This window comes from Methylomonas sp. MS20, from assembly GCF_050275925.1.
GTDB classification, from domain to species: domain Bacteria; phylum Pseudomonadota; class Gammaproteobacteria; order Methylococcales; family Methylomonadaceae; genus Methylomonas; species Methylomonas koyamae_A.
On the sequence record NZ_CP189962.1, the window covers coordinates 630,044 to 686,613 of the forward strand.

The 56,570-nt window shown below is 58.3% G+C and carries 52 protein-coding genes and 1 riboswitch (2 of these 53 running past the window's edge); of the genes, 27 read left to right on the forward strand and 25 right to left on the reverse strand.

Annotated features, from left to right (window positions below):
* The 6 genes from ACQE3D_RS02775 to rsmA form a co-directional block, all read right to left on the reverse strand.
* Positions 1-676, reverse strand: the 5' portion of a protein-coding gene (locus ACQE3D_RS02775; RefSeq protein ID WP_313729176.1) for an aspartate-semialdehyde dehydrogenase. It extends 347 nt beyond the left edge of the window; only the first 676 of its 1,023 coding nucleotides appear in the window; the start codon lies at positions 674-676; its stop codon lies off the left edge, out of view.
* Positions 677-680: 4 nt separating this feature from the next.
* A complete protein-coding gene (gene leuB, locus ACQE3D_RS02780) occupies positions 681-1,763 on the reverse strand; it encodes a 3-isopropylmalate dehydrogenase (protein WP_313729175.1) in 1,083 nt (360 codons plus the stop codon).
* 12 nt (positions 1,764-1,775) lie between these two features.
* Positions 1,776-2,420, reverse strand: coding sequence for a 3-isopropylmalate dehydratase small subunit (gene leuD, locus ACQE3D_RS02785; protein ID WP_064031300.1), 645 nt, complete (start codon positions 2,418-2,420; stop codon positions 1,776-1,778).
* A 2-nt stretch (positions 2,421-2,422) separates the two neighbouring features.
* Positions 2,423-3,829, reverse strand: coding sequence for a 3-isopropylmalate dehydratase large subunit (leuC, locus tag ACQE3D_RS02790; RefSeq protein ID WP_313729174.1), 1,407 nt, complete (start codon positions 3,827-3,829; stop codon positions 2,423-2,425).
* Positions 3,830-3,901: 72 nt separating this feature from the next.
* Positions 3,902-4,540 (reverse strand): adenylate kinase, encoded by a 639-nt coding sequence (gene adk / locus ACQE3D_RS02795; RefSeq protein ID WP_064031298.1) that lies wholly within the window; start codon positions 4,538-4,540, stop codon positions 3,902-3,904.
* 141 nt (positions 4,541-4,681) lie between these two features.
* Entirely contained in the window at positions 4,682-5,476 is a 795-nt protein-coding gene (gene rsmA, locus ACQE3D_RS02800) for a 16S rRNA (adenine(1518)-N(6)/adenine(1519)-N(6))-dimethyltransferase RsmA (protein ID WP_168029900.1), read from the reverse strand.
* Between the two features lie 309 nt (positions 5,477-5,785).
* Between rsmA and nifV the strand changes: the two genes are divergently transcribed.
* The 13 genes from nifV to ACQE3D_RS02865 all read left to right on the forward strand — a co-directional run bounded on the left by nifV (position 5,786) and on the right by ACQE3D_RS02865 (position 14,089).
* Positions 5,786-6,910: a homocitrate synthase gene (gene nifV, locus ACQE3D_RS02805; protein WP_313729173.1), complete on the forward strand. Its 1,125-nt coding sequence runs from the start codon at positions 5,786-5,788 to the stop codon at positions 6,908-6,910.
* A 12-nt stretch (positions 6,911-6,922) separates the two neighbouring features.
* Positions 6,923-7,090 (forward strand): hypothetical protein, encoded by a 168-nt coding sequence (locus tag ACQE3D_RS02810; RefSeq protein ID WP_168029904.1) that lies wholly within the window; start codon positions 6,923-6,925, stop codon positions 7,088-7,090.
* Complete coding sequence (gene cysE, locus ACQE3D_RS02815) at positions 7,087-7,866, forward strand: serine O-acetyltransferase (protein ID WP_064031295.1); 780 nt, start codon at positions 7,087-7,089, stop codon at positions 7,864-7,866. The genes ACQE3D_RS02810 and cysE overlap by 4 nt, the downstream gene beginning before the upstream one ends.
* Positions 7,866-8,399, forward strand: a complete 534-nt coding sequence (locus tag ACQE3D_RS02820) for a hypothetical protein (RefSeq protein WP_064031294.1) — start codon at positions 7,866-7,868, stop codon at positions 8,397-8,399. The genes cysE and ACQE3D_RS02820 overlap by 1 nt, the downstream gene beginning before the upstream one ends.
* Before the next feature lie 73 nt (positions 8,400-8,472).
* Entirely contained in the window at positions 8,473-8,601 is a 129-nt protein-coding gene (locus ACQE3D_RS02825; RefSeq protein WP_269454770.1) for a hypothetical protein, read from the forward strand.
* Positions 8,602-8,606: 5 nt separating this feature from the next.
* Positions 8,607-8,921: a nitrogenase-stabilizing/protective protein NifW gene (gene nifW, locus ACQE3D_RS02830; RefSeq protein WP_064031293.1), complete on the forward strand. Its 315-nt coding sequence runs from the start codon at positions 8,607-8,609 to the stop codon at positions 8,919-8,921.
* Positions 8,918-9,397, forward strand: a complete 480-nt coding sequence (locus ACQE3D_RS02835; protein WP_064031292.1) for a nitrogen fixation protein NifZ — start codon at positions 8,918-8,920, stop codon at positions 9,395-9,397. Before nifW ends, ACQE3D_RS02835 begins: the two co-directional genes overlap by 4 nt.
* Positions 9,398-9,399: 2 nt before the next feature.
* A complete protein-coding gene (gene nifM, locus ACQE3D_RS02840; RefSeq protein WP_313729172.1) occupies positions 9,400-10,260 on the forward strand; it encodes a nitrogen fixation protein NifM in 861 nt (286 codons plus the stop codon).
* A gap of 1 nt (position 10,261) precedes the next feature.
* Entirely contained in the window at positions 10,262-11,557 is a 1,296-nt protein-coding gene (gene clpX, locus ACQE3D_RS02845) for an ATP-dependent Clp protease ATP-binding subunit ClpX (protein ID WP_064031290.1), read from the forward strand.
* A 61-nt stretch (positions 11,558-11,618) separates the two neighbouring features.
* Entirely contained in the window at positions 11,619-12,245 is a 627-nt protein-coding gene (gene grxD / locus ACQE3D_RS02850) for a Grx4 family monothiol glutaredoxin (protein ID WP_313729171.1), read from the forward strand.
* A gap of 24 nt (positions 12,246-12,269) precedes the next feature.
* Positions 12,270-12,800, forward strand: coding sequence for a flavodoxin (locus tag ACQE3D_RS02855; protein WP_064031288.1), 531 nt, complete (start codon positions 12,270-12,272; stop codon positions 12,798-12,800).
* Positions 12,801-12,806: 6 nt separating this feature from the next.
* Positions 12,807-13,253: a SoxR reducing system RseC family protein gene (locus tag ACQE3D_RS02860; protein ID WP_168029906.1), complete on the forward strand. Its 447-nt coding sequence runs from the start codon at positions 12,807-12,809 to the stop codon at positions 13,251-13,253.
* Positions 13,254-13,777: 524 nt separating this feature from the next.
* On the forward strand, positions 13,778-14,089 hold the full coding sequence (locus tag ACQE3D_RS02865) for a hypothetical protein (protein WP_064031286.1): 312 nt from the start codon (positions 13,778-13,780) through the stop codon (positions 14,087-14,089).
* Positions 14,090-14,362: 273 nt separating this feature from the next.
* Here ACQE3D_RS02865 and ACQE3D_RS02870 read toward each other — a convergent pair whose 3' ends face one another.
* From ACQE3D_RS02870 to ACQE3D_RS02885, 4 genes are read right to left on the reverse strand one after another with little or no spacing between them, the layout of a single operon-like run.
* Positions 14,363-15,043 (reverse strand): response regulator transcription factor, encoded by a 681-nt coding sequence (locus ACQE3D_RS02870; RefSeq protein ID WP_168029910.1) that lies wholly within the window; start codon positions 15,041-15,043, stop codon positions 14,363-14,365.
* Between the two features lie 47 nt (positions 15,044-15,090).
* On the reverse strand, positions 15,091-16,680 hold the full coding sequence (locus tag ACQE3D_RS02875; protein ID WP_313729168.1) for a sensor histidine kinase: 1,590 nt from the start codon (positions 16,678-16,680) through the stop codon (positions 15,091-15,093).
* Positions 16,681-16,686: 6 nt separating this feature from the next.
* On the reverse strand, positions 16,687-17,259 hold the full coding sequence (locus ACQE3D_RS02880; protein WP_313729167.1) for a hypothetical protein: 573 nt from the start codon (positions 17,257-17,259) through the stop codon (positions 16,687-16,689).
* 38 nt (positions 17,260-17,297) lie between these two features.
* Positions 17,298-18,713, reverse strand: a complete 1,416-nt coding sequence (locus tag ACQE3D_RS02885) for a sensor histidine kinase (protein ID WP_313729166.1) — start codon at positions 18,711-18,713, stop codon at positions 17,298-17,300.
* 379 nt (positions 18,714-19,092) lie between these two features.
* Between ACQE3D_RS02885 and ACQE3D_RS02890 the strand changes: the two genes are divergently transcribed.
* Positions 19,093-19,845 (forward strand): PEP-CTERM/exosortase system-associated acyltransferase, encoded by a 753-nt coding sequence (locus ACQE3D_RS02890; protein ID WP_064031284.1) that lies wholly within the window; start codon positions 19,093-19,095, stop codon positions 19,843-19,845.
* Here ACQE3D_RS02890 and ACQE3D_RS02895 read toward each other — a convergent pair.
* On the reverse strand, positions 19,799-20,689 hold the full coding sequence (locus tag ACQE3D_RS02895; RefSeq protein WP_313729165.1) for a LysR substrate-binding domain-containing protein: 891 nt from the start codon (positions 20,687-20,689) through the stop codon (positions 19,799-19,801). The two genes, ACQE3D_RS02890 and ACQE3D_RS02895, sit on opposite strands and share 47 nt — an antisense overlap.
* A gap of 169 nt (positions 20,690-20,858) precedes the next feature.
* On the opposite strand from ACQE3D_RS02895, the gene ACQE3D_RS02900 reads away from it, so the two are divergent.
* A complete protein-coding gene (locus ACQE3D_RS02900) occupies positions 20,859-21,401 on the forward strand; it encodes an ankyrin repeat domain-containing protein (RefSeq protein ID WP_313729164.1) in 543 nt (180 codons plus the stop codon).
* A 4-nt stretch (positions 21,402-21,405) separates the two neighbouring features.
* Here the strand turns inward: ACQE3D_RS02900 and ACQE3D_RS02905 are convergent, their stop codons facing one another.
* Together ACQE3D_RS02905 and ACQE3D_RS02910 are read right to left on the reverse strand one after the other, a co-directional pair.
* A complete protein-coding gene (locus ACQE3D_RS02905) occupies positions 21,406-22,551 on the reverse strand; it encodes a ribonucleotide-diphosphate reductase subunit beta (protein ID WP_313729163.1) in 1,146 nt (381 codons plus the stop codon).
* Entirely contained in the window at positions 22,548-25,439 is a 2,892-nt protein-coding gene (locus ACQE3D_RS02910) for a ribonucleoside-diphosphate reductase subunit alpha (RefSeq protein WP_313729162.1), read from the reverse strand. The genes ACQE3D_RS02905 and ACQE3D_RS02910 overlap by 4 nt, the downstream gene beginning before the upstream one ends.
* A gap of 113 nt (positions 25,440-25,552) precedes the next feature.
* Positions 25,553-25,766: riboswitch (cobalamin riboswitch) on the reverse strand.
* A 239-nt stretch (positions 25,767-26,005) separates the two neighbouring features.
* Between ACQE3D_RS02910 and vapB the strand changes: the two genes are divergently transcribed.
* The 4 genes from vapB (at position 26,006) to ACQE3D_RS02930 (ending at position 28,664) form a co-directional block, all read left to right on the forward strand.
* The gene (vapB, locus tag ACQE3D_RS02915; protein WP_064031281.1) at positions 26,006-26,239 is read left to right on the forward strand and encodes a type II toxin-antitoxin system VapB family antitoxin; all 234 of its coding nucleotides are present in this window, start codon (positions 26,006-26,008) and stop codon (positions 26,237-26,239) included.
* A 4-nt stretch (positions 26,240-26,243) separates the two neighbouring features.
* Positions 26,244-26,645 carry a type II toxin-antitoxin system tRNA(fMet)-specific endonuclease VapC gene (vapC, locus tag ACQE3D_RS02920; protein WP_313729161.1) on the forward strand — a complete coding sequence of 134 codons (402 nt, stop codon included), beginning with the start codon at positions 26,244-26,246 and terminating at the stop codon, positions 26,643-26,645.
* A gap of 173 nt (positions 26,646-26,818) precedes the next feature.
* The gene (locus tag ACQE3D_RS02925) at positions 26,819-27,586 is read left to right on the forward strand and encodes a DJ-1/PfpI family protein (protein WP_313729160.1); all 768 of its coding nucleotides are present in this window, start codon (positions 26,819-26,821) and stop codon (positions 27,584-27,586) included.
* 112 nt (positions 27,587-27,698) lie between these two features.
* Entirely contained in the window at positions 27,699-28,664 is a 966-nt protein-coding gene (locus tag ACQE3D_RS02930) for a GlxA family transcriptional regulator (protein ID WP_313729159.1), read from the forward strand.
* Between the two features lie 97 nt (positions 28,665-28,761).
* Here ACQE3D_RS02930 and ACQE3D_RS02935 read toward each other — a convergent pair whose 3' ends face one another.
* Positions 28,762-29,646 (reverse strand): LysR family transcriptional regulator, encoded by an 885-nt coding sequence (locus tag ACQE3D_RS02935; protein WP_313729158.1) that lies wholly within the window; start codon positions 29,644-29,646, stop codon positions 28,762-28,764.
* A gap of 107 nt (positions 29,647-29,753) precedes the next feature.
* On the opposite strand from ACQE3D_RS02935, the gene metE reads away from it, so the two are divergent.
* The 3 genes from metE (at position 29,754) to yfbR (ending at position 33,676) form a co-directional block, all read left to right on the forward strand.
* Positions 29,754-32,051 (forward strand): 5-methyltetrahydropteroyltriglutamate--homocysteine S-methyltransferase, encoded by a 2,298-nt coding sequence (gene metE, locus ACQE3D_RS02940; protein WP_313729157.1) that lies wholly within the window; start codon positions 29,754-29,756, stop codon positions 32,049-32,051.
* A gap of 237 nt (positions 32,052-32,288) precedes the next feature.
* Positions 32,289-33,059, forward strand: coding sequence for an ATP-binding protein (locus tag ACQE3D_RS02945; protein WP_313729156.1), 771 nt, complete (start codon positions 32,289-32,291; stop codon positions 33,057-33,059).
* 11 nt (positions 33,060-33,070) lie between these two features.
* Positions 33,071-33,676, forward strand: coding sequence for a 5'-deoxynucleotidase (gene yfbR, locus ACQE3D_RS02950; RefSeq protein WP_281023359.1), 606 nt, complete (start codon positions 33,071-33,073; stop codon positions 33,674-33,676).
* Positions 33,677-33,685: 9 nt separating this feature from the next.
* Here yfbR and ACQE3D_RS02955 read toward each other — a convergent pair whose 3' ends face one another.
* The gene (locus ACQE3D_RS02955) at positions 33,686-34,891 is read right to left on the reverse strand and encodes an MFS transporter (RefSeq protein ID WP_281022165.1); all 1,206 of its coding nucleotides are present in this window, start codon (positions 34,889-34,891) and stop codon (positions 33,686-33,688) included.
* A 16-nt stretch (positions 34,892-34,907) separates the two neighbouring features.
* Positions 34,908-36,032 (reverse strand): aminotransferase class V-fold PLP-dependent enzyme, encoded by a 1,125-nt coding sequence (locus tag ACQE3D_RS02960; RefSeq protein WP_313729155.1) that lies wholly within the window; start codon positions 36,030-36,032, stop codon positions 34,908-34,910.
* A 201-nt stretch (positions 36,033-36,233) separates the two neighbouring features.
* On the opposite strand from ACQE3D_RS02960, the gene cysC reads away from it, so the two are divergent.
* From cysC to ACQE3D_RS02980, 4 genes are all read left to right on the forward strand, one after another.
* Positions 36,234-36,878: an adenylyl-sulfate kinase gene (cysC, locus tag ACQE3D_RS02965; RefSeq protein WP_064031627.1), complete on the forward strand. Its 645-nt coding sequence runs from the start codon at positions 36,234-36,236 to the stop codon at positions 36,876-36,878.
* Complete coding sequence (locus ACQE3D_RS02970) at positions 36,859-37,821, forward strand: DHHA1 domain-containing protein (protein ID WP_281022167.1); 963 nt, start codon at positions 36,859-36,861, stop codon at positions 37,819-37,821. Before cysC ends, ACQE3D_RS02970 begins: the two co-directional genes overlap by 20 nt.
* 19 nt (positions 37,822-37,840) lie before the next feature.
* On the forward strand, positions 37,841-40,183 hold the full coding sequence (locus ACQE3D_RS02975; protein WP_313729154.1) for a VanZ family protein: 2,343 nt from the start codon (positions 37,841-37,843) through the stop codon (positions 40,181-40,183).
* A gap of 192 nt (positions 40,184-40,375) precedes the next feature.
* On the forward strand, positions 40,376-41,125 hold the full coding sequence (locus ACQE3D_RS02980) for a hypothetical protein (protein ID WP_157198004.1): 750 nt from the start codon (positions 40,376-40,378) through the stop codon (positions 41,123-41,125).
* A gap of 150 nt (positions 41,126-41,275) precedes the next feature.
* Here ACQE3D_RS02980 and ACQE3D_RS02985 read toward each other — a convergent pair whose 3' ends face one another.
* From ACQE3D_RS02985 to ACQE3D_RS03000, 4 genes are all read right to left on the reverse strand, one after another.
* Positions 41,276-42,415, reverse strand: coding sequence for a PepSY-associated TM helix domain-containing protein (locus ACQE3D_RS02985; RefSeq protein ID WP_313729153.1), 1,140 nt, complete (start codon positions 42,413-42,415; stop codon positions 41,276-41,278).
* A complete protein-coding gene (locus ACQE3D_RS02990) occupies positions 42,415-44,751 on the reverse strand; it encodes a TonB-dependent receptor (RefSeq protein ID WP_313729152.1) in 2,337 nt (778 codons plus the stop codon). Before ACQE3D_RS02990 ends, ACQE3D_RS02985 begins: the two co-directional genes overlap by 1 nt.
* Positions 44,752-44,909: 158 nt before the next feature.
* Complete coding sequence (locus ACQE3D_RS02995; protein WP_313729151.1) at positions 44,910-45,863, reverse strand: FecR family protein; 954 nt, start codon at positions 45,861-45,863, stop codon at positions 44,910-44,912.
* 8 nt (positions 45,864-45,871) lie between these two features.
* Positions 45,872-46,384 carry an RNA polymerase sigma factor gene (locus tag ACQE3D_RS03000; protein WP_313729149.1) on the reverse strand — a complete coding sequence of 171 codons (513 nt, stop codon included), beginning with the start codon at positions 46,382-46,384 and terminating at the stop codon, positions 45,872-45,874.
* Positions 46,385-46,672: 288 nt separating this feature from the next.
* On the opposite strand from ACQE3D_RS03000, the gene ACQE3D_RS03005 reads away from it, so the two are divergent.
* A complete protein-coding gene (locus ACQE3D_RS03005; RefSeq protein WP_313729148.1) occupies positions 46,673-50,146 on the forward strand; it encodes a hypothetical protein in 3,474 nt (1,157 codons plus the stop codon).
* A 2-nt stretch (positions 50,147-50,148) separates the two neighbouring features.
* Here the strand turns inward: ACQE3D_RS03005 and ACQE3D_RS03010 are convergent, their stop codons facing one another.
* The 5 genes from ACQE3D_RS03010 to sucC all read right to left on the reverse strand — a co-directional run.
* A complete protein-coding gene (locus ACQE3D_RS03010; protein ID WP_313729147.1) occupies positions 50,149-52,248 on the reverse strand; it encodes a putative bifunctional diguanylate cyclase/phosphodiesterase in 2,100 nt (699 codons plus the stop codon).
* A 222-nt stretch (positions 52,249-52,470) separates the two neighbouring features.
* Entirely contained in the window at positions 52,471-53,598 is a 1,128-nt protein-coding gene (locus ACQE3D_RS03015) for a hypothetical protein (protein WP_064031618.1), read from the reverse strand.
* Between the two features lie 3 nt (positions 53,599-53,601).
* A complete protein-coding gene (locus ACQE3D_RS03020; RefSeq protein WP_313729146.1) occupies positions 53,602-55,248 on the reverse strand; it encodes an NAD+ synthase in 1,647 nt (548 codons plus the stop codon).
* Positions 55,249-55,251: 3 nt separating this feature from the next.
* Positions 55,252-56,124, reverse strand: a complete 873-nt coding sequence (gene sucD / locus ACQE3D_RS03025; RefSeq protein WP_313729145.1) for a succinate--CoA ligase subunit alpha — start codon at positions 56,122-56,124, stop codon at positions 55,252-55,254.
* Positions 56,124-56,570 carry the final stretch of an ADP-forming succinate--CoA ligase subunit beta gene (sucC, locus tag ACQE3D_RS03030; RefSeq protein ID WP_064031615.1) on the reverse strand. It continues 723 nt past the right edge of the window, so only the last 447 of its 1,170 coding nucleotides appear in the window; the start codon falls outside the window, past its right edge; it ends in the stop codon at positions 56,124-56,126. The genes sucD and sucC overlap by 1 nt, the downstream gene beginning before the upstream one ends.

Below are 56,570 nucleotides of genomic sequence, written 5' to 3' on the forward strand. Positions count from 1 at the left end.
CCATGATTTTGCGGGTTTCCCAGACCATTTTCATTTCTTCCTTGGTGTAGCCGTTGTCCATGAACACGTCGATTTGCGGCAACACGTTGAAGGCAATTTGCTTGGGGTAAACCTTGGGTTCGATCGGCTTGGCGTTGAGCAGGTTAGCGGTTTGCGTTGCCAGCTCCTCGATCGCTTCCTTGCCGGTACCGGACACGGCCTGGTAGGTCGCGACGTTGATGCGGCTGATACCGACCGCGTCGTGGATCGGTTTCAAGGCCACCAGCATTTGTATCGTCGAACAGTTCGGATTGGCAATGATGCCGCGATTTTTGTAATCGGCGACTTTCTCCGGATTGACCTCGGGCACGACCAACGGAATGTCGTCGTCGTAGCGAAATTGCGAAGTGTTGTCGATGACCACGCAGCCCGCGGCGGCCGCCTTCGGCGCGTATTCCGCCGATATCGAGGCGCCCGGCGAGAACAGGCCGATTTGGACTTTGGAAAAATCGAAAGTCGCCAGATCTTCGACGACCAGCGAGCCGCCCTTGAACGGAATGCGCTTGCCGGCGGAGCGTTCGCTGGCCAGCGCATAGACTTTTCCGACCGGAAAATTGCGCTGTTCCAGGATTTCTATCATCGTCTCGCCGACCGCGCCGGTGGCGCCGACGACGGCAACATCATAGGTTTTTGCCATGGTCTTAAGCTCCTTTCAACGCGCCGAGGACGGCGTCGCCCATGCCGGAGGTACTGACCTTGGTCATGCCTTCCGAGTAGATGTCGGCGGTGCGGACGCCGCTGTCCAACGCACTATTGACCGCTCGCTCGATGCGCTCCGCGGCATCGTTGCGATTGAAGGTGTAGCGCAGCATCATCGCCACCGACAATATCGTCGCCAGCGGATTGGCGATGCCCTGGCCCGCGATGTCGGGCGCCGAGCCGTGGATCGGTTCGTACATGCCCTTGGCATTGGCGTCCAACGAGGCCGACGGCAGCATGCCGATCGAGCCGGTCAGCATCGCGGCGATATCGGACAGAATGTCGCCGAACATATTGGTGGTGACCAACACGTCGAACTGCTTGGGCGCGCGCACCAATTGCATGGCCGCGTTATCGACGTACATGTGGCTCAGCGCCACGTCCGGATAGTCCTTACCGACTTCGGTCATCACTCCGCGCCACAGTTCGGTGACTTCCAACACGTTGGCCTTATCCACCGAACACAACTTCTTGTTACGTTTTTGGGCGATCTTGAAGGCCGAATGGGCAATACGGCGGATTTCCGATTCGCTGTAGATTTTGGTATTGATGCCGACTTTCTCGCCGTTTTCGGCGACATGCACCCCGCGCGGCTGGCCGAAATAGATGCCGCCGGTCAGCTCGCGGACGATCATGATGTCCAGGCCGGACACCACTTCCGGCTTCAGCGTCGAGGCATCGACCAGTTGCGGATAGAGAATCGCCGGCCGCAAATTCGAGAACAGATTCAGTTCCGAACGAATGCCGAGCAGGCCGCGCTCCGGGCGCACCGCGTGAGCCAACGGCTCCCATTTCGGCCCGCCGACCGCTCCGAGCAGCACCGCATCGGCATTTTTGCACAGGTTCAGGGTTTGCTGGGGCAGCGGCGTGCCGAAGGCGTCGTAGGCGGCGCCACCGACTAGCGCATTTTCAAAACTCAAGCCCAAACCCATGTCGGCGTTCAGAAAGCTCAGCACTTTCACCGCTTCGGCAACAATTTCCGGGCCTATGCCGTCGCCGGGCAATACTGCGATTTTTTTAGTCATCTATCTACCTATCTAAACTGAAGCGTTCTGAAACAGCCACGGAGCGCGTTTGGCGCGTTCGACCTCGTAGGCTTTGATTTTGTCGGCATGCTGCAAGGTCAAACCAATATCGTCCAAGCCGTTCAACAAGCGGAAACGGCGGTTTTCATCCACGCTGAACGCGATCGTCGCGCCGCCGGGCGTGGTGATGGTTTGCTCGTGCAAATCAATGGTCAATCGGTAGCCGTCCGCAATTTCCTTGAACAAACGGTCAACCGTTTCCGCCGGCAATACGATGGGCAGGACGCCGTTCTTGAAGCAATTATTGAAGAAAATATCGGCAAAGCTGGGTGCGATGATGGCCCGGAAACCGTAATCTTCCAAGGCCCATGGCGCGTGTTCGCGCGATGAGCCGCAGCCGAAATTCTCGCGGGTCAGCAGGATTTGCGCGCCTTGATATTGCGGCTGGTTCAGTACGAAATCCGGATTCAGCGGACGCTGGCTGCAATCCATCTCCGGTTCGCCGCGATCCAGATAACGCCATTCGTCGAACAAGTAGGGGCCGAAGCCGGCGCGGCGGATCGATTTCAAAAATTGCTTGGGAATGATTGCGTCGGTATCGACGTTGGCCCTGTCCAGCGGCGCGACCAATGCTGTTAAGGTGGTAAAGGCCTGCATGATTAGCGTTCCTCCGCGATATTGACGAAATGGCCGGCGATCGCGGCAGCGGCAGCCATCGCCGGGCTGACCAAGTGGGTGCGGCCGCCGTAGCCTTGGCGGCCTTCGAAGTTGCGGTTCGAAGTCGAGGCGCAATGTTCGCCGGCTTCCAGGCGGTCGGCATTCATCGCCAGGCACATCGAGCAGCCGGGCTCGCGCCATTCGAAGCCGGCGGCGGTAAAGAGCTTGTCCAAGCCTTCGGCTTCGGCTTGCTGTTTGACCAGGCCGGAGCCGGGCACGATCAGCACTTGCTTGACCGAATCGGCCTTGCGGCGGCCGTTAATGACCGCGGCGGCGGCGCGCAGGTCTTCGATGCGCGAGTTGGTGCAGGAACCGATGAAGACCCGATCGACCGGGATGTCGGTAATTTTTTGATTGGCCCGCAAGCCCATGTATTGCAAGGCGCGCAACATGCCTTCGCGTTTGACCGGATCGCTCTCGGCGGCTGGGTCGGGTACGGCGGCATCGACCGCCACCACCATTTCCGGCGAGGTGCCCCAGGTGACTTGGGGTTTGATGTCGGCGACGTTCAATTCGACGATTTTGTCGAATTTGGCGTCGGCGTCGGAATGCAGGTTTTGCCAGTAGCGCACCGCCATGTGCCAGTCATCGCCTTGGGGCGAGTAGGGGCGACCGTGGTAATAGTCGATAGTCACATCGTCGACCGCCACCAGTCCGGCGCGGGCGCCGGCCTCGATCGCCATATTGCAGACTGTCATGCGGCCTTCCATACTCAGCGCGCGGATCGCATCGCCGCCGAATTCTATCGTGTAACCGGTGCCGCCGGCGGTGCCGATCCGACCGATAATGGCCAGCACGATGTCCTTGGCGGTGACGCCCGGACCGGCTTGGCCGTTCACTTTAATCAGCATGTTCTTGGCTTTCTTTTGCACCAGGCATTGGGTCGCCAGCGCGTGTTCGACTTCGGAGGTGCCGATGCCAAAGGCCAGCGCCGCCGAGGCGCCGTGGGTCGAGGTGTGCGAGTCGCCGCAAACCACGGTCATGCCGGGCAGCGTCGCGCCTTGCTCGGGGCCGATGACGTGGACGATGCCTTGACGCAAGTCGTTCATGTCGAATTCGGTGATGCCGAATTCGGCGCAGTTTCGGTCCAGGGTTTCGACCTGCAAGCGCGATACCGGATCGGCGATGCCATGGTGGCGGTCGCTGGTCGGCACGTTGTGGTCGGCGACCGCCAGGTTGCGGGCGATGCGCCAAGGCTTACGGCCGGACAGGCGCAAACCGTCGAAGGCTTGCGGCGAAGTCACTTCGTGCAGCAATTGCCGGTCTATATAGATCAGGCACGAGCCATCGTCTTCGGTGTGAACGACGTGATCGTCCCAGAGTTTGTCGTATAAGGTTTTACCTGCCATCGCGGGTTCTCTTTTATCTGTAGGGTACGCAATGCGTACCGAATTCAAGCTGGAAGGTACGCGGTGCGTACCCTACGCCAATGCAGCGAACAATTTGTCGGTGATGTCTTGCACCGAACCGACGCCGGCAATCGACGCGAATTTGGCGGATTGTCCCGGCGCAGAATAAAAGCCGACCAGCGGCTTGGTTTGTTCGTGGTAGACGCATAGGCGCTTGCGCACCGTGTCTTCCCGGTCGTCGTCGCGTTGGATCAGCGCTTCGCCGGTAAGGTCGTCGATGCCTTCGGCTTTCGGCGGATTGAACACGACGTGGTAACTGCGGCCCGAGGCCGGGTGCACGCGGCGGCCGCTCATGCGTTTGATGATTTCCTCGTCGTCGACGGCGATTTCGACCACGTAATCCAGCTCAACACCCATGTTCGCCAGCCCTTCGGCTTGAGCGATAGTGCGTGGGAAGCCGTCCAGCAGAAAGCCGTTGGCGCAGTCAGCTTGGGCGATGCGCTCCTTGATTAGTCCCAAAATGATGTCGTCGGAGACCAGACCGCCGGCGTCCATCACTTTTTTAGCTTCCAGACCTAGCGGCGTACCTTCGCGGACCGCGGCGCGCAACATGTCACCGGTCGAGATTTGCGGAATCGCATATTTCTCGGTGATGAACTGGGCCTGGGTGCCTTTACCTGAACCTGGACTACCTAACAGGATGATACGCATAGCTATGACTCCGGAGCATGAATCAGGCGGGTCTTGCCTGGGAAAAGATGGAAAGGATTGACGGTTTCGGCGTGGCGCGAGTCCGCCGTTAAAAAACCCGGCATTTTATCGCAATTGACTGGGCTTGCCGTTAAAAACTTGTCAAGGATTTTCTGCTTGGAAATCGGCATGGTTGGCCAGTCGCGCGAACTCGGCCAGCGAGATCGACTCGGCGCGTAAATTGGCGTCGATGCCCAGTCGCTCGAACAGTTCGGGGCCGACTAAGCCCTTCAACGAGTTGCGAATGGTTTTGCGACGTTGGGTAAAGGCCTGGCCGACCAGTTGCGAGAAATTGCGGAAGTTCGCGACGTCGACCGGAGCTTGTGCGTGCGGCGCCAGTCGGACGATGGCCGACATCACTTTGGGTGCCGGATCGAAACTTTCCGGCGGGACGTCGAATAACGCTTCGGTTTCGCAGAAATACTGCATCATCACGCTGAGGCGGCCGTATTGTTTTCCGCCCGGCTCGGCGCAGATCCGCTCGACGACTTCCTTCTGCAGCATGAAATGCATGTCTTCGATACAACGGGTGTTTTCCACTAAATGGAACATCAGCGGCGTCGAGATGTTGTAGGGCAGATTGCCGATGACGCGCAACTTCTCGCCGGGTTGGGCGAGCGCGGCGAAGTCGAAAGTCAGGGCGTCGGCGCTGTGTATCGTCAGTTCGGCGCGGCCGGCGTATTGTTTTTGCAGGCGGGCGACCAGATCGCGGTCCAGTTCGACGACGTCGAGCCGGATGCCGCTGTCCAGCAAGGGTTTGGTCAGCGCGCCCAAGCCGGGACCGATCTCGACCCAGTGCTCGCCGGCTGCCGGGTGGGCGTGCGCCAAGATATTGTTGATGATCGCGGAATCGTGCAAGAAGTTTTGGCCAAAGCGTTTACGGGGCTGGTGAGTCATGGGCGATGCGGAGTCGAGGGTGGCGGAGTGTGTCGGCCTCGCGGCCGCAAAGCCGGAGATTGTAGGGCATTTGCTTGGTCCGCGGGCAATGTAGAGAGTGGGCGGAAAGCCGTTGCGGGGCATTTGTAAGGTTTGCGACAAATTTCTCGCCGCCGGCCGGCTTGTCATGTCGGTGTTGCGCCAAGCGGCCGGGGAAGTCCGCAAAATCCCTGGATTTACGCACTTGGCAAGTGTTTTGCTTTAAGCCTAGCAAGGGTGAGGTTAAGCCCAAATCACCGAATTGTTGCTGATTTGTATCGAGGTTCCAGCATGACATTTCCCGCTCGTTCCATCGTAATCGACGATACCACGCTCCGCGACGGCGAACAGTCGGCCGGTGTCGTGTTCTCGCTGGACGAAAAGCTGAATATCGCCAAACAACTGGCCGAACTAGGCGTGCCCGAGTTGGAAATCGGCATTCCGGCGATGGGCGAGCAAGAGCGGGAAGAGATCAAAGCCATTGGCGCGTTGGGCTTGTCCAGTCATTTGCTGGTGTGGTCGAGGATGCGTCAGGAAGATTTACAACACTGTTTGGGCTTGGGTGTCGATACCGTCGATTTGTCGATTTCGGCTTCAGACCAGCACATTCAGCACAAACTGAAACAAAGCCGCGCCTGGGTGTTGGCAACGATAGATCGTTGCGTCAAGGCGGCGCTGGATGCCGGCATGCGAGTTTGCGTCGGTGCCGAGGATGCTTCCCGCGCCGATAGCGATTTCCTGGCGCAAATGGCCGAAACGGCGCAAGCCGCCGGTGCTTGCCGAATCCGGTTCGCCGATACCGTCGGCGTGATGGAGCCGTTCGGCGTTCACGACGCGATTCGCAAGCTGCGGGCCGTTACCGACATGGACATCGAAATGCATGCCCACGACGATCTGGGTTTGGCGACCGCCAACACCTTGGCCGCCGCGCTAGCCGGAGCGACTCACGTAAATACCACCGTCAACGGTTTGGGCGAACGCGCCGGCAATGCCGCGCTGGAGGAAGTCGTGGTCGGCTTGAAGCAACTGTATGGTATCGAGTCCGGCGTCGATTTACGCAATTTTCCGGCCTTGTCTCATCGAGTGGCGACCGCGTCGGGCGACACGATAGGCAGTCGCAAAAGCCTGATCGGTCGCGACGTGTTCAGTCACGAAGCCGGCATCCATGTCGATGGTTTGTTGAAAGATCCCGCGAACTATCAAGGTGTTGATCCGGCGCTGGTCGGCCGCAGTCATCAATTGGTGCTGGGCAAGCATTCCGGCAGCCAAGGCGTCGTCCACGCCTACCGGCAACTCGGTATCCAGATTAACCGCTGGCAGGCCGGCCGTCTGCTACCGATGATCCGGCAATTCGTCAGCGTCAACAAACGCGCGCCGCAATCGGCCGATCTGAATCAGTTTTTACATAGCCTATAAGCGAGGTGTCCGATGAGTAGCAAGCGTCAAAAATCAGCCGTGCCGGTCAACGGTAAAGTGGAAGCGCCGATTAGCAATTTGCCGCGGGACGAAGCGCCGGACGATCGTTATCCGGGGACCTTTTTCCGGGTGCCGGGCGTGCCAATGCCGGGTAAAACGACTTGGAGCTTAGCAAAATGATGTTCTTCTCGCCCTCCCGCATCGCTGCCACACCCGGCTTATGGCGGGATTGGCGGGAAGACGTGGCCTGCGTATTCGCTCGCGATCCCGCCGCCCGCGGTTGGTTGGAAGTCTTGTTGGCCTATCCCGGCGTGCACGCGGTATTGCTATACCGGGTCACTCACCGTTTATGGTTGGCCGACTGGAAGTTGACGGCCCGATTGTTGGCTGCGTTCGCCCGCTGGCTGACCAACGTCGATATCCATCCGGGCGCCACGATAGGTAAGCGCTTTTTCATCGATCATGGCGCTTGCGTCGTGATTGGCGAGACCGCCGAAATTGGTAACGACGTGACGATGTACCACGGCGTGACCTTGGGCGGTACCACTTGGAACAAGGAAAAACGCCACCCGACGCTCGGCGACAACGTACTAATTGGAGCCGGCGCCAAAATACTCGGCGCGATCACGCTCGGTAACAATGTCCGGGTGGGCGCCAACTCGGTGGTCATCAAGGACGTACCGGCCTGCTGTACCGTGATTGGGATTCCCGGCCGGATCATTCAGCAGAAAGGCGTCAAGATTCAAGATCCGCGCGGTATCGATCTGGATCACCACCTGGTCCCCGATCCGGTCGGTAAAGCGATCAATTGTCTGGTTGAGCGTTTGGACGAGCTGGAAAACAATCAGAAACGTTTCGTGGTGGCCGAGGAAACCTGCGGTAGTTGCGAGGCGGAAGGGGTTTGCCACGGCGAAGAATCGCCGGTCAAACTGCGAACCGCAGCGGGTGGCAAATAATGGATTTGTTACAGTTCGACGCTCAGGATTTGTATTACGAGCAGGATGACTCTCAGGAAGTGCAGGATTTGATCAAATATGCGTCCGAGCGCTATGCCAACGGCGATGCGGAGTTGCCGCTATTGCAAGCCTTCCTGAGGGCGCCCGAGTCATTGAACGTTTTGGTCTCGTTGAATCGTTTCTACTATTACCAGCACCGCTTGGCGGAAGCCTTGATCATTTCGGAGCGGGCGCTGGCCTTGATTCGGCCCGGCATCGATTTCCCGGAAGATTGGCGAGCACTGGAACGTAGCCATGTTACCGAAGCGCCTAAGGAATTATTGACCCGCGTTCGCTTCTACCTGTTTACGTTGAAGTCGATCGGATTTTTGAACATGCGCCTGGAAAATCTCGAGTTGAGCCGGGCCATATTCGAAAAACTGGTGGCCTTGGACGATAAGGACCGGATCGGCGCGCAAGGCTTGTTGGAATTGGTGGTGCGGCGCCAGGAAGCGGCCGAAGGTATTTTTCGGTTGCCGGACGTGTTCGGGTAAGCATAGCCCCCGCGACGGAAGTAAATAACCCTGGGCGATATTGTTTCGCTCACTCAACCTGAAGGTGAATGCCGTGATTAAACGAAAATCCGATCCGTTTTTAGCGCAGACCTCGACGATGTTATTGATTTTATTGGTCGTATACCTGACTGGCGCCAATGCGGCGCTGCCGGGTGTCGATTTCCCGTTATCGATGAGGTAATTCTGATGAGTTTTGAAGAAGAAATGGAAGAGATGGAAGCCGCCGAGGACTTCCTGGTGTATTTCGGGCTGGAATACGACGCGACCGTGGTTCACGTTAATCGGCTGCACATTTTGCAACGTTTCCACGATTATCTGAGCCAAGCCAAGAGCAGCATGCCGGAAGACGAAGACGCGATGCGGGAAGTGTATAAAAAACTATTGCAACGCGCTTATGGCGATTTCGTCGGCTCCGACGCGCAAACCGAGAAGGTTTTCAAAGTCTTCAAGATGATGGAACCGCAAACCGTATTCGTATCACTGGGCGATATAAAAACATGATAGAAGAACGCTTCGACGAAGAACGCTTCGAATTCGGCGAAGCCGTTCGGGTCACCCGTAACGTGCGCAACGATGGCACCTATCCCGGCATGGAAATCGGCGACTTGCTGATACGGCGGGGTAGTGTCGGCAACGTCATCGAAGTCGGCACTTTTTTGCAGGACCAGGTGATTTACACAGTGCACTTCCTGAACCACGGCCGCATGGTCGGTTGTCGGGCCGAAGAGTTGATCTCGGCCGACGCGGTTTGGAAGCCCAGTCGCTTCGAGTTTCGCGACAAGGTCAAATGCACGATAGACCTGGGCGTGCAAGGCAACGTCATCGCCGCCAAGGGTAGCGACGGCGAGATATTGAAGGTGCTGCGCGAAACCGAACCCTTGCAATACCACGTGCGCTTTCCCGGCCGAACCCTGCAAGTGCCGGAGAGCGTGTTGGAACCGGCCGATCCGAGCAAGTTCCGAGAACCGGAGGAGTAACGATGAACCAGACGGCGGACGTCAAAATAGAGCCCTATACTTTGCTGCGAGCGGCGTTGAACCTGTTCAAGAAAGCGCCGGCCGAACTTGAGCAACCACAGTTGAAGCAAGTCGAGATACAGGCCCGCAACGAATTCGAAATCGAGAACCGGGTGTTGAGCTCCGACGAGGCCACCGGGGTGGTGATTTCCGATATCGAACTGGAAAGGGCTTATCAGGACGTGCGTGGTCGTTTCGAGGACGAAGACGGTTTTATCGCGGCCTTGGAGGCCAATCATCTGGACGAACAGGCGTTGCGGAGCGCCTTACATCGGCAATGTCGGGTCAATACGGTACTTGAGCGCGTCGCGGCGCGGGCGCCGAAGGTTAACGAGGTCGAGATCGGTATTTTCTACCACTCGCATCCCGAGAAATTTCACAAACCCGAGCAACGCAAGGCTCGGCATATCGTGATCAGCATCAATCCGGATTTTCCGGAAAACACTCGGGAGAAAGCCCTGGAGCGGATGACCGAGGTACTCGAAACGCTGCATCGCAAGCCGCATAAATTCGCCGATCTGGCCTTGAAGCATTCGGAATGTCCGACCGCGATGCAAGGCGGAGAGCTGGGTACCGTGGCGGCCGGTGTGTTATATCCGGAACTCGACGCGGCCTTGTTCGCGCTTAAGGAAGGCGGCTTTAGCGATGTTGTCGAGACCGAAATGGGCTTTCACGTGATTCAATGCCTAAAAATCATCCCGGCGGAAACGCTGTCGTTGAAGAAAGCAACCCCAAAGATTCAGCAAATCATGCAGGATCGTTATCGCAGAAACTGCCAGCGCACTTGGTTGGCCAGTCTGCCCGCAATCAAGAGGAGTGTTTAACATGGTAAAAGAACCCAAGCATTGTTCGTTTTGCGGCATAGAAGCGTCAGCCTCGGTGCCTATGATCGCGGGCACCGAAGGTTACATCTGCGAAGCCTGTGTTACGTTGGCTAGCCAGGTGGTTTCCAGCTGGGGCAAGAAGAAGGAACTGGCCGACATGCAAGGCCCGTTGCCCAAGCCCAAAGAAATGAAAAAAATGCTCGATCAATACGTGATCGGGCAAGACTTGGCCAAGGAAATTCTGTCGGTCGCCGTTTACAACCACTACAAGCGCCTCAAGCACGAGACCAGCAAAACCGGCGGTTTGGGCGACGCTGATCCGAAAGTCGAAATCGGCAAGTCCAACATCTTGATGATAGGTCCGTCAGGCACCGGTAAAACCCTGTTGGCCAGTACCTTGGCGAAAATCGTCGGCGTGCCTTTCGCGGTGGCCGACGCGACGACGCTGACTCAGGCCGGTTATGTCGGCGACGACGTCGAAAACATCCTGGTACGTTTGCTGGACGTGGCCGACGGCCAGATCAGTAAGGCCGAGTGGGGTATCGTCTACATCGACGAAGTAGACAAGATCGCGCGCAGTCCCGAGCAAGCCTTCGGTACCCGCGACGTGTCCGGCGAAGGCGTGCAGCAAGCGCTGCTGCGTTTGGTGGAAGGCTCGCAAGTCAAGGTGCCGACCAAGGGCCGCCGTAAGGACCACAGCGGCAGCGATTCGGTGATGGTCGATACCAGCAATATTCTGTTCATCGCTGGCGGTGCGTTTCCCGGCTTGGAAAAGCACGTCGAAAAACGCTTGCAACCGCCGAAAACCGCGATCGGCTTCCACGCCGAAGTCAGCAATCCCGACGACAAGCCGACCCTGGAAGCGATGTTGAACGCCACCCAGCCGGACGATTTGAAACGTTTCGGTTTGATTCCGGAATTCATCGGCCGCTTCCCGGTTTTGGCGCCGCTGGAACCGCTGGACGTCGACGCGTTGATTCAGGTGTTGACCGAACCGAAAAACGCGCTGGTCAAGCAATATCAGCAATTGTTCGCCTTCGACGACGTCGAGTTGGAGCTGACCCAAGACGCCTTGGTGGAAATCGCCGAGAAAGCCATCGCCCGCAATACCGGGGCGCGCGGTTTACGCGGCATCATGGAACACGTCTTGCGTAAAACCATGTTCGAGTTGCCATCCAAGGATAACGTGACTCGCTGTATCGTCAATGCCGAAGTCATCCGCGGCGAAGCGGAAATTCAGGTGGTCGAGCGCGACAATCCGGACGAACCCGATTTGCAACGCTCGTCGGCGGGCTAACCGCCAAGGACGCCGGCCACTTGGCCGGCGTCCTTATTCCCAATTCAATCAGGCTTAATTTATGAGCACTCAAACCACCAAAGAAAAGATCTTGCAACAATTGGCCGAAAACCCGGTGATTATTTATATGAAAGGCGTGCCCAGCGCGCCCGAATGCGGTTTTTCGGCGAAAGCGGTCGGTATCTTGAATGAAACCAAGGTGCCGTTTACCTACGTTAACGTGATGAAAGCGCCGTTCATTCGCGAGCGTTTGCCTTCGGTCTCGAAATGGCCGACCTTTCCGCAGTTATTCATCAACGGCGAACTGATCGGTGGGGCCGACATCGTGGAATCGATGTACAACGACGGCAGCTTGCTACCGTTGCTGCAAGCGGCGGTGACACCGGCCGATCCGGTTGCCGCCAGCCAAACCATTACCCATTCCGAAGTCGAAGCCTTGCTTCTGAGCGCCTATCCCGGCGCCAAAATCGAAATCGAGGGCCAGGGCTGCGACTTGGGTATCGTCGTCGTCAGCGAACTGTTTGCCGGGCAGACTATGATTAAGCAACATCAAGGCGTCATGGAAACCCTGAGCGAACCGTTGGCTTCCGGCCGTCTGCACGCGGTGACGCTGAAGACGTTTACGCCGGAACAACAAGCCGCGCAGCAACCGGCCGCCAATCCGGGCTTGCTGCAAATTCAACTCTAATTTCGTCAACAAGGAGTAAACCATATGGCAAAAGTAGGCATTTTCTTTGGAACCGATACCGGCAACACCCGCAAGTTTGCCAAGCAAATCTCCAGCAAGCTGGGCGACGTCGCGGACAAGCCGGTCAACATTAACAAAGCTTCGGTCGATGACCTGCTGGCTTACGATGTATTGATCCTGGGCTCGCCAACCTATGGCGAAGGCGAATTGCCGGGCATGAGCGCGGGTCACGACAACGAAAGCTGGGAAGAATTTCTACCGACCGTCACCGGCGCGGATTTCAGCGGCAAAACCGTTGCGCTGTACGGCTTGGGCGACCAGGAAGGCTATCCCGGCCACTTCGTCGATGCTCTGGGCTTTTTGTACGATGCGTTCGCCGACGCCGGCGCCAACATCGTAGGCTTTACCAGTACCGAAGGTTACGAGTTTAAAAAATCCAAAGCGTTGATGGGCGACCAGTTCGTCGGTTTGGCGCTGGACGAAGACAATCAAAAAGAGTTGAGCGAAGGTCGTCTGACCGCTTGGCTGGATTCGATTTCTTCCGCCTGGGCATAACGGCCCATGATCGAAGAACAGGCTGTGGTGACCCGAGTCGGCCTTGATGGACGGCCTTGGATCAAAAGCCTGCAAACCAGTGCCTGCGGCGCCTGTCTGCAAAAGCAGTCGTGCGGTACCGCAACGCTGGCAAAAGTATTACCCAAGCGTGAATTCGCCGTCGATTCCGAACTGGCCCTGCAAGCCGGAGATCGGGTCGTCGTCGCGATCGATGACAGTCATTTGGTGTTGACTTCGCTGTTACTGTATTTACTACCGCTATTGCTGATGTTCGGGGGGCTAGGGCTGGCGCAATGGCTAATACCGGCCGCGCTGATCGATGTTTGGTTACCGGAAATTGCCCTGTCCACGCTCTTGCTTGGTTTCTGGCTGATACACCGCGCGCAAAATCTGTTGTTGCTGCAACTCTGTTTTCGACCTCAAATTATCCGCAAATTGGCGGCCGAAGCCTGATCGTTGGCTTACCTCTCGATTTCCTACCCTCGCTCCGAAAATCTTGGCATTTTGCCTTTTCGGGTAAACGGCATGCCAACGGCCGGGCGCTCGAATATTAATCTGCGCGTCATCCTACTCCTTGAACTCGTTGGATTTAGATCAATTCAAGTTGGAATGATCGATAGTCGCCGGATTTATAAGGCGTTCTATCGTGCAAAGCCAAGTTGGCGAAGGCGTACCGCTCAAGATCGGTGAAAAGCGCTTTGCAAGCGCCTCGCGTTCATGTGCCGACTGTTGAAAATTGTCGCGGGCGCGACAAATCCATGGGCAAATTGTTGTGTTGTTGGACACCGCACTCGAATTCGACGCCGGATTTCTGGACGAAATCGGTTAAAACCCTGTATATAAGCGGGTTTTATCGTCTTGATTTTGATGGCACCTAAATTGCTTAACAGAGGCTTGAAAGTCCCGGATTTTCAGCGTTGCGGCGGACGAGGGACGCGGTTCGTCGTCGGTGTAAGCTCAGTTGTAGAGGTGATGAAATGATCGAAGTGTTGATGGTATCCCTGGTAATGCTGGTGGTGGCGGTTTGCGCGTTTGCGCCGCTGGGCTGCACGATATTCGCGCAATCCAAAACGGCGGTAGCGGCGAAAGCCAAGGTCAGCGAGTCCGTGACGGAGTTTTCCGGTATTTTGGTACCGGAAGATTCGGTTTTAAAACGCCATTTTCTGGCACAGTTGCAAGCCGAAATTGAAGCGACGCTGTTTCCGCGTCCAACCGATTCGATGCTGCAACGCCACTATGACGCTTTGGTCGCGTCGGAGTTGGAAAGCCGTTTGGCCGGTGGCCGTTAAACGCCACGGTTAGGCGGAGAAAAGGGTCGCCGGCTTTGCCGCGCGGCCCTTTTTTTGTGTGGATGGCTCGCTTTACCGGGGTGTTACCTAATGCTTTCTAAAGGTCTTTTAAGCATACGGTATGACGGAAAGCGGTTTTTAGTAGAGCTAACATAGTTTCGGTGAATTGTCGTTGCTCGGGGTCATGACCGTGAGTTACGGAAAACACTCTTCAATGGATCAACCCGTGTCGCATATCCAATCGCGCCGGGCGGGCTGGCGCGAGTCTCGCGGCTAGGATGCGTCCATCTTGTAACCGAAGCCGCGCACGGTCTTCAACAGTTTGGGTTCGTAGTCGTCGTCGATTTTTCGGCGCAATTGCCGGATATAGACGTCCACGACATTGGTTAGCGGGTCGGCGCTGTATCCCCAAACTTGTTCGAGAATCCGGGTACGGCTCAGTACCTTGCCCGGCATGCGCATAAAGCATTCCAACAATGCAAATTCCTTGGGCGTCAGCTCGATCGGGCTGTCGCCGCGGCGGACTTCGTGAGTCTCGCCGTTCAGCGTCAGATCGGCGATGCGCAATTCCTTGGCATCCACTTTCAATTCGCCGCCGCGTCGCCGCATCAAGGCCTCGATGCGGGCTAATAATTCTTCAAAAGCGAAGGGCTTGGTCATGTAATCGTCGGCGCCAGCGCGCAGGCCGGTGACTTTATCCTGTACGGTATCCTTGGCGGTTAGCATCAAAATCGGCGTTTCGACGCCGTTTTCGCGCAGCCGTTCGCAAACTTCGCGGCCGTTCATGTCGGGTAGGCCCAGGTCGAGAATAATGACTTGAAAGCCGCCTTCGGCGGCCAGCAATATCGCTTCCTGGCCGCCGCCGGCCCGCTCCACCGCATAGCCTTCCGCTTTCAAGCCGCGCTGCACGAAGTCGACGATGCGCTTGTCGTCTTCGACCAGTAGGATTCGCATATAGCCGTTTTCGGGGGAGGGGGTATATTGGTTTTTTTCGTTCATGGCTAGCCAGTTGGGGATTGCTTGGACAAGGGAAGAGCGATCGTAAACGTAGAACCGGCGCTCTCGGTACTGCTGACCGAGATCCGTCCGCCGTGGGCCTTCAATATCGACTTCGCCATCGGCAGGCCTAGGCCGGTGCCGTCGTCGCGGGAGTGTAACGCGTTTTCGCTACGAAAGTGGCGGTCGAAGATGCGCTCGAGGTCGCCGGCCGGAATGCCGATGCCTTGGTCGCTGAGACTAAACACCGCTTCGCCGTTTTCGACCACTAGCGCGGCGGCGATATGGCCGTCGGGATTGGAATAGCGGCAGGCGTTGTCGCCGAGGATGAACAACACCTGACGCAGGCGTTGTTTGTCGCCGCGGACCCATACGGGGTGATCGGGCAGGTGCAGGGATACCGACAAGGCATTCTCCTCGGCCATGACTTTAAAATCCTCGATGGCGCCGCCGATCAATTCGGCGAAGTCCAGCCCATCCCATTCGAACTGCATCATCGTGGTTTCGGCGCGCGCCATGAATAGCAAATCGTTGACGTATTTACCCAGTTGTTCGGACAGTTCGACGATGCGGTGCAGCGCGTCTTGGTACTCTTCGGGATCGCGTTCGCGGCCGCGCAGCGTGACTTCGGCCTCGCCGCGGATTACCGTGATCGGCGTGCGCAGTTCGTGGGAGATGTCGGCGAAGAATTCGCGGCGGGCGTTGTCCAGTCTTTGCAACTCTTCGTTCAGTTGGCGCAACTCTTGGGTTCGTTCGGCGACGCGGCGTTCCAGCACGGATCGGCCCTTGCGCAATTTTTCCTGCTGGCGTTCGAGTTCCTGGGCCATTTGGTTGAAATGCTTGGCCAGATAGGCAAATTCGTCGCCGCTGTCCAGCGCCAGCCGATAGCGCAGATTCCCGGAGGCAATTTCGTTGGTGCCGGCCATCAAGGCTTCCAACGGCTTGCGCAAACCGCGCATCAAGTAAAGGCCGGACGTCAGGCTGAAAGCGGCGGCCAGCAGGGCGCTGCCGATCGCCAGCCAGCGCGAGCGTTTGACCAGCGCTTCCAATTCCTCGCGGGCCTTGTCGGCCTTGGCGCGCTCCGCATTGATCGCGACATCTATCAAGGGTTGAAATTTGCCGTCGATTTCCTCTTCCGAAAATTTGGACAGCAACTGGGTGGCTTTTTCGCGTTTACCTTGTTGGCGCAAGCGCTCTACTTCGTCGAAACGGTATTTGCTGGCGTCCAAGAATGCGGTGAAATGGGCGACTCGCTCTAGCTCCGCGGATTTCCCGGACCAATCCGCCCGGTCCTCCGCCGAGGGTTGGACCGCCGTCGCGCGTAACGCGGAAACCGCGTCGTAAAGGTGCTGCTTGGAAGTGTCGACGCCGGCTTGGGCGGCCGGGCTGTCGGTAATCAGACGGTCCAGCCGTTCTTTAAAATGCCGGTAAGCTTCCAGCGATAGGCGCTGATAATGGTCGAAGGCTTCGTAAGCGCGCTGGCTGCGTTGGAAATAACCGGCGACCTGATTCGTTTCCCAGAACATCGTGCCGCCCATGGTTAGCACGAAGCCGAACGAGATGGCGATGACCAGCGTCAGGCGGCGGCGAAACATGGCGGTTTATTTGGCGTCGCCGCCGCTCTCGTCGAGTTGCTTTTCCATGGAGCGAATGGCTTCCAGTTTTTCCCTCAATAAACGGGTCTCGTCGGTTTTCGGCGTTCCGACATCGCTCCTTTCCTTCGCTTCCGCCGGTTGGGCGGTTCGTTGTTTGCGTTCCAGGTTGCCGAGTTTTTTCGAATAACCTTGAATTTGCTTCAACGTCGCGGTTTGGGTGGCTACGAATTGCTTCATCGCTTCGTCCGGCAAGGCCGCCGGCGGCAGGTTACCGACGTCGTCAAGGATTTTCGCAATATCGCCGCAGGTGTCGGAAAAGACCCGGCCAACCAGAATTTGCAGCCGGTTGGTCAAATTCGGCGCCTCCTTGTTTTGTTTGACCAGTGCTTTGCATTGCTCGGCGCGAGCCGCTGGGGTCAGTTCGGCGGTTTTCGCGGCGAACGCGAGCAGCCGGTCGAATTCGCTGGCTACTTTCGGCGGTGTGTAGCATTCTGGCGTAGGCGGGCTGGGCTGGGGTTCCATTTGGGCGCAGCCGGTTAAAAGCGCGACACTCAGAACGGCGAGTTTGGATTTCATCATCGGGTTGTTACACGGGTTAAACGGCGATTTTACCGGTTCTAGTCGAGCATCGGTAGCGATAGTCGAAAGCGGTTGCCGTGCAGGCCGGGTTCGCCGTCCACCCAGGCCAATTTGCCCTGGTGGTTGGCGATATAGGTTTTGACGGTTTCCAGATTCAGTTCGGCCATATCGCCGAAAGAGCCGGCCGGAAACCGGAAAAACGGTTCCAGGATCGCGCTGCGTAGCGCCGGATTGATGGCGGGGCCCTCGTCTTCGATTTCCAGCTCCAATTCGGTATCCTGGAGACGTAAGCGCAACGTGATTTCGCTGTCTTCCGGCGCGTGAGCCCAGGCTAGCAGCAACAACTGTTCGACGATCAGGTGCAGTTGGTCGGCAACGCCGGAAATGACCGCCGGTTGGGTCTGTTTCTTCAAATGCAGCGACTTGGCGCGTAACTTGGCGCGCAGTCCGCTGATTACTTCGTCGATCAAGTTTTCCAGGTCGATCAAGTCTTTTTCTTCCGGCTCCTGGCTGAATTGGCTGTCGTTTAGCTGTCGCAGGCAGTCGTCGTACAGTGCTTGCAGGTCGGCGACCGCGTCGTGCAGGTTACTCGGATCGCCGCCATGGCCGAGCGAGTGTAGGCCGATCTTTAACGCGGCCAGCGGGGTGGCGATCTGTCGGGTCATGCCGGCCATGGTTTGATGTTTGGCGTATTCCAGTTCGTGCAGGCGGTTTCTCAGCCATTCCAGGCGATTCCCGAGTTGTCGCCAATCTTCCAGGCCGTCCAGCAGTATCGGCTCGGCCAGACCGCCGCTCAGGCCGCGTACCGCGCGTTCCAATTGGCGGATGGCACGCATTTGCACATAGACCAATCCGATCACCAGCAAGGCGGAAATCGCCGCTAGCAAGCCGCCCTTGATCATGACATCCCGTTCCAGCGCGGCCGATTGGCGGTTCAATTGCCGAAAGCGCTGATCCACGTAGGTTTCAAAATCCCTGGACAGGGTGGCGGCCGATTCACGCAAGCTTTGAAAGGCTTCATCCAACGGAAGCTTGATATCGTCTTCGCTGGCCGAGCCGATGATTTGCTGATAAATCAAGACTTCTTTCTCGGCCAGTTCGTTGGCCAGCAGCGCGATACGATTGTCCACCCGCAGTTTCAATAGTTCGTTCAACGCTTGCTTAAACGTGGTTCGGGTGGCTTCGTAGGACTCGCGCTCGTAGGGTTGGCGCAGCGCCGGATCGGACAGCAAAACGAACAAGCGTGCCTTGCGCTCCACGTCCGAGGTCTTTTGCAGCACCAGCCGAATGTTTTGGGTTTGCTCGAATATTCGGGTATTCAATTCTCTGCCCAATGCCGAGGCCTCGCGCATCGTGGCCGCCGAATGAACAGCGGCAACGAACAGCGGGATTGCGGTCGCGACGAAGCCCAGCGCGGTCAGGGCCTTGAAAGAAATCAGTTTTTTAAAGTTCATCCTAACGTCGCCGCCTTGGTCATAATGCAATAGTAGTGGGAATTCCGGAATTCGGTAGGTTCGCGCCCGCCTGCTTGCCGCGAAATGGATGGGATAATGCCGGGTGGCCTTCATTTAATTTTAATCAAAACTTCAGGGTTAATCTCATCTGGATGGGCTAATCTCTGGTCCCGTATACGCTCGAAAAAGTACCAGCATAAGAGAAACAATGGCTTAGGCGTGGTATCTGGATTGTTTTTCATAAGCTCTCGAGTTCACTGGCAAGGGCGCTAACGAGGCAAGCCGCGAGGCAGGGTTCAGCCCCGCGATGATCGAAATCCTACACTGGCTCCCAAAGTAAACTGGGAGTGCGGTCACTGAAATTTAAAGGAGTATTCACTTGGTTTTCCAGCAGCACACCTTCGATAGTTGTTTCGAGGTCGTTTTGGCAGATACCCCCGAGAGCCAGCGTATTCATTACAATCTGAGGTACCAAGTCTATTGCGACGAAATGGGCTACGAAGATAAATCGCGTTTTCCGGACAAAATGGAGTACGACGAATGGGACCATCATTCGGTGCATTTTTTGGTGCGCGATAAACTCTCCAAGCAATGGTTGGGCGGATTGCGTTTGGTATACCCGCAGTGCTTCGAGTTTCCGTTCGAGCACAAATGCAACGATGTCGCGCCGATTTCGGAAGAGCAATATCTGCAGGCGGTGGAGATCTCCCGCTTATGCGTGATCAAGCAGGCCCGTCGCGTGGCTCAGCCGGGCAGCGAGGATTTGGGCGGCAACGTCACGATGTTGCGGGCTTACCGTCAACAGAGTAAAAGCCTGATGTGGGGTTTGTACCGGGCGGCCGTGCTGTATTGCGCCCGTAACGGCGTCAAGCATTGGTTTATTCTGGTGTCGCCATCCTTGGCTCACGCGGTAAAAAAAGAAGGCTTCCAGATGACGCAAGCCGGCAATCCTTGTGAGTTCCGCGGCCAGCGCATACCTTATATACTGGACGTCGATCAAATTCTGGCGAATCCGTTCTGGCTGACCGATTACCGAAACGAATATCTGCGGTTTTCCCAACTCGACCGCGTCGCGCCGGCGGCGCTCAAAGCGACGGCGTCAGGTCGCTCGCAGTTCGGATCAGTTCGCTGAGTTCGCGGATCAGCGCGTCCCTGGCGCTGGTCTTGCGCCAAACCAGGCCTATCGTTCGATTCGGTGCCGGCGGCTGAAACGGTAGATAGCGAAGCCCGGCCTCGGCGCGCGCCGCGATGCGCGGCACCAAGGTAATGCCGGTTCCGGCTCTGACCATCTGTCGCAAGGTTTCCAGGCTGGTGGCGCGTACGTCCTGCTCCTCGTCCGCGCCAACCGTCCGACAGACTTGCAGGGCGTGGCCGCGCAAGCAATGGCCTTCGTCCAGCAGCAACAAGTGTTCGCCGCTTAAATCGTCCGCCGCGACCGGCGCTTTATCGATCAACGGGTGGCTGTCGTGTACCGCCAATAAAAACTCGTCGTCGAACAAGGCCTGGCTATTCAGAAAATCCTCATAAATCGGCATTGCCAGCAACGCGCAGTCCAATTGCCCGCCACGCAGTTGTTGCAACAGCTGTTCGGATTTTTCCTCGACCAGTATCAAGCGTATGCGCGGTAACGCGTGTTTGATCAGCGGTACCAGTTGTGGAAACAAATAGCTGGCCAACGTCGGAAACGCGCCCAAGCGCAGATTGCCGGACAGCGGGTCTTGAGCGGTGGCGGCCAATTCCTTGATGTTGGCTTGTTCCTTCAGGATGCGTCGGGCCGAGGCGATGATTTGCTCGCCGAGTTCGGTCGGCAATACCTTTTTATTGGTGCGTTCGAAAATTTGTATACCCAATTCGTCTTCGAGCTTTTTGATTTGAGTGCTCAAGGTCGGTTGGCTGATGAAACAGCGTTCGGCGGCTTGGCCGAAACTGCGCAAATCGGCGACGGCAATCAGATATTGCAAGTCACGTAGATTCATCGCGTGCGATCGGAGGGGCGGGAGTTTTTAAACGGCATGGTGGTTACTATAACCTATCCCTTTGAATGGGTAGCTGCTCTCGGTAGCCCGCATGGTTTGTTGACCTCCTGATTGGATGCGGCGCATCTCATGCTGGCTTGTGCCATTCTTGATTGAATCGGAGATACCGATGAATTCTAAACTCATTCGTTTAGCCGGCATCGCGCTGGCCCTGGTCGCTGACCCCTTGCCGGCGGCGGACATCTACGAATTGTCTCGCGAAGGTAATCTGGCCGGAATTGCCGAGTACGTACAGCGCGGCGGCGCGGTGAATACGATCAACGCAGACGGCTATCCGCCATTGATTTTGGCCGCTTACCACGGCCATCTACCGGCCGTGCAAGCGCTGCACGCGGCCGGCGCCGACGCTTGCGCCGAAGATACCAAGGGTAACGATGCCTTGATGGGCGTGGCCTTCAAGGGCGACAGCGAGACCGCGCGCTGGCTGGTTGAAAGCGCCGGTTGCAACGTCAATCACCGTAATCGGCTCGGCCAGACCGCGTTGATGCTGACCGCGCTATTCGACCGCGAGACCATCGCCGAACTGCTGCTGCGACACGGCGCCGATCCCGAGCTGCGCGACGCGTTGGGCAACAGTGCAGCCAGCCTGGCGCGGAGCCAGGGCCAGGACCGGTTTGTCGCGAAATTGCGGCCGCTCGCGAGCTTGCGTTGAGCCTTCAGTCCCACGCCAACGCGCCGCCGCTTTGGTATTCGGTGACGCGAGTTTCGAAAAAGTTTTTCTCCTTGCGTAGATTGGCCTGTTCGTCCAGCCACGGTAAGACGTTTTTGGCGCCGGGGAAAGGCTCGATGAGGCCAAGCTGCCGGGCGCGGCGATTGGCGACAAAGCGGAATTGCTCGATATGCAAGCCGGCGTTGTAGCCCAGGATCGGTTCGCGTAGCAGGTAGCCGGCGTAATCTGCTTCCGCCGCTTCGGCTTCGTCCCACATTCGGCGGAGCGCATCGGCGTCGAGGACCAGGTTTTCTTCATCTAATAGTTGCCGCACTACGCGGATGCCGAACGCGCAGTGCAGCACTTCGTCGCGCATGATGTATTGAAGTTGCTCGGCGGCGCCGGTCATCAGGCCGCGCCGCTGCAACGCAAACACCGGGCTGAAGCCGTTGTAAAACCAACAACCCTCGAACACGGCGGCGAAAAACAGATAAGCCATCGCAAATTCGTGCAGCGCGTCGCGTTCGGTCAACGGCCGGCCGGATTGCAGCACGCCGTGCAAGCGGCGGTTGGCCAGCGCGATCTTGGCCTGAATTTCCGGCACCACCCGGTAGCGGTTATAGATTTCGCGCTGGTCCAGCCCCAGGGTTTCGATGCAATGCTGGTAGGTCCAAGTGTGCAGCGCTTCCTCGTAAACTTGCCGGGCCTGGTAGATTTGCAATTCCGGCGCGGTCATTTTTTCCATAACCGCCAGGCCGATGTTGCGCATCGCCAGAATGTCGGAAGTGGTTAAGTAAGCCAGCACGTTCTCGAACACATGGCGCTCGGCCGGCGTCAGTTTGTGCTGATAATCGTGTACGTCCCGCGCCATCGAGATTTCCAACGGCGTCCAATGGTTGCGGTTGGCATTCAGGAAAAACGACCAGGCCCACGGGTACTTGAACGGCGCCAATTGGTTGATGTCGGCCTGGCCGTTGACCACCCGTTTTTGTTCGGCATCGACCGGAGGTAAAGCCGATTCGCCTGGAAGCGCCTCGCGTCCTGCACCGGCTTCCGACAGGTCCGGCGCCGCTACTCCAGCTTTAAATGCTTCACCCTGGTCTACTGGCGCGACCGGCAAATCCCAATCGTCGAATGCTAAGCCGGCCTTCATTGGCAGGCCTCGCAATCCTGGTCGGCGATCGAGCAGACTTTTATATCGTTCCCACGCTCAGCGTGGGAATGCAGTTCTAACCGCTCTGCGGTTCCCGCCTCTGGAGCGTCCTCCACCGGGTTTCCACGCGAAGCATAGGAACCGTAATCGCTAGTGCCGCCGGCTTTTTCCATCGCCGTCGCCCCCAATCCGCGCAAATAGTAAGTGGTCTTCAAGCCGCGTTGCCAGGCTAGCCGGTACAAACGGTCCAGTTTGCTGCCGGTCGGCGCGGCGACGTAGAGATTTAACGATTGCGACTGGTCTATCCACTTCTGGCGGCGGGCGGCGGCTTCGATCAGCCATTCCGCATCGATTTCGAAGGCGGTGGCGTAACGCGCCTTGAGGTCGGCCGGCACCCGTTCGATGGCGGCCAGCGAGCCGTCGAAATATTTCAAATCGGCCACCATCACCGCGTCCCACAAACCCAGCGCCTTCAACTCGCGGACCAGTGCGGCGTTGACCACGGTGAATTCGCCGGACAGATTGGATTTGACGTACAGATTTTGATAAATCGGCTCGATGGTCGCCGACACGCCGACAATGTTGGCAATGGTCGCGGTCGGCGCAATCGCGATGCAGTTGGAATTACGCATGCCGACTTGGCCGATGCGCTCGCGCAAGGCTTGCCAATCCAACTGTCCACCGGCCGGTACGCCCAAGTCGCCGCGCGTTTCGCTTAAGCGGTCCAGCGTATCCGGCGGCAACAAACCTTGTTGCCACAAGCTGCCGCCAAAACTGCTGTAGCGGCCGCGTTGCTCGGCTAAATCAGCCGACGCTTGGTAGGCGTGATAGCACAGCATTTCCGCCGAGCGGTCGGCGAATATCAGTGCTTCCGGGCTGGCGTAACCGAGCCCCATCCGCTGCAGACAATCGGCGAAGCCCATCATGCCCAGCCCAACCGGACGGTGGCGCAGGTTGGCGTTACGGGCCTTGGCCGTCGCGTAATAGTTGATGTCGATGACGTTGTCCAGCATCCGCATCGCGGTGGCGACGGTGCGGCGCAGCTTGTCGTTGTCCAATTGCCAGACGCCGCCGCGTTCCACCAAATGCGCCGGCAGATTCACCGAACCCAAGTTGCAAACGGCGGTTTCGTCGACCGAGGTATTCAGCGTGATTTCGGTGCACAGATTGGAGCTATGAATGACCCCGGCGTGTTGCTGCGGCGAACGCAGATTGCAGGCGTCCTTGAAGGTGATCCACGGCTGGCCGGTTTCGAACAGCACGGTCAGCATCTTGCGCCAAAGTTGTACCGCGCCGATGCGTTTAAACAATTTAATCTCGCCACGCTCGGTCTTGGCCTCGTAGGCTCGGTAAGCTTCTGCGAAGGCCGCGCCGTAAAGCTCGTGCAAGTCCGGCGTATCCACCGGCGAAAACAAGGTCCAGTCGCCGTTATTTCTTACCCGCTGCATGAACAGGTCCGATACCCAGGCGGCGGTGTTCATGTCGTGGCAACGGCGCCGATCGTCGCCGGTGTTTTTGCGCAGCTCCAGAAATTCCTCGAAATCCAGATGCCAGTTTTCCAGGTAGGCACACACCGCGCCCTTGCGCTTGCCGCCCTGATTGACCGCGACGGCGGTATCGTTGACTACTTTCAAAAACGGAATCACGCCCTGGCTGTGGCCGTTGGTGCCCTTGATCCGGCTGCCCAGCGCCCGGACCGGCGTCCAGTCGTTGCCCAGGCCGCCGGCGTATTTTTGTAGCAGCGCGTTTTCCTTGATGGCTTGATAAATGCCGTCCAAGTCGTCGGAGACCGTGGTCAGGTAGCACGACGACAGTTGCGGGTGGCGGGTGCCGCTGTTGAACAAGGTCGGCGTCGAGCACATGAAATCGAAGCTGGACAGTAGACGGTAAAACTCGATCGCCCACGCCTCGCGGTCGATTTCGTTTAGCGCCAAGCCCATCGCCACCCGCATGAAAAACCACTGCGGCAATTCGATGCGGCGGCCGTCGACGTGTAGAAAATAGCGGTCGTACAGGGTTTGCAAGCCCAGATAGTCGAATTGCAGATCGCGTTCGGCCAGTAGAGCCTGACCCAGCTTTTCCAAGTCGAATTCGGCCAGACGCGGGTCCAGCAATTCGGCGGCGATGCCGGCCGCAATGAATGCCGCGAAATCGGCGGGGTAGCGTTCGCTCATCGCCGCTTGAGTCGCCGCCATGCCCAGTACTTCCTGGCGCAGATTGCTCAATAGCAAGCGCGCGGCGACCTTGCCGTAATCGGGTTCGGCTTCGATCAAGGTCCGCGCGGCCAGCACCAGGGCCTGGCGCACAGCCGCCAGCGGCATGCCGTCGTACAGATTGGGCTGGGTTTGCGTCCAGACCGTCTCGGCATCGACATCGCTCAGTCCGGCGCAGGCCTCGCGGCACAAGGCGATGAACCCGGCGCTGTCCAAGGGCAGGCGTTGGCCGTCGTCGTCCACGTGCAAAGCGGGAGCGGGTTTGTCGCCGGCTTGCCGGGCAGCGCGTTGCTCGGCGTGTTTCTCCCGGTACAGCACATAGGCGCGGGCTACGTCGTGGGCGCCTGAACGCATTAAAGCCAATTCCACCTGGTCCTGAATATCCTCGATAGGCACGGTGCCGCCGCTGGGCAGGCGCCGGGCTAGCGCTTCGACGACGTTGGCGGTCAACCCGGTCACCTGCTCGCGAATCCGCGCCGAATTCACGCCGTGTTGGCCTTCGACCGCCAAAAAGGCCTTGGTGATGGCGACGGCGATTTTTTCCGGCCGAAAGGCGACCACGGAGCTATCGCGGCGGATGACTTCCAAGCCGCTATCGCGCGCGGGTAGTGGGCTGTGATGAACGGCTTCGGTGCCGGAGGTGTTGGTGATAGGTCGGGCGGTGGCGGTGTCCATGCGATTCTCCACGAAGGCAGCGGGGAGGCGCAAAGCCGCAACGGTGGGCGCGCGACCGGGTAAGGCCCAATCCGCGACATCGACCATCGCCCTCGGAGACACCCCGCTCCCGGTTGATAAAGGTTTCGAGGGCAGGTCTCCTGGCTCTCGGGTCGTCGCCTGGGTTCGCCTTCCCGGACTCGCGTCCAGTGACATGCTTGAACCAAGACTCGCCGATTACAGTTGCGGGGGCAGCTCCGGCTTTCCGGCGATCATGCGAGAAACGCAAGCGCCGACCGGATTCCCTTTTAATCCCCTTCGGGGGGAACCGTCTTGGCGAGGGAGTTTAGGCGGGGCAAAACGATCTGTCAAGGCGATATTCACTATATATTGTGAATATTTTATTGTAATTTCCCGTATATAGTGCCTGGGAATCGATGCCGGCAGGCCGCCGCCCGCTTCGGTGACTGTCCTGCCGGATGGTTGGCGAACGCTGCGTTGGAATCTGTCGAGACACTCCGAAGGCTTGATTGACGTGATACGGACGCGGGGATATATTGCTTGTATATAGCATTCCGGAGGCGCCCATGACGACCAGTACCGTATTTACCAACAACCGCAGTCAGGCCGTGCGCCTGCCCGCCGACATGCGCTTTCCCGACAGCGTCAAAAAAGTTGAGGTTCGTGCCGTCGGGCAGGAGCGCATCATTGCCCCTGCGGACGCGGCCTGGGACAGTTTTTTTCTCGACGGTCCCAGCGTCAGCGACGATTTTCTAAACGAACGCCCTGGCCAGCAGCAAGGCGAGCGCGAGAGTTTTTAAGCGCATGCTGAAATATCTGCTCGACACCAACATCGTCATCTATGTGATTAAGCGGCGACCGATCGAGGTGTTGGCGACCTTCAACCGGCATCACGGCCGCATGGCGATTTCCGCCGTGACTCTGGCCGAATTAATCCACGGTGCCGAGAAAAGCCAATTTCCCGAGCGAAATCTTGCCACGGTAGAAGACTTTTGCAGCCGTTTACAGGTATTGCCTTACAACGACGGCGCCGCGATGCATTACGGCGGCATACGCGCCGCGTTGGAGAAGATCGGCCAGCCGATAGGCGTCAACGACCTGCATATCGCCGCTCATGCCCGCAGCCATGGCTTGATACTGGTCAGCAACAACTTGCGGGAGTTCGAACGCGTGCCGGGGTTATTGATGGAGAATTGGTTGGCGTGATTTTTTACTGAGTAGGGTTTGTTTAACGCATCCTACTGGATTGAAGGTCACAAACATCAGTTACAAATGTCCTAAATTGCGGTTTTTATGTCATTTAGGCACCAGGGTGAATTTGTCATCATGCGCATGGGCGGCGCTGCCCCAACATCCTTAACATTTTCGGAGATCAAACGATGATGCAAAAAAACCAATCGCAGCCACTTCCTTCCTATCAACGCTTCGCGCAAGCCATGTCTCCGTCCGGCACCCGGCCGTTTCGGGTCGGTATCGTGATCGGGCCGGGGTTCCTGCCGATGGATATGGTCGGGATACAGGCGGTTTTCGGCTTCTGTCCGGGGGCTGAAATCCATTTGCTGTGGAAATCGCTCGATTTGGTGGAAGGTTTCCCGGCTTGGTGGACCCAACCGACCACCACGTTTTCAGATTGTCCGGAAAAGCTGGATGTGCTGGCCGTGCCGATGCTGGCGCCGGAAACCACTAACGATCCAGAGGTCATCGCGTTTGTGGCCAAGCAAGGCCGCGAGGCTAAATATCTGATCGGCGTTTGCAATGGCGTGGTTTTACTGGGCGCGGCCGGTCTTTTGCAAGGCAAGCGCGTGACCACGAGCCTGAATTCGCTGTCGCTGCTGCATCAGTTGGGTGCGGCGGAAGTCGTAACTAGCGGCGGTAGTGTCGTGGTCGATGGTAATCTGTATACCGCAAGACCCAGCATTGGTAGTTTTGAAGCTGCGCTGATGGTGGTGGATGTTGCTTTTGGACGCGAATTCGCTGAATTGGCTAACCTGGTTCTCGAATACGACCCCCATCCGCCGCTTGGCCCTGGCACGCTTGAAAATGCCGGCAAGGCGATCGCCGGGAAATACTCGAATTTAATCGACGATATGATTCAGGCGTATAGCCAAGGGGCCGTCGCGGCTTATCAGAGACAGGTACAAGGCTGACACTAGCTAAAACGAACCGTGCCGTTCCACTAATATCCCGGGTGGTGCTGTTCTGCACATTTCGGCATGAACTCGATTCAGTAACAGGTAAGTTCCTAGCGGGCTAACTTAAATGAAGCGACAAATCACTTTCTTCGTCTATCCGGAATTCGAATTGCTCGATTTAAGCGGTCCGTGCTCGGCGTTTAATTTGGTCAACGAACTTTACGGCGGCCAATACCAATTTAGCGTGGTGTCCGTGACGGGTGGCGCGATTAAAGACCGCGCCGGATTAAGTATAGCGACGGAAAGATTGGCCGAAGTTGGCGACAATCAGACCATCGTGGCCGTTGGCGGCCCGACGGCACATGTCTACGGTTTGAACGCCTTAACCAAGGACTTCTTCTCGGAAAGCGCCCGTCAGGGTAATCGCGTCGTGAGCGTATGCACCGGGGCGTTTCTGCTTGCCGCCGCCGGATTGCTGGATGGCCGCAGAGCGACCACGCACTGGCGCTATGCGGGATTGTTGCAATCATGCTATCCCAAAGTGCTGGTCGATATAGACCGGATTTACATCAAAGAAGGCAATATTTGGACGGCGGCCGGATTGACCGCCGGCATAGATCTGGCTTTGATGCTGATCGAGGACGATTTCGGTTCCTCGGTCGCTAAAAGCGTTGCCAAGGATATGGTGGTCTACCACCGCCGCTTGGGCGGTCAATCGCAATTTTCGGCTATCCTGGATATCACACCAACATCCGGGCGGGTTAGGGACGTACTTTGTTATGCCCGCGACCATTTGCGCGAATCGTTATCGGTCGAGCGCCTTGCCGAAGTCGCTTGCATCAGTCCCCGCCAATTTAGCCGGACTTTTTTTAATGCGACCGGCATGACGCCGGCCAAAGCCATCGAGCGGCTTAGACTAGACGTCGCGCGGCCCAGAATCGAAGAAACGCTGGAGCCCCTCGAACAAATCGCCAAGGATGTGGGTTTTGGTTCCGTGGAAAAAATGTGCCGCAGTTGCTTGAATGTGTTCGGACGGACTTCGCAAGAATTGCGGCGCGCCGCGCGTAAATCGGGCGGTGGGCAGCCCGCTTAAGGTAGCGAAGCACAATCGGATGAATGTGGTGTTTTGCGATACAAACCAGCGCATCCAGGGTTCGTATCCGCGGAAGGCTTTCAACGTTTGGTCCGCCTCACCCCACCACTCCGCCGGCATGTTCCACCAGCCAGCGCAAATATTCCAATTCCGCATCCTCGTGTCGGCAAGCCAAGTACATGGTCTTGGCGATGGGTAGACCGGCAAAACTTAAACCGGTCAGGCCGAGTTTGGCGGATTTGTCGGCCAGCAGCCATTCCGGCAGCAGGCAAACGCCGCGGCCGGCGGCGGCCAGTTGCAGCATGATGTCGGTTTCCTCGACCTGGATGTGGGCGGCGGGTTCGATGCCGGCCGGTTGCAGCACTTTGCGGAACATGTCCAGCCGCTCGCGAGCGACCGGGTAGGTCAGCACGGTTTCGCCGCGCAGACCGGCAGGCGTTATTTCCGCGCGGCCGGCCAGCGGGTGGCTGTCGGCGACGATCAACACTAACTCGAAATCGAACAGCGGCTGGTAACTCAGCAGGCCGTTATCGATCGGGTCGGAGGTCAGCACCGCATCCAGTTTGTATTGGCGAATGGCGTCGAACGACTCGAAGCGGTAGCGCGAGGTGACTTCCACCGTCAAATCCGGCCAAGCCCGCAAATAGGGTTGCAGGATGTTGCGGAACCATTCGTAGCAGGCGTGGCATTCGATGCCGATGGTGAGTTTGCCGGTTTTGCCCCGGGCCAACTGGGCCAAGTGGTTTTCCGCCGAATCGACGGTGGCGATCACCGACTCGGCCACTTCCGACAAATAACGGCCGGCTTGACTCAACACCAGCGAACGGCCTTGCTTGTACCACAATGTCACGCCCAGGCGTTGCTCCAGGTTTTTGATTTGATGCGACAACGCCGACTGGGTCAGGAACAGCGTTTCGGCGGCCGCGCCGAGCGTGCCGTGGCGCTGCAAAGCCAGCAGGATGCGCAAGTGAATCAATTCCATAATTATGAATTTATCTCATGAGTTGGTGAGAAAGCATCGATTATCGTCACTCAAATGCCTGAATACAATGCCTGACTTGTAAAACATTCAACAATAGGCGTTTATCGATGATTAAAATTCACAATTTAGGTTTTCCCCGGATCGGCAAGAGCCGCGAACTGAAATTTGCGTTGGAGCGCTATTGGCGCGGCGAAATCAACGCCGACCAACTGCGCGCGGTCGGCGCCGATCTGCGCGTCAGACATTGGCATTTGCAAGCCGGTTGCGGATTGGACTATCTGCCGGTGGGCGACTTTTCCTACTATGACCACGTACTGGATACCAGCGCGATGCTGGGCGCGCTGCCGCAGCGCTTTGAATGGGCCGGCGGCGAGGTCGATTTCGACACCTATTTCCGGATGGCGCGCGGCCGAGGCGCCGACGGCGTCGGCTGCCGGGCGCTGGACATGACCAAGTGGTTCGACACCAATTACCACTATCTGGTACCGGAGTTGAGCCGGGATCAGGTTTTCGCATTGTCCAGCCGGCGCTTGTTAGACGAAACCCGCGAGTTGCAGGCCTTGGGTTACCGACCCAAACCGGTGTTGCTCGGGCCGCTTAGCTGGTTGTGGCTGGCGAAAAGCGTCGGCGATTTCGACAAACTGAGCCTGCTGGAGCGCGTGTTGCCGGTGTATCGGCAAATTCTGCAAGGATTGGCCGAGCAAGGGGTGGAATGGGTGCAGATCGACGAACCGATTTTGGTGCTGGACTTGCCGGAAGACTGGCGCGCCGCGTTAGCGACGGCCTATGCAGAGCTGCAAGCGCCGGCGCCGAAGCTGTTGCTGACGACCTACTTCGGCGGCTTGGGCGACAACGCGGCCCTGGCTTGCGCGTTGCCGGTGGCCGGCTTGCATCTGGATCTGACCCGCGGCGCCGGGCAACTCGACGCGCTGGCCGAGCTGGGCGGCGGCAAGGTGCTGTCACTGGGTTTGATAGACGGCCGCAACGTTTGGCGTTGCGATTTGGCGGCGGCGTTGGCGACTGTCGATCGGGCGCGGCGGGCGTTTCAGGGCGACGTGTGGCTGGCGCCGTCCTGCTCGCTGTTGCATGTGCCTATCGATCTGGAGCGCGAAACCGGGCTGGACCCAGCCGTCAAACCGTGGCTAGCTTTTGCCAAACAGAAATTGACCGAATTGGAGTTGCTGCGTTTGGCGTTGGCGGAAGGCGTGGATGCCGCTCAACCGGAATGGGACGCGGCGTTGGCGGCCGTGGCGGCGCGGCAGCGCGCGGCGAGCTTGGGTAGCGGCGCGGCGAGCCTCCCAAGCGGGCTGGCCGGCGATCTGGACCGGCGTGCCAGCCCGTTCCCGATCCGGCGGGCCGCGCAGCAGGCCGAACTGAATCTACCGCTGTTTCCTACCACGACGATAGGGTCTTTTCCGCAGACCCCTGAAATTCGCAAGGCCCGCTTGGACTTTAAGCGTGGCGAGCTGGCCGATGCCGATTACCGGGCTTTCATGGAGCGTCAAATCAAACAGTGCATCCGCGAACAAGTGGCGCTGGGCCTGGACGTGCTGGTGCACGGCGAGCCGGAGCGCAATGACATGGTCGAATATTTCGGCGAGCAATTGGACGGCTTCCTGTTTACCGGGCATGGCTGGGTGCAGTCCTACGGTTCCCGTTGCGTCAAGCCGCCGATCATTTACGCCGATGTTTCCAGGCCCAAGCCGATGACGGTAGCCTGGAGTCGATACGCTCAATATTTGACCGACAAGCCGGTCAAGGGCATGTTGACCGGGCCGGTCACATTGCTGAACTGGTCTTTCGTTCGCGACGACCAGCCCAGGGCGCAAACCGCCTATCAATTGGCGCTGGCCATTCGCGGCGAAGCGGTCGATTTGGAAAAGGCCGGCATTCGGGTGATTCAAATCGATGAACCGGCTTTTCGCGAGGGTTTGCCGCTACGCCGCGCCGATTGGCCGGACTATCTGGATTGGGCGGCGCGGGCGTTTCGAATCAGCGCTGGCGGCGTCGGCGATGCAACGCAAATTCACACCCACATGTGTTATTCGGAATTCAACGACATCATCGCCGCGATCGCCGAGCTGGATGCCGACGTGATTACCATCGAAACGTCGCGCTCGGATATGGCCTTGCTGGACGCTTTCGGCGAGTATCGCTATCCCAACGATATTGGGCCCGGCGTTTACGACATCCACAGCCCTAACATCCCCGACAGCGCGCAAATGTTGGAACTGTTGACGCTGGCCGCCCGCCATATTCCGGCCGAGCGGCTGTGGGTCAATCCCGATTGCGGTCTGAAAACCCGGCAATGGCATGAAGTAAGGCCGGCGCTGGCGGCGATGGTCGTCGCGGCGGCTCAGGCCCGCCGGGAAGTCGATACCGTGCCGCTGGCGAGTGCCGGCTGATCCGGCCGGCGCGGCATGGCACCGCGTTGGGACGGATAGTCGGCATAGTATGGAATCGATGATTTCCACATGACTAAGGACTTGTTCACAAAAGCTGTGGATAAGTCTGTTGGCAAGCCGTTACCGAGTCGGCTAAGTTGTTGTCGCGGCTACACTGATGTTAAATTGACTAAAAATTAGACAATCGAACGCCGATGTTCGCAACGTCGGCGCCGCCGGCCATACTTGGAAAACGACATGATAGATTGGAACAGAACTTATGCGGCAATCTGGCGTCAGCGCCAGGCTTATCTACGGCCGGTACGGGAGATCGATCCGATTCGGCTGGAGCAGTTGTTCGGCATTGACGAGCAAAAACGCCAATTGGTGTCGAACACCGAGCGCTTTTTGGCCGGCCAACCGGCCAACAACGCCTTGTTGTGGGGCGCGCGCGGTACCGGTAAGTCGTCGTTGGTCAAGGCTTTATTGAACGCGTACAAGGACCGCGAATTGCGGGTCATCGAAGTGGATAAACAAGATTTGCTGTATTTGCCGGAAATCGTCGACGAAATTCGCGAGCATCCGCAGCGCTTTATCGTCTACTGCGACGATTTGTCGTTCGAGGCCGGCGATACGCTCTACAAGCCGCTGAAAAGCGTGCTGGAAGGTTCTATCGAACTGCCGCCGGAGAACGTCAAGTTTTACGCGACCTCCAATCGCCGGCATTTGCTGCCCGAGCGGATGAGCGACAATCTGGATACGCTTTTGATCGACGGCGAAGTGCATTATTCGGACGCCATCGAGGAAAAAATTTCGCTGTCGGATCGCTTCGGTCTGCGCTTGGCGTTTTATCCGCAGCATACCCAGACCTATCTGGACATCGTCGACAGTTATTTTCCGGATTATCCCGGCGACCGAGCGATTTTGCACAAGGCCGCGCTGGATTTCGCCCATTTGCACGCCGCCAAGAACGGCCGCACCGCCAAGCAGTTTTACAATAGCCGGGCCGGGCGCGGACCCGCCGATTGAGCTTGGCCGGCATGACCGCTTCGGGCATCGTCAGCAGTTTCTACGCGTATTTGTCGCGCTTGCGTTGGATCAAACGCTGGGGCTTGAAACGCAACGCCCATGCCGAAAACGTGATGGAACACAGTTGGGAAGTGGCGGTAATCGCGCATACGCTGGCCTTGATCAAAAACCGCTACTTCGGCGGCGACGTGGATGCCAATGCGGTCGCCGCCGCCGCGCTCTACCACGATGTCACCGAGGTCATCACCGGCGATTTGCCGACGCCGATCAAATACCATTCTCCGGAAATTCTCGGCGCCTATCGGCGCATCGAACAGCAGGCCGAAACCGAGTTGTTGAATTTGTTGCCGGAAGCCTTGCGCGATGCATTTCAGCCGCTGCTGTGCCAGGCATTGTTGCCGGAATCGCAGCGGCAGTTGGTCAAGGCGGCCGACAAGATTTCGGCCTATTTGAAATGTCAGGCGGAATTGAAGGCCGGCAATGCCGAGTTCGAGCTGGCCGCCAAGCAATTGGCGGTGGATATCGAGGCCTTGCAACAACCGGAAGTGGTGTTTTTCATGGAAGCCTTCGCGCCCAGTTGCGGGTTGACGCTGGACGGTTTGATGCAAACTCGGTGACGGCCTGGCTTATTGGAGTTGTTTCAAATCCAGTTTGCGCAATTTCGGCGCCAGGCCGGCCGTCGCGGCGACCACCAGCAGCGTCATCGTGCCGCCGAAGATCACCGACGGAATCAGCCCCAGCCAACGCGCGGCGAGGCCGGACTCGAACGCGCCCAGTTCGTTCGACGAACCGATGAACAGGCCGTTGATCGCGGTGACCCTGCCGCGCATCGCATCCGGCGTCGCCAGTTGCATGATGGTGCTGCGCATCACCACCGACACGCCGTCGCAAACCCCGGACAACATCAGGGCCGCCGCGCCCAGCCAGAACAGCGGCGCCAGCGCGAAACCGATCATGCATAAGCCGAAGCCGGCCACCGCCGCCAACAGCCAGCGCCCGGCATTGCGCTCCAACGGGAAGCGGGCCAGGGCCAGGCCGGTCAATACCGCGCCGGCCGCCGGCGCGGCCCGCAAGATGCCCAAGCCTTCCGGACCGTAGTGAAACACGTCCTGGACAAAGGCCGGCAGCATCGCCATCGCGCCGCCGAACAACACCGCAAACATGTCCAGCGCCTGCGCGCCCAGTACGATTTGGTTGCCGAACACGAAGCGCAGGCCTTCGCCGATGCTGGCGAAGATCGGCGCCGCGGCGGCCGGCGGCCGTGCCTGGATGCGCAGCAGCAATAAAGCCAAGGCCGCGGCCAGTGCCAGTCCGGCCGCCACGCCGTAGGCGGCGATCTTGCCGGCCGCCGCGATCAACAAACCGCCCAGCGCCGGGCCGGCCACTAAACCGAACTGAAACACCGAGCTGCCCAGGCCGGCGGCTCGGGCGTAAAGCTCGCGCGGCAAAACCGCCGCGAACAAGGCGCCGTAAGTCGGGCCTATGAAGGCGCGGGCCACGCCGGTGCCGGCGATACCGGCGTAAATCCACGATTCCGCGCTACCCGGTATGCGGCCGGCCGCGACGGCGACCAGCAACAGGCCGTTCAGGAACAGCAGCAGACTGGCGGCCACGCCGAACCAGCGCCGCGAATAATGATCGACCGCATAGCCGGCGAACAACGCACAGCAAAAATACGGAATCACCTCCGCTAGACCGACTAGCCCCAGGGCCAGCGTGTCGTGGGTCAGTTCGTAAAGATGCCAGCCGACCACGGTGGCCGTGGTTTGATAGGCCAGTACCACCAGCAGGCGGAAGCCGAGCAGTTTTAAAAACGCGGAATTGCGCAACATCGGATCTCGCCGCCGCTCAGGCCGCCGCGCCGGCGATGTCCAGCGCCCGGTCGAGTTCGGTCAAGCTATTATAGAAATGCGCCGAGAAGCGTATCCCGCCGCCGCGCGGCGCGCAGACCACTTGATGGCGCTGCAAATGCCGGTACAGGGCGGCATTGTCGGCGCGGCGGTGTTGAAAGGTGACGATGCCCGATTGCAACGGCGTGGCGGGTGGGGCCAGCAACACCAAATTCGGATCGGCGCCGATTCGCTCGCGCAAATAGGCGGCGCGTTCCAGCACCAAGGATTCGATGGTGGCCATGCCGGTTTCCAGCAGCAAGGACAAGCTGGCGGACAGCGCATGAATCCCGACCATATTCGGACTGCCGCATTCGAAGCGGCGGGCGGTGGGGTGGACTTCCCACGGCCGGTTTTCGTAATTGTGCGTGTCCTTCATCATGTGCCAACCGTATTGCGTCAGCTTGAGACGGTCGCGCGCGGCCGGCGTCGTGTAGAACACACCTAGACCTTCCGGGCCGAACAGCCACTTGTGGCCGTCGGCCATCACGAAATCGGCGCCGCAGGCTTGCACGTCGAATCGCACCGCGCCCAGACTTTGAATCGCATCGACGCAAAACAAGATATCGCGTTTTTTACAGAACTCGCCCAGTCGTTCGAGATTCAGGCGCAGGCCGTCGGCGAACTGGATCGAGCTGACCGCCAGCAAGCGGGTCCGGCGGTCAATCAGCGCGATTAACGCGTCTTCCGGCGTCGCGCCGTCGCACATATCGGCCTCGCGGAACTCGACGCCTTGGTCGGCCAACGATTGCCACGGCAATCGGTTGGACGGAAATTCCTGGTTGCTGGAGACGATGTTGTCGCCGGCTTGCCAAGTAAGGCCGTAGGCGACGAAGGACAAGGCCTCCGAGGTGTTTTTGACCAGCGCGACATCGTCGGCGGACGGCGCGTTCAGCAAGTCGCGGAACTGCTCGCGCAGCTCGGTTTGTTTCTTCAGCCAGTCCAGGTAAAAGTGCGAGCCGTAGCGGCTGTTTTGCTCGGCGAAGGCGATCACCGCCTCGCTGGTACGTTTCGGCCACGGCGCGACCGCGGCGTGGTTCAGGTAAATCAGATCGTCGATCAGCGGGAATTCGGGGTGTCTCATTTCAGGTTTCCGAGTTGCGGGGAGCGCGGGCGTGGGCCGGCTCGTCGCGTGGCCGGCCCGGCTATCATAACGGTCGCGACCGCGAATGCCAAAATGGTCGTCGGCCGTAAGCCTGGTGGCGTTGGCCCGCGACATTTTGGGGCAATTGTTTGAGAGCGCCGAATCAAGTAGTCTTTAGCCTTTTAATCGGTTAGGGACGGCATGAAACAGCAGAGCTGCAATACGATCTGGCATCAAGCCAGCGTGACTCGCGCCCGGCGGGAAGCGTTGAACGGACATCGCTCGGCGATACTCTGGTTTACCGGATTGTCGGGGGCAGGCAAATCCACCTTGGCGCATGCGGTCGAAGAGCGTTTGCACGAACTGGGTTGTTTGACCTTCGTGTTGGACGGCGATAACGTCAGGCACGGCTTGTGCGGCGATCTGGGCTTTAGCGATGCCGATCGTCACGAGAATATCCGACGGGTCGGCGAATTGGCCAAGTTAATGCTGGAAGCCGGCGTGATTACGTTGACGGCCTTCATTTCGCCGTTTCGCGCCGAGCGCGAACTGGCACGGCGCTTGGTCGCCGACGGCGATTTCATCGAGATTTATTGCAATTGCAGTCTGGACGTGTGCGAGAGTCGCGACGTCAAAGGCTTGTACCAAAAGGCGCGCCAAGGCCAAATCCCGCATTTCACCGGTATTTCGTCGCCTTATCAGCCGCCGGACCATCCGGAATTGATCGTGAATACCGATCAGGCGGAGCTGAAGGCTTGCGTGGAGCAGGTCATGCGGGTCTTGACGGCGCGCGGCGTGGTTGCCGCCGAACGCGACGAGGCGGGCGATGCAATACGACGTCTTTAACGGCGATGCCGACGGCATTTGTGCGCTATTGCAATGGCGGCTGGCTTATCCCGAGCCCTCGATTTTGGTAACCGGTATCAAGCGAGACATCGCATTGCTGGAGCGCGTGCCGGCGCGTGCCGGCGATCGGGTGACGGTGCTGGACGTTTCGCTGGACCGCAATCGAGCGGCGCTGTTGAAGTTGTTGGCGGGCGGTGTCGAGTTATTTTACATCGACCATCATTTCGCCGGCGAAATACCAATACATCCCCGCTTTAGCCATCGCATCGACACCGCGTCCGACTGCTGTACCAGTTTGCTGATGAACGCGCATTTGGCTGGGCGTCACGTCGCGTGGGCGGTGGTGGGGGCGTACGGCGACAATCTTGATAGCGGCGCGGCGGAGGCGGCCCAGTCGCTGAGTTTATCGGCACGGCAATTGCTTGAGCTACGCCAGCTCGGCATTTGCATTAATTACAACGCGTACGGCAGTTGTCTCGAAGATTTGAATATCGCCCCGGACGATTTATATCGCCGATTGAGCGTTTACGCGACCCCGTTCCAGTTCGTTGCCGACCAGCCGGAACTGTATCGGCAATTGCTGGATGGATACGCGGCCGATATGGCGGCCGCGGCGGGTTTGGAGCCCGAGTTTAGCAACGAGGCGATCGCGGTTTATGTGTTGCCGGACCAAAAATGGGCCAGGCGCGTCAGCGGCGTGTGGGCCAACGCCTTGGCCAACGGGGCGCCGGAGCGTGCCCATGCGATCGTCGGTGTCAACGCTCGCGGCAGCTACCAAGTCAGTGTCCGCGCGCCTTTGACCAACAAGGCCGGTGCCGACGAATTATGTGCCGGCTTCGGCGGCGGCGGCCGTAAGGCTGCGGCGGGGATCGACGATTTGGCTATCGATAGATTCGACGAGTTCGTGGAAACCTTCAATCGACGCTATTCTGATTTGCGATGAACGGACTTTCGGTGTTGCCGTGAAAAATCGGTTGTTGCTGGCTTGTGTTTTATACACGGTCTTTGTGATCTACGGCAGTTTGGTGCCGTGGCAGTATAACGGCTTGTCTTTTGGACAGGGTTGGCGGCGGTTTCAACAAATTCCCTATTTGGACTTGGGTATTGCTTCCCGAGCGGACTGGGTAGCCAACATCTTGTTGTTCGTGCCGTTGACGTTTGGCTGGTTGGGCTGGTGGTCTTATCAGCGGAGTCAGGCGGCCCGGATTGTGGCGACGCCGCTGGTGTGGCTGGCGGGCTTGGGATTGTGCTTGGGCATCGAATTTACCCAGGTCTTCTTCCCCCCACGTACCGTGTCGATCAACGATGTGGTCGCGGAAAGCTTTGGCGGGGCGGTCGGGCTGGCCGCTTGGTGGCGGTGGGGCGAGCGATTGATGAGCTGGCTGGTCGCATGGCAGCTTCGACATCAAGGCGTCACTCCGTATTTGCAACTCTATTTGGCCGGTTTATTCGGTTATAGCGTGTTGCCGCTGGATCTGACTCTCAGTCCGGTCGAGTTCTACCATAAGTGGCACGAGGACCGAATCATCCTATTGCCTTTCGGCGGTCTGACTGGCGATTGGCTGAAGAATGTCTACGATATTTTGGCTGATGTCGCGCTTTGGGTGCCGGTGCCTTGGCTTTGGGCGAAGTTGACCCCGATGACGCCACGCCAGATATTGTGGAGGGTATTCTGGTCCGCTCTGGCGATAGAGGGTTTCCAACTGTTTGTTTACAGCCGGGTAACCGATGTGACCGATATCGGCTTGGCGGTGGTCGGCGGCGGTTTAGGTCTGCGTTTGTTGGGCCGGCGCGGCTGGCAATCCGCGGCTGGACTGCATGGCGATACGCTAGGGCGTCGCTTAACGCTTTACGGGAGGTTGGGGTACGTGTCGTGGGGTTTGCTGCTGATCGCGACCCTTTGGTATCCCTACGATTTTCGTTTCGAGCGTCAAGCGCTGCTCGGATGGGAGAGCCGGTTTTTCAGCGTACCTTTGCGGGCTTATTACTACGGCACCGAATACCGAGCCATCACCGAGGTATTCCACAAACTGCTATTTTTCGTCCCGGTTGGGGGCTTTTGCCGGGTGATGTTTGTAGCGCTTGCGAAGCGGCCGCGCCGGTGGGTGTCGGGATTGGCAATTGCCGTCGTCGCGTTGGTCGTCGAATCCGGGCAGATGTTTATCCCCGGCAAAAATTCCGATATGACCGACTTGTTGCTGGAAATCGGTGGCGGTCTGTTGGGGTTTTTAGTGACTGGGCGGGTATTGGCGGAATTTTACGAAGACTCGCGGTTGGTCCTTGGCGACCCGCCGTCGGTTCTCGCCAAGTCGCCGAACGCCGCTGCGAAGGGTAGGTCCACGAATGGCGGATGGTGGCCGATGTTGCTGGGGGTAAGCGTGACTTGGGCCGCGTTGACCTGGGTTAGCCAGTATCCAGGCACACCGTACAACGTTCGGGAGTGGTTTTCCGCCGATTTTCCGGCGCTGAGCGCTTTCGGTTTGACAGTGTTGTTTTTTTGGTGCTTCGGCGGTCCGTTGGCGTTTTTATTAAATGCGCTGGGACGCGGTGCCGGCATGGGTTTTTGTCCCAAGGTTTTGGCTTTGCACGGTTTGGGAGCATGGCTGATGGTTCGCCTGTGCCTGCCGTTGGAAAGCCTGCATGATATCGTGGGTTCGCCGATCTTGCCGGTCAACGCCGACTTGGAATTGGCGGTCCGGTTTTTGGGCTTATTCGGTGTATTTTCGATTTTGCAGCAAGGCGGCAACCATCTGGCCTTGTTGCCGTTGGCACGCTCCGGTCATTTCGCCAGGTTGTTCGTCGTCGGCGGCGTGTGGGCGGCCGTGGTGTTGCCGCTTGGTTTTTGGATCGTCGTCGATCGGGCCGCAACCGACAATCTGACCGAGCTATTGCCGAATGGCGGTTACGCCTGGGCCGTGTTGAATATCGGAATTTATTGGTTTTTGGTGAGTTGGTTAAGTTCGTCGCTGGCGGTTAGCGCGGTATTTTTCAAGATTAAGCGCTTTTCGGTGGTTTTGGCGGCATTCCTGGTGTCGTTCGAAGTGGGATATCGCTTAGTGAATTGGGGAACCGAGCAGTACGTCTTGAAATACGATCAAGTCTTTTCAACGCTGCAGTTTTTATTGAGTAGCGACCGAGCGCATTTGACGCCGATAGCCGAGCTACGCGGGCGGTTTTATCCGCTGCATGCCGGCGTCGTGGCTCTCGGCTTTTTTGCGCAGTATGCGATGGCGGTAATGTTCCGAGATCGCATTCAACAGAATTATTCGCCGCCCAAGCGGCGGAACCTCTTCAACGGGAGATAGCTTTGACTGGAGTTTGGATATTATGGGTTGCCGGCGGCTTGGCGCATCGCGATGCCGGGCGGTAACTCGGACGTGGCATTGTTTCGGATCAGTCCTTTCAGGCTGCCTCGTTTGGCTTGCGTGGCGGCATGTGTCTGGTTGGTCGGGGGAGAACCGGCATGGGCCGGCGCGCCCAGGAGCGGCGGAGTTTTGGTGGCGACTACCGAGGCGACGGCCGGCGCCGATAGCAAGCTCGGCACCGGTCGCGTCGAACAGACACCGAACACCGCCGAAAATCCGGCGGTAAATGTCGAGCGTAAGCCGTTTGCGGCGGATTTCTCGGCGCAAGTGGCGATGACTCAGGCGCTATTGGTCGAGCAGCGTAGAATGGAAGCGCTGATGACCGGCCATGTTGCGCAAAATTCGCTACCAGGACAAAGCGACATCCATGACCGCTTCCAACAGGTATACGGCTTAGCGATTGAAGCGCCGGCTTACGATCAGTTGCTGAACGACATTCGAAGTCAAATCGGCGAAGAAACGTATAGCCGTTTGCTATGGACTTATTTCGATATCAAAGCGTTGGACGTAAGTATCAATGCTCGTTTGGCGGAATACGATCAGGCCCTCAGGCAGTGGATGCAGGATACTCAGCAACGCTGGGGGCTGGACCAGCGCTTTGCTTTTCTCGGGGTTTCCGAGTTGGAAAACAGGATGGAGGTGTCCACGGATTTGGGACCGGTGCCGATTTTGTCGCCAACCCACGCCGGGGGGAAAGCGGTTTTGGATATTCGCCAAAATCCGAACGGCGTTGCCGAGGGTGGTATCAACGAGGACGGATTTGTAGCGCGATTGATAAAACTCTTTACGATCAAGAACTTCGTGCTATTGTCGCTAGTGGTGTTTTCGCTCGGTTTGCTGTTTCGCGGATTCCGGTTTTTAGTGCGCCAGCGCAATGCCTAGGCTTACTCGGCAGTGTCTGCTAGAAGGTTCCGCCGAGTTCGGTGTACGGTTCCGTCGCGGCTCGGATTTTAGCGTTTCATAGCTTGCCGGGCTTAAACGGCCTTACGCACGCCGCCGGTTTTGCCTTGAAGAGCACTCAAGGTACTTCGGTTAGCTGCCCCGCGGTTTAAACTGGTGGCGGCTTCGGCGTTTTTGTAACCAACGAACCAAGCCGGTGGCGTAGAGCAGCGCGCAAAGCGGCCCCGCCGCGAAAATTAACAAGCGGCCGGGCAAGCCGAAGGCTTCGCCGCTGTGCAGAGGATGCAGCCAACTCCAGAATAATTCGCCGCCGCTAAAATTCTCGGGGGCGTTCATCGCTAATACCTCGCCGCTATATTGATCGATCCAGACGTTGGTTTTCGGAAAGCGCCGGCCCGGCTCGCCGGGCTGGCGCAGATTGATGCGGTAGCTGCCGGCCGCGTCGTTTGGCGTTTCGATCCAGACCAGTGTCGCGTTCGGATAGCGCGCCATTCCCGCCGACACGGCGGTATCCACGTCGATGGTTTTGCCGCCGGATTGGCGGGAGCGCGGGTTGGGCGGGTCGTGCATCGGCGCAGCCTGCATCACCAACGGCTTCACGTATTCGGGGATCTCCAACGCGATGCCGGTGATCGCCAAAACCGCAAATACGAGCCATCCGTATACGCCGGCCAGCTTATGCAGATCGTAGATCAAGCGTTCGGAGCTCGCGCGTTTTTTCAAGGTCAATGCTGTTCGCCATTTGCCCGAATGCGGCCACCAGAGCACCAGGCCGCTGATTAGCGCGATCAGCAGTAAGCCGCCGATGACCGCCATCACCAGCTTGCCCGGCCGGTCCAGCAATAAGGCGTAATGTAAGTCGTACAGCCAGGTGGTCAGGCTGTCGCCCCAAAGATGGCGTCGCACGACCTGACCGGTATAGCGATCCACCGAGACCAGCAGCGGCGCGAACGACTTCCGTTCTGTTTCGATGGGTTTGTAATAGCGAGCGGTGACGGCGCGTAGCGGATTTTCGGGGTTTTCCAGTCGCCAGCCATGCGGCCGTTCCGGTTCGGCGCGGCGCAGAGTCTGGTAAGTGGCTTCCCAGCTTAGCGGCGGGTTGGCGCTGGGTTTGGCGAGCAGCTCCGGCGCCAGGATGGGGTCCAGTTCCTGGTAAAACACCAACACGCTGCCGGTAATGCCGGTCAGCGTTAGCAACAAACCTAGATTGAGTCCCAAGTAAAGATGCAGCGCCCGCCAGAATCGGCGGGTGCCGCCTGTGCGCGAAGCCATCAATAATCAAACTTGACGTTGACGGCACCGTAGAACGCAATGCCGTCGCCTGGCGAGAAGAACGGTTGGGCGGTGGCGCCGAAGCTTTCGTCGTACCAAACGTATTCCCGGCGAACGTCTGCCAGGTTCTTGGCCTGAAATTGCACTTCCACTTCCTTGGTCACCTGATAGCCCAAATCCAGGTTCAGCAAGGCGTATTCGCCGTATTTGCCGCGGACATTGGCCTGGTCTACGAAATAGTCTCCCTGGCCGCTGGTCCATAGCGACGAACGCAGTTGCGGCAGGATTTGGTAATCGATGCCGGCCGAAAACAAGTAATTCGGGGTATTGACCACCTGATTGCCTGCGACGTATTGCATCGCACTGGAAACAGCTGGCGGATTGGTGACTTTGGCTTCCTGCAACGAGTAGGCGGCCCAAACACCAACTTTGTCGGTCGGATAAACCTTGATCTCAATGTCCACGCCCTGCCGTTTGGTGGCGCCGATCATCGTCGAATCCACGCTGGCCAGATTGCGGCTGATTTCGTTGCTGGCGTCTTGCGCCCAATAAGCGACCCGGCCTTCGGCCCAATCCACTGGTTTTAGTTTTATGCCCACTTCCCAACCGTCGTTCAAAGAAGGGCCAATATTCTTTTGGCTGCTATTCAGAATGAATGTGGCTTGACCCAAACCTACCTGAAATGTGCGTCCCCAGTTTCCGTAAAGGCTATAGCCTTCGATGGGTGTAATCACCGCGCCGATTTTCGGCTGGGAAATAGTGCCGTAATCGTTCAATGGATAGGCGCCGTAGGTCGAGCCAGCGCGGTGATTGAAAAAGCTGCCGTCGATGATGTCGGCGCGGTAGCCCGGCGTCAGCTTTAACCATTTGAATGGCTTGATCACGGCCTGAATGTAGCCGCCATAATTCAAGAAGTCCCACTTCTCGTCATTACGCAAACCGTCGCTGTTGCGAACTCGGCTAGTGGTTATATAACGCAGGTATTTATTTTCTTGCTGTTGGAAGTCGAATCCGGTTTCCAATGAAAAGTCGTCCAGCCAACTGACGACCGGATGGTAGGTCAGCGAGGTCATCGCGCCGTATTGGATTTCGTCGCGGTCGCGTTCTTGCTGCTTTGCGTCTGGGCCGTAAGTCACGTAGCGCTGGTCGTCGAACAAGGTGCCGTAAACCTTGGACGACCAGAACAAGGTCGGGCTGAGGTTGACGTCCAAATGAGTGCTGACCTGGCCGACGGTGCGTTTGCCGCCGTCAGTGGCATTTCGGGCGAAGGTTTGGGTTTGGTTGAGCAACTGTTCCTGATAAGTCATGTAGCCCGGTTCTTGAGCGCCGGCTTCGCTCCAGCGGGCGATCAGACCTATTTTGTATTTTTGATCGTCCGGCGTGTAAAACCATTTGCCGGAAAAACTGTTTTTGTCGGTATCGCTGTGGTCGCGGTAGCCCTCGCTGGCGCGATAGGAAATCTGATAATTTTGCGAGAAGCCGTCCTTTTCGTAGCCAAGTCCGGATTGGATGTCGTGGGTATTGAAGCTGCCGTAACCGACCCGGCCCTTGACGTAGTTACCGCCGGTGGTGGTGTTCATGCTGATGTTGCCGGCGAAGGAGTGCAGGCCGTAGCGGGCGTCGTTGGTGCCCCGGACCACTTCAATCGACTCGATGTCCAGCGGAAACAATGAATCGACGAAATAGGTGTCGCCGCTATTGGTGTTGCTCGGAATACCGTCGATCAAAAGCTTGACTGCGTTGACCCGGCCTTCGCCGTTAAAACCGCGAAACGACATTTTTCCGGTCGTGATGCCTTGGCCGAATTGAGTGACCTGCACGCCTGGCATGCGGTGGAACAAGTCGTAGGCCGTCAACACGTTTTGATCGGCAATTTTGTCGGCGTACATGATGTCCACCGAGGTGGCAATGTCCTTGCTGGTCAATTTGCCGTTTTGTTCGTTGTCGCTCACCGTGACCGCGCCGAGTTCGAAAATCGAATCGTCGTTGACCGCTTTCGGTTTGGGTGGTGGGGCTTTTTTGATGGCGATCATGCTGTCGCCGACCGTTTCGTATTGCAAGCCGTTTTTCGACAATACTTTCTCCAAGGCTTGGCCGATCGTGAATTGGCCGCGCAGAGCCTCGGCGCTCAGGCCTTGCACGACCGCGTCGGCATAAATCAGCTTGGTGCCGGTGGATTTGGCTAATTGTTCCAGCGTCGCGGCCAAGGCTTGCGGCGGCAGGTCGAAACGGCTGGCGCCATTGTCGGCTAGCGTCTCGAAACTGGCCGCCAACGCCAATGCCAGCAACGGTAAGGTCCGGCGCGCTTGGGCCGGCGCCCATAGTCCTATCTTCATGTTGATCTCCTGGTTTCGTGGATTGCGGCAAGATCGTGTTTGCCTTAATACCTAATAACGATCCGGAACCGACGAACTGGACAATTATTTTTGCAGAGCCATGTTTGAACAGCTCTAGCGAAGCGCTTGTGCCGGAAAAATCCAGTCTGGCAAAGGGTTTAGCGCGGATGCAGTACGATGGTCTGTTTTTGCTGTTGTACCCGAACCGGCAGGATTTTTTCGAGCGCCAGCAAAAACGGTTTTAAATCGTCGGTATCGAAGCGGCCGCTGACGGTCTGGCGCGCCAGTTCGGGGGCGGCCAACACGAAATGCACCGGATGGTAGCGTTCCAACTCCGCCGTCACATCGGCGAGCGGGGTATGGTCGAACCAAAGCTGGCCGTCCGTCCAGGCGAGAGATCGTTCGCGGGTGGCGGGCTGGATTGGCAACCAGCGGCCGTTGGCGTCGATTTGCCGGCTGAAACCGGCGCGCAAGTTCTGGCCGATCCAGCTGGATTCCTTGCGCAGTTCCACTTCGCCTTCCAGAACTGCTACCGCCGTTCCCGCCGCGCTACGCCGGACGTTGAATACGGTACCTATGTCGCTGATTCGAATCCCGCCGACGGCAACGCCGAACGGTTGCCAAGTGCGATGCGCGATGTCGAACAGCGCCTCGCCCTGCTGCAGCTCGACTTCCCGGCGTAGCCAGGACATTCTGACGCCGAGGCGAGTCGCGGTATTCAGCTGTATGCTCGATCCGTCGCCGAGGACGACGGTGCGGCGTTCGCCGATGCCGGTTTGGTAGGTCTCCTGAGGAGCGCTGGCGTGTTGCCACCAGGCGCCGCCTAGCAATCCGCAGGCGAGCAGCGCGCTGAACAGTGCGGAGGTTTTGCGCCAGGAGCGGCGGCCGGCGGCGCGAGCGTCGTTCAGGCCGGGGACATCCCGGCCTTTCAGCGTGTCGATGTCGCCCCAGAGTTGTTCGATTTCGAAATACGCTTGGCTGTGGGCGGGGTTTTCAGTCAACCAGTCTTCGAACTGTTGGCGCAGTAGATCGGTGCAATGTTCCGATTGCAATTCCACGAACCAAGTCGCCGCTTGCTTCAGCAGATTTTGTTGTTCGGCGGAGGTAGTCATAGCGGGCCTCAACCGGTTTCTAGCAAGGCCCGGTGGCAGTGCAACATGGCCTTGACCAATTGACGCTGGACCGTCTTTTCCGAAATCCCCAGTTGCTCGGCGATGTCGTGGTAGCTGAGTTCATCGAATTTGCGCAGCAGAAAAATGTGGCGGCATTGGCCGGGCAGTCCGGCGATGGCTTGCAGCAAGCGTTGGCACTGTTGACCAAGCATAGCAGATTCGTCCGGTTGCTTGGCAGGGCAGGGGACGGTTTCGTCAATGATGGTCTCGCGCATTTCCCGGCGGCGATTCTGACGGACAAAGTCTATCGCGAGGCGCTCGGCTGTGCGAAATAGATAGCCGGTCAAGTTTTCGTCATGGCTGAGCTCGTGTTTGCGCAGCAAGCGTAAATAGGTTTCTTGACTGAGATCCTGAGCAGTATCCGGGCAATTAACCCGCTGTAGCAAATAGGCGACCACGGTGTCTCGGTGGTCGCGAAACAATTCGACGATTTGCTGCTGGTGTAACGTGATGGCGGTCATGGGCTGCCTCCGCGGCAAACTTGGCGGATAAAACCCTAGAAATCCGCAATCAATATGCCAGTTTCCTGTTAAGGCTTGTCGTTTCTGGATCGAAGTCTTTTTGGGGAAGAGCCGGAGTGGCGTCGGCGCGGAAAAACTGCGGCAAATGACCTAGCGGGGTGTGGGAAATGCCGTATTTTGCCGGCGGCCGCGATTCGGTCGGCATCTATAGGGGCGATCGCTTCCGCTGCCCTAATCCTTCGCTTTCCGCTATGATGCCGCCACCATTGACAAGCAGCGGGGGCAACCATGGACTTAGCGAGAGCACTGGGGTTGGGAGCGGTCGAGCCGGACGAAACGGCGGCCAGGCAGCAACTACATCTCTATATCAACCTGAAATTGGCTTCTTGCGGGCAGCCGATCTGTGTCGACGCCGCCTCGGTGCGTTTCATGGACACCGCTCAGGACTTGCTGAATAGCTACTTGGAGAAGAGTCGGCTGTTGGCCAGTTCGTCGTTGTACCCGGCCGACCGGCGGATTCAGGACTTCCTCGATCGCTATTGCGCAGACTTGAATTTGCCGGCGATGCCGAGCTTGCCCACGATGACCTTCGAACTGGATCGCCACGGCGTCGCTCGCGAGTTGTCGCTGCCGATCGGCGAGGACGAATTCCGCTCGGAAATCGTGTCCAGTTTTCGGGTCAAGCAAGGGGTTTTGCACAATCCGGCCAGCGATCGTCGTACCACTAAAGGCTCCTTTCACATCGCGGATGGCGGCCTGCCGGTGCCGGGCGACAAGAAGCAAGTCCCAAAATTGACGTTTGCGCTGATGTTGGCGGAAGCGCTGAAACCACCGGCCGACATGTTGACGTTGCCGTTTACCGCCAAGCAGGCCAGACCGGCGCGGATGTTCGCATCGCTGCTGTTGCGGCCGGTCGTATGTCCGGAGATTCCCGGCGTGTCGGCCGAAAAAACGATGGAGATTCGCTTCTTCGCGCCCGGCAATTTGGTCAGCAATCTGGATTTCGTCGAAAGCATTTTCGGCAACGGCGGCAATCCGGCCTTGCCTGAGTGCGACGCGGGGCTGGACGTGGACCATTGGAGCGGTCACAGCGGTTGCGTGATATTGGCGCCGCATCTGGCCAAACTGACCAAGCAGCAAGTCGGTTTGCCGAATTGGGAAGCGGCGACCGATCGGCAGCGCGCCGACGGCATGTGCTGGCAAACCCCCGACGAACTCTACAACGACGGTCAGGCCTTCAAGCTAACCGCCCGCGACCGCTCCGGCGTTATCGTTACCTTGTTGGCCGACAACTATTACGGTTATTGCAAGAAGGAAGTCAAAACCCAGATCAGCTATGCCGCCAACCTCTACGGGTTGGCCGAGGAAGAACACGCCGGCGGCGCACTAGCGTTTCGCCGCTTCAATCACGGCGACGAATTCGGCATCGGCAGTCTGACGCGTGAGCCGGGTTACGACTTCGACGACATGGCTTACCGCTACGGCGCCATCATGGACATCCGGCCGGAAGGCTACGCGATCGACCGGCAGTACCCGGACATCGTCTACGTGCCGCAAGATTTGCGGATGAACTTGAGCACTCAGAAAATCAGTTGGGTACGCAACGGCCAAAGTCACGGTATCCGCTTGCAGCCCGGCAAGATTTATATTCAGCCTAACGGCTATAAAATCGAGATGTGCAAACATCCCGGCGCGCCGTCCTGGCGCTTGGTCGGCACCGTCGCCGAAGGCACGTTCTGCCACAAACCGTGCACCGTGTCTGGCGGCGGCAAGTCGGAAATCTCTAAGTCCATCGAAGATGCGGTAATCTACGGTCCGCTATTCGTCGACGACTTGCAGAACGACCTGGATCGGGTCCAAGCGATCTTCGACAGGGATTACCGGAGCGGGCGCTTTCTGCCCGGTCACGAGCATGAAGATCGCGATCCGGCCAGACCAATACTCAGCGACGAACGCAGTCTCGGGTCTGTCATCAAATTGCTGACCCCGTCGCCTTATTACACGCCGGAGTTCAACGCTTGGTTGAAGTCGATTCCGCCCAGTATTTTCGCGTTGGTATTCTTGATTAAACGCTTTTATCGCAGTGAATGGGAAAGCCGCTGGCGCGACCATTTGTCGGTGGACGTGATCGACGGCGCGCCGGGCCACGAGTTGAAACTGGATCAGCGCAAAATCGTAGCCACCTATTTGCGGGTCGGTTTCGATCAGGAGGGCGGCTGGCGCACCTTCAAGGTCCGTCAGGATTACATCGCCGCCGAGAAAGTGCAGATGGAAGACGACATCACCGCCTCGGTGGTGGTGCCCGCCGACCGGATCAAGGCTTGGTTGCCGCTGACCGACTACCCGCATAGCATCAAATTGGTCAGCAACTGCGAATATCGGCTGTTTCAACGGCCCGACGACGCGATCATCCCCGGCTACGACAAGCAAACCGAGGCCAATATGGCCGCGCCGGGCAATTTCATCGCCAACTTCGAACCGCTCGATCGCGCCAAGTTGGCGGCGGTCGTCGAGGATGTGACGACCTTCTCGCGTTTCACGCCGGCGATGCGGACTCTGTTGAACCAAGCCTACCGCGACGCCAACGGTTTCGTCGTGTCGTCGGCGCATCCGCGCTTGGTCGACGGCAAACCGTCCAAGAACCCGCGCTATCTGGAAACTCGCGCCGACATCGTCAACCCGATTCGCAAATACATCGCCGAAATCGGCGCCCGCCTGCACCGCAAGATTCCTTTGTCGGAGCCGCTCTGTCATCCGGTCGACGCGGTATTGACCGGGCGGCGGAACAATCCGCCGGAACCCGGCATTCGCCCGCTGGCGGTTTACAACCCGATTCACTATCAGGAATTGCCGGAACTGTTCATGGACTTTATCTGTTCGTTGACCGGCAAGTCGCCGTCCACGACCGGCGCCGGTAGCGAAGGCGCTTTGACCAAGGGACCGTTTAACGCGTTGCGTCCGACCGCCGATCTGAACAATGCCTTGGTATCGTTCATCCTGACCGACTATCCGGGCTTTTCCAGTTCGGCCGGTTTCATCGGGCCGGATACCCGGGTCGATCACGACATCAGCCTGTTGATCCCGGAAATCTGGGCGCGCTTGCCGCCGCGCGAGCGCCGGCCGGACTATCTGATCCAGCACGGCTATCTGGAAGCGGTGCGGGACTTTGAGTACCAAGGGCGCAAGGTGTTGGCCAGCCGTTTGGGTTACCGGATTACCAGCCACTTCGTGCATGGCTTGATGGGCAAGATTTTCGATAATCCTTACGCGGTGTTCACCGACGAGATTTTGCAACCCGAACGGCAGAGTCTGGCGGTGTTTGTGGAAGGGGTTAACAATATCGTCGATACTCAGCAGCGGGTGGCCCGGCAGTATTTCGAGGATGGCAGTATTCAAGACGCTTGCCCGCCTCTGTTCGCCTTGCTGCATATCATGGCCGACGGATACTACCAGGGGATGGACGCCAGTCATCCGCAAATCCGAGCCATGTTTGGCCGCGAGGCTTTGTTGGCTTCCGATTGGTACCGCGAGCGGCTGAGTATTAAACAACGGCGTGACATTGCGCTGTGGCAAGGCCATGTCGATTATCTGCAAGCCTTTTTAAACGCCAGCGGACACCAGGCGCCGGCGGCGGAATTGAACTTGGTAGAGCGCTTGCAGCGGGCGAAGACTCGCTTGTTGGCGGTGTCGGCGGCGGAGTATCCGCAAACGCTGGTCGGCACGCTGGGCGCCGATCCGCTTGGACCTTATGCCGCGGGCTAGGCTTAAGGCCGGCCGGTTTCCAGGTAGCCGCGGAGTTCCGTCAGGTTCCGCGGCGCGCTGAAGTAAAAGCCTTGCGCCAGATCGCAACCCAGCGCGCCTAGCATAGCGGTTTGCCGCTCGTTTTCGACGCCCTCGGCGACTACGCGCAAACGCATGCCGTGCGCCAAACCGACGATGGAACGGACGATACAGGCGTCGCCGGTTTCCACGTGGAGGTCGTCGATGAAGGACTTATCGATTTTCAGCGTGTCGATCGGCAGCTGACGCAAATTATTCAGCGACGAGAAACCGGTGCCGAAGTCGTCGATGCTCAGGCGCATGTCGCGGCTTTTCATCGCCCGCATTTGCGCGATCGCCGCGTCCAAATTGTCCATCAACATGTTTTCGGTCATTTCGAATGCCAGGCGGCTGGCCGGGAAACCGGTTTCCGCCAGTATCGCGTCGATGCGATTCATCAGGTCGGGTTGCTTGAACTGGCGGGGTGACAGATTGATCGCCAGCATCAAGCCGGCCGCGGCCGGCAAGGTTAGAATGTCGCGGCAGGCGGTACGCAATACCCAAGCGCCGATCTCGACGATCAGGCCGCTGTCTTCGGCGATGGGAATGAATTCGTCCGGTTGAACCTCGCCGATGTCCGGGTGCCAGCGCAACAATACTTCGACCCCGACCGGCGCGCCGCCGGGCAAGGCTACTAGCGGCAGATAGCGCAATTGGAATTCGCCCCGGGCCAGCGCCTGATGCAAATGCTGCTCCAGCGTCACGCGCCGCAACGACAGGGCGTTGGCCGACGCGTCGTAGAATTCGAATTTATTGCGGCCGCGCTGTTTGGCCTGGTAGAGCGCGTCGTCGGCGTGTTTTATCAAGGTTTCGCTGTTTTCCCCGTCGGCCGGATACACCCCGATGCCCAGACTGGTACCGATAAACAATTGGTGGTCGTCGATAAAAAAAGCTTGGTTGACTTGCTCGATCACCCGCCGAGCGATTTCGCCGGCATCGGTGGCGGTGCGCAGATTTAGTCCGATGATCGCGAATTCGTCACCGCCCAGGCGGGCCACGGTTTCGTGCTCGCGCAAGCAAGCGGTGACGCGCTTGCCGACTTCGATCAACAGTTTGTCGCCGACCAGATGCCCCAGCGTGTCGTTGATATTCTTAAATCGGTCCAAATCCATGTAGAGTAACGCGAACTCGGTGCGATGCCGGCGCGCCTGACTAATAGATTGCGCCAGCCGTTCGTTGAACAGGGCGCGGTTGGGCAAGTCCGTCAGCGGGTCGAAATACGCTAGATGCTTGATGATTTCTTCCGAATCCTTGCGGTCGCTAATGTCGTGGATGATGGAGACAAAGTGGCTGATGGCGTTATCGTCGTCCAGAATCGGCGTGATCGACTCCAGACACCAGAATAAGTCGCCGTTTTTCTTGCGGTTCAGGAATTCGCCGTGCCAGTCCTGGCCGGCATTCAGGGTTTGCCACAATTCGTCGTAGATTTCGTTGGCGGTCAGATCGGATTTCAATAAATTGGCTTTGTGGCCGATCACTTCTTGTTCGGTAAATCCGGTGATCCGATAAAATGCCGGATTGCAGTATTCGACCTTGGCCTGGTGGTCGGTGATGATGACCATGCTGGAACTGTATTGCATCGCCAAAGACAGCTTGCGCAGTTCGCGTTCGGTCTTACGGTGATTGTCGATTTCCTTGGCCAGCGCAGCGTTGGCGGCCATCAGTTGGCTTTGGCTGGGTATCGCCAGAATTTTCGGGATCAGCGGCCAGATTAAGACCGCCGTGGTCAACGAAGCCGCGGCGGTAGCCAGTTTGACCAGTCCCGACGCCCAATAATCGGGTACCCAAACGTTCCAGATACTCAGCAAATGGGTGGTGCCGCATAGGAAGATAAACAGACCGAATAGCCAGTATACCCAGCCGAATTGTATGTCCTGGCGGCGCTTTAACACATACACCATCGCGAACGGAATGGAGTAGTAAGACAGCACGATCAGCGCGTCGGACACGGTATGCAACAACAGCAAGTCGCTTTGCCATAAGTAACATTGGCCGTGCGGCATGTAAGCCTGCATATCGAACAAATGGGGCTGTGATTCGTGCATGGCGCTCCCGAAAACAACGCTCCGGCAATCGGCCGCCGGACCGAAAAGGCGTTACTCCCGAAGCCGGGATGACGCGCGAATTTAGCGCAAAATCCCTTGCAATAAAACAGTTTTGTAGCAGTGCGGGTTTCAGGCCGGCGGCAGCCGGCCCGTTATGTCGTGTCTGGGCTTTGACTCCGTGCCGCGCGTTGCCGACAAAGCCAGCGCGCGGCGGGACGGTTCCTACTGTTGATGTTTGCGTTTGCCCTTGGTTTTGGTTTTCGGAAATTCCTGGGCGATCAACGAACGCGCCAGTTTACGCAGTCCGTTGGACGAGACTTCCAGGCCGAGCGGCGAGCCTATCGATTCCAGTTCGTACATCAGGTCGGTCGCGGCCACCAGCGTCACGTAGCGCAAGTTCTCGCCGCCCGGCAGTTGCGTGGACGCCAAGCGCAGCAGCGGTGCCAGTTTGTCCCACGAGCTGTTGAAAAATTTCCGTACCGGATCGTTTTCCGCCACGTATTCGCCGGTCAGACCTTGTTCGAACGCGCTGCCGGCCTTTTCCAAAACCTCGCGCATCGTGGCCTTGGCCGATTCGTCGGCGGCGGTCAGTTTGGTGCGTTCGATGGCTTGCTCGACCGAGCCTTGCCAGTTTTGCCAGAGTTGCCGCCATTGCGCGAGTTCGGTTTCGGTCAATACCGGCGACGACTTGATCCCGTCGCTTTTCCGGTCGTTGGCCGTGTAGCCGACACCTAGCAACAAGCCCTTGGCGTCGGCCTTGGCTTGGTTGAAACGTAGACTGTTGACCGCGTCGTGCCAGTCTTCGCTGTGCTCCGCCGAGATAAACGGCAGCAGCGATTTGGCGATGTCCGGGCGAGCCCGGTTCAGGTCGATTTTTAGTGAGGCCAGTTTCGGTTCGGCGGCTTTTTTAATCAGCGACAGCAATTGGTCGATGTTCAGCGCTTGACCGTTGCCGTCGTAGGCCTGGGTGCGAGTGACCGGAAACGACAGCACGTTACCGGTCGAATCCAGCGTGGGCTGTTGAAAGGTTTGCAGAATGCCGGACCATTCGACGATGGTCATGCATTTGTTGCCGAGCGCGGTGCCGATCTTGGCCTGCACGTGGTTTTCGATTTTGACCAAGCCGTCCTCGCCGCCGATTTGCGGCTGGGACAAATCCAAAAAACTGCATTGCTTGCCGTCCTTCCAGACGCGTGCGGTTTCGCCGGCGCCGGTGTAAAGCTGGTTGACCAGTACGCTTCTGATCAGGCCGTATTCCATCGGCACCGGTACGTTGATCTCGCGAGCCTGGGCGGCTTGCGCCGTCAGCAGCAGGCCGCCGGTGAATAACAGGGTACGCAGGGTTGACATGATTTACTCCGTAACGTTGTCTTGCGCGGTTGGGTTGAGTTCGGAAATGCCCCGGTAGGCCGACGAAATCGGATAACGCCGATCCCGGCCGAAGGCGCGAGGGGTAATGCGGATGCCGGGCGGCGATTGCCGGCGTTTGTATTCGTTGCGATCGACCAGCGAAATCGCGCGTTCGACCGCCTCGCGCGGATAGCCTAGCTCGACGATGTCGGCGGCCGATTGATCCCGCTCGATGTACAGCGCCAAGATCGGGTCGAGTACGGAATAGGGCGGCAGCGAATCTTCGTCTTTCTGGTCCGGCGCCAATTCCGCCGACGGCGGCCGGCTAATCACCCGTTCCGGAATCACCGGCGTCAGCGTGTTGCGGTATTCGGCCAGTTGGTAAACCAATAATTTAGAGACATCCTTGAGCGGCGCGAAGCCGCCGGCCATGTCGCCGTAGAGCGTGGCATAGCCTACGCTCATTTCGCTTTTATTGCCGGTGGTCAACAACAGTTTGCCTTGTTTGTTGGACAGCGCCATCAGCAAAACGCCTCGGCAGCGGGCTTGGATGTTTTCCTCGGTGGTGTCGGTCTTGGAACCGGCAAACAGCGGCGCCAGCATGGCGTTGAACGCGGAGACGGCCGGTTCGATCGGGATCACGTGATGCCTGACGCCGAGCGCCTTGGCTTCCAGCTCGGCATCTTCGTTGCTGATGTCTTGGGTATAACGCGACGGCATCAGGACGCATTCGACCCTATCCGCGCCCAACGCGTCCACCGCCAATGCCAGAACCAGTGCCGAGTCTATGCCGCCCGATAGCCCTAGGATCGCACCTTGGAAGCCGTTCTTGCGCACGTAATCCCGAATGCCGAGCACCAGTGCCTTGTATTCGCTGACCACCGGCTGGTAGAGAGCGACGATGCCGGTTTTGGCCGGCCGCGAGCCGTTGAACTCGACGAGATCGAGTTGCTCCTCGAATTCGGCGGCGCGATAGACAATCTCGCCATCGCGATCGGCGACGAAGGAGGCGCCGTCGAAGACCAATTCGTCCTGGCCGCCGATTTGATTAACATAGACCAACGGAATGCCCGCCGCGCGAACTTGGCTGCAAATGATGGTTTCGCGTTGCTGCATCTTGCCGGCGTGGAACGGCGAAGCATTCAGGGTCAGGATGATGTCGGCGCCGGCGTCGCGATTGGCGGCGATGATGCCGTCGCGCCAGATGTCCTCGCAAATGGTCAGCGCCAGTTTCGTGGTCTTGACTTCGAAAAGACAGGTTTGCCGGCCAGCCTCGAAATAGCGTTGCTCGTCGAAGACGCCGTAGTTAGGCAGGGCGAGTTTGTGGTATTCGGCGACGATCGCGCCATCCCGCAACGCGGCGGCGGCGTTGTAGAGCGTCTCGCCTTGCCGGCTCGGGTAGCCGATTACGGCGGTAATGCCCTGGATGTCTCGCAGCAGCCGGGTCAGACCGCGTTCGGTCTGGGCCAAAAAATCGCCGCGCAACAGCAAGTCCTCCGGCGGGTAGCCGGTCACGCACAGCTCCGGGAAAACGATTACATCGGCGTGTTGGTGTTTGGCTTGCTCGACGGCGGACAGGATTTTTTCGACGTTGCCGGAAATGTCGGCGACCGTGAAATTCAGTTGAGCCAGGGCGATGGTTAGAGTCATCGATTACCGGGCGATACAGCCGCGCATTGCCGCGCCGATGTCCGACGGCGAGCTGACCATGGTCACGCCGGCCGCCTGCATCGCCGCGATCTTGCCTTTCGCGGTGCCCGCGCCGCCGGTGATGATGGCGCCGGCGTGGCCCATGCGTTTGCCGGGCGGCGCGGTTTGGCCGGCGATATAACCGACCACCGGTTTGGTGACGTGGGCCTTGATGAATTCCGCCGCTTGTTCTTCGTCGCTACCGCCGATCTCGCCGACCATGACGATGCCCTCGGTTTGCGGGTCGTCTTGAAAGCGGCTTAATACGTCGATGAAGTTCATGCCGTGGATCGGGTCGCCGCCGATGCCGACGCAGGTGCTTTGGCCGAGGCCTTCGCGGGTGGTTTGGTGGACGGCCTCGTAAGTCAGGGTGCCGGAGCGAGAGACGATGCCGATCTTGCCGGGCTGATGAATATGGCCGGGCATGATGCCGATCTTGCATTGGCCGGGTGTGATCACGCCGGGGCAGTTCGGGCCGACCAGCAAGGATTGCGTGCCTTGCATCGCCGCCTTGACTTTCAGCATTTGCAACACCGGGATACCTTCGGTGATGCAGACGATCAATGCTATGCCGGCGTCGACCGCTTCCAGGATCGCGTCGGCCGCGAAAAACGGCGGCACGTAAATCATCGTCGCACTGGCGCCGGTGGCCTTGACGGCTTGCTGGACCGTGTCGAATACCGGCAAATTCAGATGGCTGGAGCCGCCCCGGCCCGGCGTGACGCCGCCGACCAGTTGGGTGCCGTAGGCTAGCGCCTGTTCGGAGTGGAAAGTACCTTGTTTACCGGTGAAGCCCTGGCAGATGACTTTGGTGTGTTTGGCTATCAGAATAGACATTAGGCCACCTCTTGAGCCAGTTTCACCGCCAATTCGGCGGCTTGATTCAAATCCTCGGCGGGCGTCAGTCCCAGGCCGGAGTTTTTCAGCATGGCCAAGCCCTGCTCGACGTTGGTGCCCTCCAGGCGGACCACGACTGGAATCGTCAGATGCATGTCCTCGACCGCCGCCAGAATGCCGGCCGCGATCACGTCGCATTTGACGATGCCGCCGAAGATATTGACCAGCACGGCTTTGACGGTGCCGTCGGACAGGATCAGCTTGAAGGCTTCCTTGACCTTGTCCTTGTTGGTACCGCCGCCGACGTCCAGGAAATTGGCCGGCGCGCCGCCTTTGAGTTTGACCATGTCCATGGTTGCCATCGCCAGGCCGGCGCCGTTGACCATGCAACCGATATTGCCGCCCAAGGTGATGTAATTCAGATCGAATTGCTTGGCCTCTGCTTC

What these genes read in the sequence shown, in the direction of transcription:
- ACQE3D_RS02855 (WP_064031288.1), top strand. Translation starts at nt 12,270, where the DNA reads ATGGCAAAAGTAGGCATTTTCTTTGGAACCGATACCGGCAACACCCGC.
- ACQE3D_RS03020 (WP_313729146.1), bottom strand. Translation starts at nt 55,248, where the DNA reads ATGACTCTAACCATCGCCCTGGCTCAACTGAATTTCACGGTCGCCGAC.
- nifM (WP_313729172.1), top strand. Translation starts at nt 9,400, where the DNA reads ATGAACCAGACGGCGGACGTCAAAATAGAGCCCTATACTTTGCTGCGA.
- rsmA (WP_168029900.1), bottom strand. Translation starts at nt 5,476, where the DNA reads ATGACTCACCAGCCCCGTAAACGCTTTGGCCAAAACTTCTTGCACGAT.
- ACQE3D_RS02900 (WP_313729164.1), top strand. Translation starts at nt 20,859, where the DNA reads ATGAATTCTAAACTCATTCGTTTAGCCGGCATCGCGCTGGCCCTGGTC.
- ACQE3D_RS02910 (WP_313729162.1), bottom strand. Translation starts at nt 25,439, where the DNA reads ATGGACACCGCCACCGCCCGACCTATCACCAACACCTCCGGCACCGAA.
- cysC (WP_064031627.1), top strand. Translation starts at nt 36,234, where the DNA reads ATGAAACAGCAGAGCTGCAATACGATCTGGCATCAAGCCAGCGTGACT.
- vapC (WP_313729161.1), top strand. Translation starts at nt 26,244, where the DNA reads ATGCTGAAATATCTGCTCGACACCAACATCGTCATCTATGTGATTAAG.
- leuB (WP_313729175.1), bottom strand. Translation starts at nt 1,763, where the DNA reads ATGACTAAAAAAATCGCAGTATTGCCCGGCGACGGCATAGGCCCGGAA.
- ACQE3D_RS02820 (WP_064031294.1), top strand. Translation starts at nt 7,866, where the DNA reads ATGGATTTGTTACAGTTCGACGCTCAGGATTTGTATTACGAGCAGGAT.
- ACQE3D_RS03010 (WP_313729147.1), bottom strand. Translation starts at nt 52,248, where the DNA reads ATGCACGAATCACAGCCCCATTTGTTCGATATGCAGGCTTACATGCCG.
- ACQE3D_RS02960 (WP_313729155.1), bottom strand. Translation starts at nt 36,032, where the DNA reads ATGAGACACCCCGAATTCCCGCTGATCGACGATCTGATTTACCTGAAC.
- ACQE3D_RS02860 (WP_168029906.1), top strand. Translation starts at nt 12,807, where the DNA reads ATGATCGAAGAACAGGCTGTGGTGACCCGAGTCGGCCTTGATGGACGG.
- clpX (WP_064031290.1), top strand. Translation starts at nt 10,262, where the DNA reads ATGGTAAAAGAACCCAAGCATTGTTCGTTTTGCGGCATAGAAGCGTCA.
- ACQE3D_RS02930 (WP_313729159.1), top strand. Translation starts at nt 27,699, where the DNA reads ATGAAGCGACAAATCACTTTCTTCGTCTATCCGGAATTCGAATTGCTC.
- ACQE3D_RS02835 (WP_064031292.1), top strand. Translation starts at nt 8,918, where the DNA reads ATGATAGAAGAACGCTTCGACGAAGAACGCTTCGAATTCGGCGAAGCC.
- vapB (WP_064031281.1), top strand. Translation starts at nt 26,006, where the DNA reads ATGACGACCAGTACCGTATTTACCAACAACCGCAGTCAGGCCGTGCGC.
- ACQE3D_RS02905 (WP_313729163.1), bottom strand. Translation starts at nt 22,551, where the DNA reads ATGAAGGCCGGCTTAGCATTCGACGATTGGGATTTGCCGGTCGCGCCA.
- ACQE3D_RS03005 (WP_313729148.1), top strand. Translation starts at nt 46,673, where the DNA reads ATGGACTTAGCGAGAGCACTGGGGTTGGGAGCGGTCGAGCCGGACGAA.
- ACQE3D_RS02935 (WP_313729158.1), bottom strand. Translation starts at nt 29,646, where the DNA reads ATGGAATTGATTCACTTGCGCATCCTGCTGGCTTTGCAGCGCCACGGC.
- cysE (WP_064031295.1), top strand. Translation starts at nt 7,087, where the DNA reads ATGATGTTCTTCTCGCCCTCCCGCATCGCTGCCACACCCGGCTTATGG.
- ACQE3D_RS02925 (WP_313729160.1), top strand. Translation starts at nt 26,819, where the DNA reads ATGATGCAAAAAAACCAATCGCAGCCACTTCCTTCCTATCAACGCTTC.
- leuC (WP_313729174.1), bottom strand. Translation starts at nt 3,829, where the DNA reads ATGGCAGGTAAAACCTTATACGACAAACTCTGGGACGATCACGTCGTT.
- ACQE3D_RS02955 (WP_281022165.1), bottom strand. Translation starts at nt 34,891, where the DNA reads ATGTTGCGCAATTCCGCGTTTTTAAAACTGCTCGGCTTCCGCCTGCTG.
- ACQE3D_RS02995 (WP_313729151.1), bottom strand. Translation starts at nt 45,863, where the DNA reads ATGACTACCTCCGCCGAACAACAAAATCTGCTGAAGCAAGCGGCGACT.
- ACQE3D_RS02865 (WP_064031286.1), top strand. Translation starts at nt 13,778, where the DNA reads ATGATCGAAGTGTTGATGGTATCCCTGGTAATGCTGGTGGTGGCGGTT.
- ACQE3D_RS03000 (WP_313729149.1), bottom strand. Translation starts at nt 46,384, where the DNA reads ATGACCGCCATCACGTTACACCAGCAGCAAATCGTCGAATTGTTTCGC.
- ACQE3D_RS02875 (WP_313729168.1), bottom strand. Translation starts at nt 16,680, where the DNA reads ATGTTTCGCCGCCGCCTGACGCTGGTCATCGCCATCTCGTTCGGCTTC.
- metE (WP_313729157.1), top strand. Translation starts at nt 29,754, where the DNA reads ATGATTAAAATTCACAATTTAGGTTTTCCCCGGATCGGCAAGAGCCGC.
- adk (WP_064031298.1), bottom strand. Translation starts at nt 4,540, where the DNA reads ATGCGTATCATCCTGTTAGGTAGTCCAGGTTCAGGTAAAGGCACCCAG.
- ACQE3D_RS02870 (WP_168029910.1), bottom strand. Translation starts at nt 15,043, where the DNA reads ATGCGAATCCTACTGGTCGAAGACGACAAGCGCATCGTCGACTTCGTG.
- leuD (WP_064031300.1), bottom strand. Translation starts at nt 2,420, where the DNA reads ATGCAGGCCTTTACCACCTTAACAGCATTGGTCGCGCCGCTGGACAGG.
- nifW (WP_064031293.1), top strand. Translation starts at nt 8,607, where the DNA reads ATGAGTTTTGAAGAAGAAATGGAAGAGATGGAAGCCGCCGAGGACTTC.
- ACQE3D_RS02895 (WP_313729165.1), bottom strand. Translation starts at nt 20,689, where the DNA reads ATGAATCTACGTGACTTGCAATATCTGATTGCCGTCGCCGATTTGCGC.
- yfbR (WP_281023359.1), top strand. Translation starts at nt 33,071, where the DNA reads ATGACCGCTTCGGGCATCGTCAGCAGTTTCTACGCGTATTTGTCGCGC.
- ACQE3D_RS02970 (WP_281022167.1), top strand. Translation starts at nt 36,859, where the DNA reads ATGCAATACGACGTCTTTAACGGCGATGCCGACGGCATTTGTGCGCTA.
- nifV (WP_313729173.1), top strand. Translation starts at nt 5,786, where the DNA reads ATGACATTTCCCGCTCGTTCCATCGTAATCGACGATACCACGCTCCGC.
- ACQE3D_RS02885 (WP_313729166.1), bottom strand. Translation starts at nt 18,713, where the DNA reads ATGAACTTTAAAAAACTGATTTCTTTCAAGGCCCTGACCGCGCTGGGC.
- grxD (WP_313729171.1), top strand. Translation starts at nt 11,619, where the DNA reads ATGAGCACTCAAACCACCAAAGAAAAGATCTTGCAACAATTGGCCGAA.
- ACQE3D_RS02945 (WP_313729156.1), top strand. Translation starts at nt 32,289, where the DNA reads ATGATAGATTGGAACAGAACTTATGCGGCAATCTGGCGTCAGCGCCAG.
- ACQE3D_RS02985 (WP_313729153.1), bottom strand. Translation starts at nt 42,415, where the DNA reads ATGGCTTCGCGCACAGGCGGCACCCGCCGATTCTGGCGGGCGCTGCAT.
- sucD (WP_313729145.1), bottom strand. Translation starts at nt 56,124, where the DNA reads ATGTCTATTCTGATAGCCAAACACACCAAAGTCATCTGCCAGGGCTTC.
- ACQE3D_RS02880 (WP_313729167.1), bottom strand. Translation starts at nt 17,259, where the DNA reads ATGATGAAATCCAAACTCGCCGTTCTGAGTGTCGCGCTTTTAACCGGC.
- ACQE3D_RS03015 (WP_064031618.1), bottom strand. Translation starts at nt 53,598, where the DNA reads ATGTCAACCCTGCGTACCCTGTTATTCACCGGCGGCCTGCTGCTGACG.
- ACQE3D_RS02810 (WP_168029904.1), top strand. Translation starts at nt 6,923, where the DNA reads ATGAGTAGCAAGCGTCAAAAATCAGCCGTGCCGGTCAACGGTAAAGTG.
- ACQE3D_RS02990 (WP_313729152.1), bottom strand. Translation starts at nt 44,751, where the DNA reads ATGAAGATAGGACTATGGGCGCCGGCCCAAGCGCGCCGGACCTTACCG.